Raw genomic sequence first — 47,529 nt, 5'->3', positions numbered from 1 at the left:
ATCGCCGCACATCACCCACACCAAGGTCCCCACCCATGACCTGAACAACGACCACCAGGCCCAGAAGTCACGGCAAACGCAATTGCAGTACTAGGCGGCGTTTTGGGGAGCAAGGTCTGAGCCGGAGGGACCGCCGCGCCGGCCGCGCCCGGGGCACCGCCACCATCCGCCCACGCTGTCGGCGGCAGCCGGCACGGATTGGCATCATGGTCACATCGTCTGAACCCGGGGGACCCCATGCGCATGCGCGCTCTCGCCTACGCCGCAGCAACCACCGTCCTGAGCCTCACACTTGCCGCCTGCTCGGGCGGCCACGAGGTGGTCAAGTCGGGCACCAGGGAGAACCCGGACAGCCCGCACCCACAGGGCCCGAACTGCAACGACCCCAACATGCCCGTCGGTGAATGGCGCAAGAACTGCGACACCGCACCGCCGACGCCGAAGAGCCCCACGAGAACCGGCCACGTGGGTGACACCATCCATGTCGATCGCGGCGCCGGCGGCCAGACGTTCGACATCACCCTCGTTTCCGTCGTGGACCCCGCACCGCCGGTCTCCACATACGACTGGGCGAAACCGCGCCCCGGGAACCGGTACATCGCACTCCAGTGGAAAGTCGTCACCGGAACCATGCCGGACTCGTTCAGCCCGAACTCCCTCACCCGCATCGCCGACGACCAGGGCACCCTGTACGGCGATCTGCCCAGCGGCGAGAGCAATGCCGGGCCGAAGTTCCCCACCACGTTCCCCCTTCCACCCGGAACGACCAATACCGGCTACGTCACCTACGAGATCCCGGTCACCGCAAAAGCGGCCTCAGTCCGCCTCGGCGTCACCGACGTCATCGCCGCCGAATGGCAACTCGCCTGACCGCGCGGAGAGTGGGCTCGGCAGCCCACCCGGCGCGGCGTTGGGACGTCGGCGTGCTGATTACGACGCCCTTCATCGTCGACGTCCTGACGGTTGGCTCGTTGTGCCGGCCGTGGGTCGCGGTGATCCGACGCAGGTTGAATGGGACGTGCCGGGGCCGTTGTTGCCGCCGAGGGGGTGGCCGTGGCGGGCGGTGGGCGGACCATCGCACGACGGTGAACGGGGTGTTGTACCGGTTGCGGACGGGGGTGCCGTGGCGGGATCCGCCTGAGCGGTTCGGGGACCGGCAGACCGTCTACCAGCGGCACCGCCGCTGGTCCCCGGACGGTACCCGGGACCGCGTGCCGACCGCGCGGCCACCGCAAAAAGGGGATCGTCGACCACCGCTCCGGCGAGGCGCTCGGCCGGGCCCTCGGTGGGCTGACCAGCAAGGTCCACCTCGCCTGCGACGGCGCGGTATCCGGCACACGATCCCCGAGCCTCTCGACCAGGCCAACGCCCGTCGGCTTCCACCGCGAGGACCACCGCCGCCGCACCGAGGCCGAACGCACGGTCAACCGCCTCAAAGCGTTCCGCGCCGTCACGACGCGCTACGACCGGCGCGCCTACGTCTTCCACGGCCCCGTCCCCCTCGCCGCCATCCGCCTCTGGCTCAGACCTTGATCCTCAAAACGCTGCCCAGCTGGGTCATGTTGCCGGTTGCAGTCAGTGGATGTCGGGTCGTGCGAGGTCTGCGATCCAGGCCATGGCGGCTCTGATTCGCCGGGCAAACCGGTGCCCCGGTCGAACGGTCTCCGACCGCCTACGCCCACTCACCCAAGAACGCGGCTTACCCGATGACGGTCTTCTTCGTCTCGGCGAGTTCGGCCGGGCGCAGCAGTTTTGCCCAACTTCCGTTGCGCAGGCGGGCCTTCGCGTAGGGGCGGCACGTCCGAACCGTCCGCGCGCCCGGGTTCCGTGGCCCGTGGGGACGTTCACCCATGCATGCCCTGGCGGTCGTCGGTGGTCGGTGGTGTGAGGAGGCCGTGTTCGATCATGTCGACGAGGTCGTCGGTGGACGCGCGGGCCTGGGCGGGGGGGAGGCCGCGAAGGGGGCCGTCGACGAGCAGCGCGGCGAGGCCGTGGACGGCGGACCAGGCCAGGAACTCGGCGCCGGGGCGGCGGGTTTCGTCGAGCGCTCCGGCGTCGACCAGGTCGTCGAGGGCGTCGCCGAGGATCTGGAACGGGGTGCGCCCCGCGGTTCCGGCGGCGGTGCTGTCCTCGGCCTGGGCCATGTCGGCGTGGAAGGTGAACGCGATCCGGAACAGGCCGGGTTCGGCCTGGGCGAAGGCGACGTAGCCCTGCCCGACGGCGCGGAAGCGCGTGCGGGCGGTGGACAGCCGGTCGGCGTCCCGGGCCGAGTGTGCGGTGGCGGCGTCGATCTCGGCTTCCATCGTGACCGCCAGTCGGGCCATGGCGGCCTGGGCGACGGCGGCGAGGAGGGCGTGGCGGTCGGCGAAGTGGCGGTAGGCGGCGTTCGGGGCGACGCCCACGCGGCGTGTGGTCTCCCGCAGGACCACCGCGTCGGGTCCTCCGGCGCGGGCCAGTTCCAAAGCGGCTTCGATCAGCGCCCGGCGCAGATCGCCGTGCCGGTAGGTGCTGCGCGAGCGGGACGGGGGCTCGGGGCGGTCGACGGGCACGCTTCCTCCATTGTGGACGGCGTCCACATGTGTGTGGCAGGATCCTGACATCCGCCGCAGCGGCCGGTTCCGACCGCCCGCACCATGTGGACGCTGTCCACAATAGCGGTCCGCCGCGTGCATACCGGCCCCGCGCCCATCTCGAAAGGCTCGTCATGACCGTCACGCTCGCCCCCGCCCCTGTCGTCTCCGCGGACGGCACGCCCATCGCCTACACCTCCACCGGGACCGGTCCCGTGGTCGTGTTCGTCGACGGCGCCCTGTGCCACCGCGCCTTCGGCCCCGGCCCCGCCCTCGCCGCGCAATTGGCCGCCCACCACACGGTCCTCACCTACGACCGGCGCGGGCGCGGCGCCAGTGGCGACACCGCGCCGTACGACGTCGACCGCGAGATCGAGGACCTCGCCGCGATCATCGCCGCGGCCGGCGGCACGGCGTACCTCGTCGGAATCTCGTCGGGTTCCGCGCTCGCCCTGCGCGCCGCCACCGCCGGGATCGGCGTGCGCAAGGTCGCCGTGTACGAGCCCCCGTTCACCACCGACGAGGCCGGCGCCGCGGACTTCGCCGGTTACGTCCGCAATCTCCGTGCCGCGCTCGCGGAGGACCGGCACGGCGACGCCGTCGCCGAACTCATGCTCTATGCGGGCGCTCCGGCCCCGGCGGTCGAGCAGATGCGCGCCGCCCCGATGTGGCCCGCGTTCGAAGCCGTCGCGCCCACCCTCGCCTACGACGCCGCGGCACTGGGCATCGACACCGGCGCGGGGGTCCCCGCCGGGCTCCTCGCGGACATCACCGTGCCCGTCCTCGCCGTCGACGGTGACGCAAGCCCCGAAACCCTCCGCGCCCCCACCCGCGCCGTCGCCGCCGCTATCCCCGCCGCCGGCTACATCAGCCTGCCGGGCCAGACCCACGACGTCGCCCCGGCTGTCCTCGCGCCCGTTCTCGTCGACTTCTTTGCCTGAGCACCCCTGGGCGACCCGGCGCCGCAGCGTCACTGCCGCGACCACAGCCGGGCGCCCGAAGAACTCGAACGGGGGAAGACGGTTTCCCCGTGATCCATAGTCCAAGATCATGTCCGGTGCGCCGCGAAACGAGCGCACACCGACCGAACCCGCCGGAAACGGCGACGAGACACTCAGGAACCTTCGATGCGTACTTTGATCAGCACCGCCTTCGTCTCGCTCGACGGCGTCGTGGAGGGCCCGGGCGGGGAGCCCGGCTACCGCAACTCCGGATGGACCTTCAAGGACATCGAGTTCCTCCCCGAGGCGTTCGAGATCAAGGGCCGTGAACAGCAGGAAGCCGCGGCGATGATGATGGGCCGGGTCAGCTACCAGGCGTTCAGCGCGGTGTGGCCGGACATGGCCGACTTCGCCGACTACAAGGTGATGCCGAAGTACGTCGTCTCCACCACGTTGTCCGAGGGCGACCTGGTGTCGAACTGGGGCGAGACCACGATCCTGCGCTCGCTCGAGGACGTCGCCGCGCTGAAGCAGACCGACGGCGGTCCGATCATCGTGCACGGAAGCGCCACGTTGAACCAGGCCCTGTCGGACGCCGGCCTGATCGACCGCTACCACCTGCTCGTGTTCCCGCTCCTGCTCGGCGCGGGCAAGCGCCTGTTCAGCGCCACGGACAAGGACACCCAGAAGCTGAAGCTCGTCGAGCACGAGGCGTACGCCAACGGCGTGCAGAAGAACGTCTTCGACGTCGTCCACTGACCGAGGTTCCACGGTCACCGCCGCCAGACCGCGCGCGATCCGGATCGCCTCGCGAACATGCCCGCGGGCGGTCCGGCCCGGTGCGCGCGGACATCCGGGCATGCGCGCGGACATCCGGGAAAGGGTGACGTGTTCTGTCACTATTGGCGTGGATGATCAATGGCATGAGTCAGAAAACGTCTCTTCCGAACAGCGCTCCGAATGCCTCCCAGGAACGCCCGCTCGCGGGCCGAATCGCACTCGTGGCCGGGGCCACCCGCGGCGCCGGGCGTGCCCAAGCCGTCGAACTCGGGCGGGCCGGGGCCACCGTCTATGTCACCGGACGCACCACCCGCACCCAGAACAGCGAGGTCGGCCGGGCGACGGAGACCATCGAGGAGACCGCGGAACTCGTCACCGCGGCCGGCGGCACGGGCATCGCCGTCCCCACCGACCACCTGGACGAGGAGCAGGTCCGCTCCCTCGTCCGGCGGATCGACCGAGAGCAAGGGCGGCTCGACATCCTCGTCAACGACCTCTGGGGTGGCGAACACCTCCTCGTCGCCTCGGTCTTCGGCAAGAAGAGCTGGGAGACCCCGCTCGCCGACGGCCTGCGCATCCTGGATCTCGGTGTCCGCTCGCACGTGATCACCGCGGCGCTCGTGCTGCCGCTCCTGATCCGCTCGGACGCACCGCTGCACGTGGAGATCACCGACGGCACCGCGGTCTCCAACCGCCGCTACCGCGAGAACATGTACTACGACCTCGCCAAGAACGCCCCGATCCGGCTCGCCTTCGGGCTGGGCCAGGAACTGGCGCAGTACGGTGGCACGGCGGTCGCCGTCTCGCCGGGGTTCATGCGCTCGGAGCAGATGCTCGCCCACTTCGGCGTGACCGAGGGGAACTGGCGCGACGCCATCGCCCGGGAACCGTCCTTCGCGATTGCCGAGTCCCCGTACTTCCTCGCCCGCACGGTCGCCGCCCTGGCCGCCGACCCGGACCGGGCCGAACGCTGGAACGGCAGGTCCACCTCCAGCGGGGAACTCGCCAGGATCTACGGCGTCCGGGACGTGGACGGCAGCCGGCCGGATGCCTGGGCGTACTTCGAGGACGTGACCCACGGCGGGAAGGACGCCTCGGCGGACGACTACCGCTGACCCTGCGGCTCCGTCCCGTAGAGCGCGGCAAGGGCGAGTGCGCGCTCGCGGAAACGGGCGCGCAGGCCCGCCGGCGCCAACACCTCCACGTCCGCGCCGAGCCTGCTCAGCTGGTCGAAGGCGACATCCGGTGACTCCGCCGGCAAGTCGAGCGTCACCAGCCCGGTGGCATCCGGCTCGCTCGCGCCGGACAGCGCCTCCTCGATACCGGCCTCGTCGACCACGGCGGGCAGGCGGCGCAAACCCTGCTCCGTCAGGCGCACCGTGACGCTCGTGCGCAGCAGGGTCCGGGCGAACCCGGCCGCGTGCGTCGCCCAGTGCGCGGCCAGGTCGAAAGCCGCATCGCGCACGAACGGTTCCGGCGCGCCGGGAGCCAGTGCCGTGACGCGGTCGACGCGGTAGGTACGCCAGGCCCCGTCACGGCTCGCCCCGTCGGCCGGGTGCCGGGCCACGAGGTACCAGAAGCCCGCTTTGAGGACGAGCCCGTACGGCTCGACCGCACGGGACACGGTGGAGGGCGGCGAGCCGTCGCGGCCCGGCCGCGCATAGGCCAGTTCGACAGTGCGGTCCGACCACACGGCGCGGGCCAGTTCCGGCAGCAGCGCGGGCGTGCACGGCTCCCGAAACCAGGCCGGCGCATCGAGATGAAACCGGCGCACCGACGACTCGGCCGCCGCCCGCACCGACGGCAGCAGGGTGGCCGTCACCTTCAGGCGGGCGCTGTCCGCCGCATCCGACAACCCCAGATCCTGTAGCGCCGTGGGCAGACCGGAAAGGAACAGCGTCTCCGCCTCCGAGGGGTGCAGTGTGGCGAGTCGGGTTCGGTAGCCCGGCGCCAGGTGGTACCCGCCCACTCGGCCGCGCTCCGACCTGACGGGGATGCCGGCCTCCTGCAACGCCTGGACGTCGCGGATCACCGTGCGCTCGGAGACGTCAAACTCGCGGGCGATGGCGGAGGCGGTCAGGCCGGGGCTCAACTGGATGAGCAAGGCCATACGGATCAGGCGGGCGGCACGCATGGCCCAATGATCGTGGACACCGCCACCGACACGGCGTCCGGTTGGACGGATTCCGCTCGCCACGCCCGCCGTTCGCGGGATCGGCCGGAGCGGGCCCGGCCGGGGACGGCGGGATCGACGTCGTCGGCAACCGCGCGTCGGCGTCGGACCGAGTCCGCCTGCGAGGCGGGGGTCCATGACGCGGGACCGGAGGTCAGCGGCGTCCCGCCTTGATGGCGTCGACCACGTCTTTCGCCTCCTTGAGACTCGCGCCGGTGGTCTCCCGGTGGACCTTGATCGCCTGCATCGTCCGGCCTTCGTCCACGAGCGCCCGGATCTGGGCGAGTTCCGAGTCGTCCTCCTCGATGCCGAGGTGACGCAGAATCAGATCGAGTTTCCGCTCCACCCGGACGAGCCGGCTCTCCACGGTGCGATCGGTGCCGAACATCATGCCCCGAAGTCTATTACTGCAACGGTGTTTGCCCGTCGGGGTGGGAGTGGGTCGGGGCTCGCCGGTCGCCGTCGTAGGTGCGCGGCCGACCGGCGCTCGCCGTCAGCCCTCGATGTCCTCCAGCTTCCGGGCGATGCGTTCGAGGGCGCCGAGGTCCTCGGGCGGGAGCCGGTCGATGAAGTGGCGTCGCACCGAGGCGACATGCGCCGGGGCGGCGGTCTCGAGCGTGTCCAGGCCGTGGTCGGTGAGAATGAGGAAACATCCTCTGCCGTCCGCCGGGTCGGGCGCACGTTGCAGGAGGCCGCGGGCTTCCATCCTGGTGGCGTGTCGGGAGAGCCGGCTGCGGGACCATCGCATCTTGGTGGCCTGTTCCCGCAGGGTGCTGGTGTGGTCGGGCCGCTCCGACAACGTGCTGAGCACCTCGTAGTCGGGCTCGGAGAGCCCGATCGCGGCCAAGTCACGCGCCGTGGCGGCCTGCACGGCGACCACCATGCGCCGGTAGGCCCGCCACGCCCGCTCTTCGTCCGGATTCAGCCAGCGCACATTCTCGGTCGAGGATTTCTTTGACATGTAATCAATCTAGCGGTTACTTTCGTTTCCATGTCAACGAAAACGCCGCGCGTCCTCGTCCTCGTGTGCAGCACCCGGCCCGGCGCCCTCGGCCCGGCGGTCGGCACGTGGTTGATCGAGACGATCACGCCTCGCGCCGGGGAACTCGACGTCGAACTCGTGCCCATGGCCATCGGCGACCTCGACCTGCCCTTCCTGGACGAAGAGGAGCATCCGTCGTCGGGCCTCTACGCGCACGAACACACCAGACGATGGAGCGCGCTCGTGGACGCCGCGGACGGCTTCATCGTGGTGACGCCGGAGTACAACCACGGAATGCCGGCGACCCTGAAAAACGCGCTCGACTACCTCGGTCGCGAGTGGGCATGGAAACCGATCGGCTTCGTCAGCTACGGGAACACCTCCGCAGGCACGCGCGCGGTCCAGCACGCCAAGCAGGTGGTGACCACACTGCGCCTGGTGCCGCTGGGACGCACGGTCGCGATACGCATCGGAGACGCGGTCGAAGACGGACGGATCCGCCCGAGCGCCACCCTCGCCGCCGCGGCCGTCGGTGTCCTGGACGAACTGGTCCGGGTCGCCCACGCCCTACGCCCGATGCGCGAAGGGGCACACCCCGACCTGCGGCCCGGCCCGCTGCCGGGTTCCTACCTGAGGCGGCTGACGCCTGATGACGCTGCCGAGGTCACGGTGGTGCAGCGGTGCTGCTGGGTGGACGAGGCCCTTGCCAACGACACCCTGGCCATCCCGGCCCTGCACGAGTCGCCGGAGCAGACAGGCGAGTGGCTGGCAACCTGGCACGCCATGGGATTGTGGCGGGACGGCCGGCTGCTGGGCATGGTGCGGGCCCGACGCGTCGACACCGACTGGCACCTGGGCCGCCTCGGCGTCGTACCCGACCTGCGAGGCCGGGGACTGGGCCGTTGGCTGTTGCGCACCGCCGAAGCCGCGGCCGACCCGAGCTGCCGCCGCCTCGTGCTGCACACCGGCGTCCACAGCCGCCGGAACATCGCCCTCTATCAGGGCGAGGGATACCAGTCGGCGTCACACACCGACGATGACGGAACCGCCCGCCTCACCAAGGACATAACCCCGCCGGCCGTAGCGTAGACCCCGCCCGCCGGCGAGCGACGTTCAACCAGGTCAGGGCTCGGATCGAGGGCCGGTTCGGTCGAGTGGAGCCCCGGGCCGGTGTCCGCGCCCACCTGATCGGGCTGCCGTCGAACGTCGAGCGCAAGAACCGCCGGCAGTCGGCCGAACAGCCCGATCGCGCCCGCCCCGGACCGATGCAGCGGCTGCCGCGGCACCCACACCGGGACGCCGACGCCATCCGGGCGTGCTCAGCAGGAGTGCAACGGCAGTACGCCGGTACCGCAGGACGCGTCGAGGCCTCCCCGGGTCGAAGTCTTACCGGCCTACGCCACCAGCCGGGGAAGGGCACTGATCGACGGCCGGCCCCACCTGCCCGAGCACCCCTGGCGTGGTGATCCCGAACGCCGTCACGCTGCCGGGATACCCGACAACGTACGGTTCGCGACCAAGCCCCACCCGGCCCGGGAGCCACGTCCGCAACCGAATCTCATGGCACCGGCACATCACTCTGGCCATGCTCGCCCTTATCTTCCTTGCAGCCAACGCCGCCGGTCAGGCCCCCAACCGGCCTGACGAACCCACCACTTGGCCCGCAGCCTCGAACCGCTCCCGCTGACCGTCCCGGGGATCCGCCGGCTACTCGCGATCGTCGTCGACCCACCGGCCCCGTCAGCGACCGGGGTGCCGCACTGGCCCACCTGGCGCAGACGCCACCAGACAGCAGCCCGACACAGCCATTACCGGCGACGATCCGCCGACAAGGCGGCTGGATAGATCACGAAACCAGCCGGCCGGGCCGGGGTCGGGGCCGGGCCGGGTGCTTGCGGCAGGCGTCGTGTTTCGGTCGGGAGGTCGGAGCCGGCCAGAGCCGCGGTGCGGGCCGCCGCCGGGCGTGTGGGGCTCCGAAACTCGAGGCTCGCGGCGAGGCGCGGGCTTTGCTCGGCGGAAAGCCGGCCGGTAGCGGCGGGCGGGGAGGGCGGCGCGGTTGGGCCCGCCGCGTGCTTTCCCGAGTGGGTCGGGCGTTTGCGGCGGGCGTTGCGCTGCGGTCGGGGTGCGGGCGGGTCGGAGTCGCCGGGCCGGCCGCCGCCGGCGTGCGGGGCTCCGAGACTTGGGGCCCTGGTGAGACGCGCATGTGGCTCGGCGGAAGACCGGCCGGCAGCGGGAGGGCGGGGGAGGGGTCGGGTTGGGTCTTCCGGGGAGCATTGCCGAGTGGATCCAGCGTGCTTCCGGGGGAGTTGGGGTTCGAAGCCGGATCGCGATGGGTGGTTCGAAGCCTTGAGTTTCGGTGAGCTGCGGTTTTGCGTGGTCGGGGCGGAGAATCGGGTGTCGAGTGCCGGTTTCGTGCGCCTGGGGCTCCTCGACGGCGGTGGGAGAGACCGAAACTACCCGGTCGAGTCGGTTTCGCGCGCTTCGGCCTCACGCAGGCCGGCGAAGACGACCAAAACTGCCCAGTGAGGGCCGGTGGGGGCCGAAACCGGATCCCGAGGCACCCGAAACGGCTCTCCTTCTGCTCCGACCTGCCGTTTTCTCTCACTTCGGCGCCGCGGCACCCAACGCCGTCCGGTTTCGTAAGCCTTCGTCACTCACAAGCCCACCGCACACAGAAACGCCCCGGCCACTCGCAAGGGCCCCCGGCAAACCCAACCCGACCCCTCACCCCTCCCCGCCGCTGCCGGCCGGGTTTTCCGCCGAGCAAAGTGCAGCTTTCGTCGGGGGCTTCGGGCCTTGGAGCCCCGCACGCCGGCGGCGGCCGGCCCAGCGACTCTGACCGGCCCCGCACAGGCCCCACCCGACCGAGGCGCAACGCCCGCCGCACACGCCCGACCCAACCGCACCGCCCTCCCGCCCGCCGCTGTCGGCCGGACTTCGCCGACCAACGCGCGTATCACCGGAAACCCGGGGCCTTGGAGTGACAACAGCCAGGCGGGGGTCCCCACGGACCGTATGGCTCTTCGAGTTCAGCGCAGAAGGACGGGCAGTGCAGACTATTGCGAACTCGCCCATAACACCCCATTGACCACTTTCGGAGTAATGGGACCTCCTCGCGCCGACGTCGTCGGCGCGAACAGCCGCCCCCCCGGCACGCGCAGCGCCTTTCCCCTGGCCGGCCGCAGGGCCGTTTTGCCGTCCATGGCGCATGGCGCATGGCGCCGTCGACAGCCGACCGGCCGGCCGCAGTTGCCGCGCGCATCATCGAGGGCAGAGCGGTGTCGCGCGCGGTCGAGCGGTTCCCCGGCCGCCCGTTCGCCGGCCGCGCGCAGCCTCCACCGATGTCTGCGCCCGTGACGACGAGGGTCTGCCCGGCCGCTCCGAAGCCGTCATCCGTATCGCCCCGAACCCGACCGCTCGATCCGCCGCCGACCAGCGAGAACACCGCATCCCCGCACGACCCGGCACCTCATGCCGAACAGTACGTTCCGGCAACGGACTTCGGGAGGGGACGACCTCCGGCAACTCGCCGCCCCGTGCTCGAACGGGCGCGGCCGTCGCCCCCTGTGGCGTGCCACCATGTGTGGATCACGACAGGGGGCGATGATGCGAGACGGGCTGCGGATCAGCGTGTTGGGCGAGGTGAGAGCCACGTTCCAGGACCAGGTCGTGGACCTGGGAGGGCTTCGGCAGCGCGCGGTGCTGGCCCTTCTGCTGGTGGCACGGGGCGGGATCATCACCAGTGACCGGCTGGTCGACGGGGTGTGGGGCGGATCGCCGCCGCCGAGGGCGCAGGGCGCGCTGCACGCGTACGTCTCGCATCTGCGACGCCGGCTCGAACCCGGGCGGGAGGCCAGGTCTCGCAGCGGCTTCATCGTCAGCGAGGGCTCCGGATACGTCCTGCGGATACCGGATGAGGCAGTCGACGCGTGGTGCTTCGAACAGTCACTGCGGCATGCCGCCACGATCACCGACCCGGCCGAGGTGGTGCGGGTGCTCGAGGGCGGACTGGCGCTGTGGCGAGGACCGGCGTTCGCCGAGTACTCGGCGGAGTTGTGGGCCCGGGGGGAGACCGCACGGCTGGCGGAGTTGCGTGAGGTGGCTCGTGAGCGGCTGCTCGCCGCACGCCTCGAGCGTGGTGAGGATACGGTCCTCGTGCCGGAGATCGAGGCACTGATCGGACAGGACCACCTGCGCGAGGAACGCTGGCGTCTGCTCGCCCTGGCCCTCTACCGTTCGCACCGGCAGGGCGACGCGCTGAGCGCGTTGCGGCGCGCCAGACAGGTCCTTGCCGAGGAACTCGGGACCGATCCCGGCTTCGCTCTGCGCACCCTCGAAGCGGACGTTCTCGCACAGTCACCCGCGCTCGACCGGCCTGCGGCCACCGGATCGGCGCACCGAGAGACAGCGACCGCGGCCCCGGAGGGGACGCGAATACAGCCGGCCGGCGCAGCCCGATCGGCTTCCCGGGGCGCGGACGTCCTGGTGGACCGGGACCGGCAACTGAGCGAACTGGGCGACTGTCTGGCCGGTGCGCTGAAGGGCAGGGCCGGCATGGTTTTCGTGGAGGGCCCCGCCGGTATCGGCAAGAGCCGTCTACTCGCCGAGGTCCGCCGACTGGCCGCCGAACATGACGTGCTGACGCTGACCGCGCGCGGCAGCCAGCGTGAGAAGGACTACGGATACGGCGCTGTGCGCCAACTCCTCGAACGCCTGGTCGCCAGACGCGGCGGCGAACTGATGACCGGAGCCGCCGCCGCGTCCACCGCGGTCTTCGACCCCGACGCGGCCGACCCCGGCCACCAGCCCGACAGCTACGCGGTCCTGAACGGCCTCCATCAGTTGACCCTCAGGCTCGCCGCCGAACGCCCCCTCCTCCTGGCGATCGACGACCTGCAGTGGTGCGACACCGGCTCGCTCCGCTTCCTGGCCCATCTCGCGGGCCGCCTCGAAGGACTTCCCATCCTCATCGCCGTCACCCTGCGTACCGGCGAACCGCACCACGACGGGGAGCTGCTGGCCGAACTCGCCGACAACACCGCGGCCTTGCGGATCCACCCCACTCCGCTCACGCCGGCGGGCGTGGCCGACGTGGTCCGCGACGCGCTGGGCGAGCCCCCCGACGCGACGTTCGCCGAGGCCTGCCACCGGGCCACGTCCGGCAACCCCCTCCTATTGCGCCAGTTGGTACGGGCGCTCCAGTCACGCGGCATCCGGCCCGAGGCCGCCCACGCCGGCACCGTCACCTCCGTAGGGTCCAGGGCCGTCTCGCAGTTGGTTCTCAGCCGCCTCGCCCGGCTGCCCGCCGACGCGACGATCGTGGCCCAAACGGTCGCCGTTCTCGGCGACGGCGCGACACTGCCCGACGTCGCCGCCGTCATGGACGTGTCCGAAAACGAGGCGGCGAACGCCATCGCGCCCTTGGTCCGGGCCGAAATCATCCGCGACCACTACCCGTTCGGCTTCGTGCACCCCCTCGTGGCAGACGCGGTCTACCGGGATCTGCCGCCCGGCGAACGACAACTGCGGCACGAGCGGGCCGCCCGCATCCTGCACGCCGCGGCCTCACCCCCCGAGCAGACGGCGGCCCACCTGCTGCTCACCCCGCACCGCGGCGACCCCTGGGTCGTCGACATGTTGTGCACCGCCGCCCGGGAAGCCGCGGGCCGCGGTGCCGCCGACGCCGCGGCCACCTACCTCACCCGCGCCCTGCGGGAGCCGCCCGGCCCCGCCCGACAACCCGAGGTGCTTCTCGAACTCGGCCGCGCCGAGACCCTCGGCAACGGTCCCGCCGCCGTGGAACACCTGCGTCAGGCCTACGAGACGCTGACCGACCCGCCGCGCCGGGCCGCTGCGGCGCTTCTCCTGTCCCGGATCCTGGTCTTCGCCGGCCGACAGGGTCAGGCGACCGAGTTCGCCCGAGGTGCCGCGGCCCGGCTGCCCGCCGAACTGAAGGACGAACGGCAGGGCCTGCTGGCGCTGGAGCGGATGAGCGCCTACATGCACGGCCTGGACCGGCAGCCGTGGCGCAGCCCGCAGGACGCCGTCATCGACGGCGACGGCTCCGGCGCCCGGATGCTCGCCGCCTACCTGTCCTGGGAAGCGGCCCAGGACGGGAGCGAACGCAGCGGGGCCGTCGCGCTCGCCCGCTCGGCCGTCGCCGACGGTGTACTGCTGGACGCTGGGGAAGAGCTGCTCTGGTACGCCGCCGTCATCGTCCTGCACCTGGCGGACGAGGAGGTCGGAGAGCTGTGGGGCGCGGCACTGGCCCGTGCCGACGAGCGCGGCTCGCTGTTCTCCGTCCTCTCGACCCACATGTGGCGGGGTTTCACCCAGTGGGACCGGGGAGATCTCCGAGGGGCACTCCAGTCCCTCACGATCTCCGTGGAGCTGCACCAGGCGTGGGGCCTCGCACCCGGTGCCTCGCGAGTCTGGGACATCCTGACGGGGGTTCTGCTGGATCTGGGCGATACCGCCGGTGCCCGTGCGTGCCTGGATCGCATGCGCGCCTCGGCCGGGGATGCCGAGGGCGACCTCCTCACCAGGGAGACGCAGGCCCGGGTGCTCATCGCGGAAGGGCGTCACGACGAGGCGCTCACCGGCTTGGACGCCGCCCGGCGGCTACCGTCGTCCGTGGTCAACCGTGCCTGGTGGCCGTGGGCGCCGCTGCGTGTGCAGGCGCTGGCGGGTGTCGGCGAACGGGCCGAGGCGGAGACCCTTGCCCGGGAGGAGCTCGCGCTGGCCCGCCGATGGGGCGCGCCGAGCATGCTGGGTCGGTCCTTGCGGGTGCTGGGCGAACTGCGCGGCGCCCACGGGGTGCCCGAACTCCGGGAGGCGGTGACGCTGCTCGCGCCCGGTTCCGCCCGTCTCGAACATGCCCGTGCCCTGTACTCCCTGGCGGTCCACGGCCCCGCCCGGGAGGCCGAGTCCGCCTTGCGCCGGGCGTACCCCATCGCCGAGCGCTGCGGGGCCGCCAGCCTCCTGCGGTCGATCGGCGACCTCATGGGCAGGCGTAGGTGAAGGTGGCCGACGCGTCCGTCGGGTCGGGCGACAGGATCTCCAGGGTGGCGGTCGCCTGCACGGTCCCGTGGCCGTCGAAGGTCCAGCGCAGGACGACGTCCGTCCGGTGCGCGTCCCGGGCGACCCGCTGCCGGAGAACGCCGGAAACCGTGCCGTCGCTGCGCTTCCAGCGGTAGTCCACCGTGCCTGCGCGGCCGTTGGTGTGCAGGGTGCCGACGACCGTGGCGGTGCCGTCGCAGGCCGGACCCGCGGCGTCGGCGTGGACGGTGGCTCCGGTCACGGCGAGCGCGGGTGCGTACCGCTGCCAGGCGAGGTAGCCCAGTACCGCGATCAGCACGACCGCCGGCAGCAGCCAGCCGCCGAGGACGCCCCTGCGCGATCGGCGTCGGCGTGGGACGTCCTGCGGCCTCGGGCCCGGGGATGAGGTGCCGTGCCAGACGCTCGCCACCCGGCCGTCGGTGCGGTCCGTCGGGGTGGGCACTCCGGGGCCGAAGCGGGTCGCCCCCTCCGACCCGGGTGCGATGGGTTCGGGGGTGTGGAGTGTGGTGGCGAGGGTGGTGGGAGGAAGTCGTACGGTGCCGCCTTCGTCCGTGCGGGGGAGGCGCATGGTTGGCCCGGGTGCGACGGGTTCCCAGGTGTGGAGCGTGGCGGCGAGGGTGGCGGGTGGCAGTCGTACGGTGCCGACCTCGTCCGCGCGGGGAAGGCGCACGGTGCTCTCGTCGGGGATGTCCTGAGGTGTGGTCATCCGGCATCTCCTCTCCTTCGTACGGCGTGGATCCCCGGACTCTCAGCGGGGCGGATTGCAGCCGCGGGGCGCCGAGACGGTCACGAAGGCACCGTTGCCGGAACCGGCGGCCGGGCCGGTTGAGACCTTGACGCCGAGGTAGGGCGAGCGTTCCGGGGTGATGAACGTGTGGGTGTACCTGCCGGAGACCTGTGTCCGCCCCTTGGGAAGGGCGACCGCGTCGGTGGCGACCACCGTCCCCACCGCCCTGGCGGAGGAACCGGTGAACCAGGTCAGGTTGAGCGTTCCGTCGGCGGCCCCGTCGGTCAGTACGGTCACGGAAGCCACCAGGGCGCACCCGGAGGCCGACGGACCGCTCGCGTCGATCTTCACGGAGACGACGTGGAGTTCCGGTGCCGGGGTGGCGGGCGGCACGATGGTGCCCCCGCCCGAGGTACCGCCGCTGCTCGCGCCTCCCGAGGTGCCGGTGCCTGCGCCCGACGATCCGCCCGACGATCCGCCGGATCCGCCCGACGGCCTGCCCGAGGCGCCACCGCCGGTGGTGCCGGAACCGGACGAGTTACCGCCTCCCCCGCCACTCGACGAACCACCGGGGAGGTCGTCATGGCCCGCTGGGCTGTCCGTGCCCGGCGGTGCCGTGCTCGGGGCCGACGGCTCGTCGGTCGCCTCCTGCGCCGAAGCGGACACGCTGGGCGCTCCGGTCGTCGACGGCTCGTTGCTCGCGGTTGCGCTCGCGGAAGCACTGCCGGATGGCGAACCGGACGTCGAAGGACCGGACATCGCCACCGGTTCGTTCACCGAGTGATCGCTGCCCACGGCCACCGCGGTCATGGCGATCCCACCGAGCAGCAGCGTGCCGGCGGCCATCCCGGCCAGGGCCTTTCCCTTCCGGTTCAGCGGCGGACGACTGTGTTTGCCCCGGGCCGGGCCGGGCCCGGAGCCGGGGGTGGCGCTCGATACAGGGCCGGGGCCGAGATCGGTGGTGGCCGGCGCCGTGGTGTCCGAGGCGCCGCCGGGGTCGGCCCGGGGGAACAGCAGGGGGAGCAGGGCCGCCAGCGCGGCGAGTTTGCGCTGCCCCCGTTCCTCCCAGTCCTCGCCGTAGGCGGCTGTCGCCACGACTTCGAGTTCGGCTACGAAGTCCGCAGCGGTGGCCGGACGTTTCCCGGGCGTCTTGGCGAGACCGCTGCGGATCAACGGACGCACCCGCTCGGGGGCGAGCTCGTCCGGGACGGGCGCCCCCATGTGCTGCATCGCCAGTTCCCTGAGGGTCTCGCCGGCATACGGCTTGGCGCCGGTGAGGCACTCGAAGAACGTGGCGGTCGCCGCGTACACATCGGTCGCGGGACTCGCCGGCCGGCCGGTCCACTGCTCGGGCGCCATGTACATGGGGGTACCGGCCGATTCCCCGGCATCCCCACTGGGCACCGCAATGCCGAAGTCGACCAGCTTGGACGTCCCGTCGGCGGCGATCAGGACGTTGTCGGGCTTGTAGTCCCGATGCACCACCCCGGCCGCATGGGCGGCGGCAAGGCCGAGCAGCGATCCCTTGAGTACGGCGAGTGCCGCCTCGGGCTCGGTGGCGCCCTCCTGCCCGAGCAGCGCACGGAGCGGAATGCCGTCCACCAGCTCCATGACGATCGCCGCACCGAGGGACGTCTCCACGTACTCGTAGAACTCGACCACATAGGGGGACCGAAGGGTGCCCAGCAGCTTGGCCTCGGCGCGGAACCCGGCGAGGAACGTGCTGTCGCCGCGCAGCCGTTCCGACAGGTACTTGATCGCCACCGGCGACCCGGTCCCGTCGTGCCGGGCGAGCATCACGCGGCCACTCGCGCCCGAACCCAGCTCCCTCGACGGCGTGTATCCGGGAATCATCCACGGGTCCGCGCCGGGTCCGTCGGCCGCGGGGAAGACCTGCGGCCCGCTCATGCGACACGTCCGTCCACGGCGAGGCCGCCGAGGTGCGCCTCGGACACCCGGGAGCCCCACGCGCGGCGCGGGCCGTGAACAGGCGCCCCCTGGAGCACACCGCCACGGTGGGCACCGACGACCGTCGGATTCAGCATTTCTTCCGTCCTCGTTCTGTCGGATGGGCGTGAGTTGCCCTCCTGTACATGGTTCGATGCCGGTCTTGCGGCTCGCTTGCATCCGCTTCGCAAGGTCCGGAATTCCGGACGGGGACGGCTCGGTGGGCCTGCCCTGACCGCGCTTGTTGTTGCCATCTCGTCCCGGTGCCTATTGCTGCGTTCCGGTCGTCATTCGGAAATGATCGTGCCGGGCGTATTCCGGGTGCAGTCGACATTGCGACGTCCGCCATTTTGCGTACCGGAGGGAGGGCCGAACCGACGGTGGCCGGTGCCGGCACCACGGTCCGGCCGTCGGCGGGCGGAGGCCGTCAGAGCTCGTCCAGGATCCTTCCCTTGGCCAGCTCGAATTCCACAGGCGTCAGGGCACCCGAGATCAGCAGCGCCTGCAGGCGTTCCAGTCGCACGAGTGAATCGCCGGTCATTGCCAGAGACTCGTCCGCCGCGAGGGCCCGGTGGAGCTGCAGGTGGCGGAACATGCCCACGGCCCGCCCGGTCACCACGGCGTTCGGGCGGGCGGGGCGCGCGAACGGGTCGAGGGGGCCACCCCGAAGGCCCGCCGCGAGCAGAAAGGCGCTCAGGATTCCCGTGATCGAAGATATCGGCAGTGCGAACGCCCATAGAGTGGTTCCTGCAGGGCATTCACGCTTCGACACGTAAACCCCGCCGGACGAACAACTACCGGTGCGCATCAATTGATAGAAACTGTACGCGGCGACTGCCAGCGAGACGAGAAGAAAAAGGCCACCGATACCGGCGCGTAGAAAGGATTTCATGATCCCGGATTCCCTTGAAGGCGTGGCTCGCGAGCCGGCGAAGGACGCCGGTGTCCCGTCCACATCGGTCGGCCCACCGCGAGGCCCCGCCGTAGTGTCACGAACAGTCCCTTCCGCGCTGATCCGTACGGGCGGGTGGCAGCGCGAAAGCCGGAAGGCGCGGACGCCGCCTGCGTGTTCCCGGCTTCGGCCGGGCCCCGTTCCGGTGGACGAACCCCCGGCTGAGCCAACTCTCCTCCGCCCCCTTGCGGTGGACTTGCGACCGACTGGCAGTCGAGACCCACGAAACCGGCACTCGACACCCGATTCTCCGTCCCGACCACGCGAAACCGCAGGTCACCAGAACTCAAGGCTTCGCACCCACCCATCGCGATTTGGTTTCGAACCCCAACTCCTCCCGAAGCGCTCCGGATTGACTCGGGAAGGTCCCCCGGGAGACCCGACCCGCCCCCTCCCGCCGCTACCGGCCGGTTTTCGCCGACCAAAGCGTGGATCTCACCGGAAGTCCGGAGTCTCGGAGCCCCGCACGCCGGCGGCGGCCGGCCCGGCGACTCTGACCGGCCCCGCGCCGGCACCACCCGGCTGAGGCGCAACGCCCGCCGCACACACCCGATCCACTCGGGAAGGTGCCCGGCGGATGCGACCGCGCCGCCCTCTCCGCCCGCCGCTGCCGGTCGGGTTTCGCCTTGGCTATTGGGTGAGTTGGGCTTGGAAGACGGCGGGGTTGAAGTATGCCTTGGCTTCGCGGATCAAGCCGGTGGTGTCGTCGAGGTCGTAGATGTTGATGCCGGACCAGTTGACGGGTTTGCCGTCCGGGGTGACGGCGGCGCCGTACCAGGTGACGGCGACGTGGTTGCCGACGGTGTGAGCTTGGGTGGGAGTCAGGCCCAGGAAGGGGTGGAAGTTGGGTATGACGGAAGCGATGAAGGTGCGGATGGCGGTGCGTCCGGTGATCGGCGGAGTGCCGATGGGGTCGTGGAAGACGCCGTCTTCGGCGAAGGCGGCGGCCCAGGTGTCGGCATCGCCGTCCTGGGAGGCGCGGAAGAACTGGAGGACGGCTGGGGGCATTGCCGGGAAGGTCATGATGGGGTCCTTGTTGGTTGTTGGTTGTTGGTTGTTGGTTGTGGGTCGTGGGGTCGTGTTGTCGGGGGCCTCACCGTGTTGTGGTTGTCGGTTGGGGAGCGGGCGGCTTCGCCGTGGCCCGGGTCCTTCCGTGGCGGTGTGAGGCGACGTGGATGAGCAGCACGATGGTTGCGGCGAGTGCGGTGAGGGCGCAGATGCCTTGCCAGCCCAGTCGGGTGTAGGTGTGGATGCCCAGCCAGGAGCCCGCGCTGCCGCCGAGGAACGAGCAGGTCATGTACGCGGTGTTGAGCCGGCTGCGCGCTTCCGGGCGCAGCGCGAAGATGCGTGCCTGGTTGGCGACTTGGCCGCATTGGATGGCGACGTCCAGCAGGAGCAGGCCGGCCGCCAGGGCGGTGAGTCCGATGACGCCGGCGAGGGATCCGAGGGTCAGGATCGCGGCGGCGGCGAGGGTGGCCAGGGCGCAGGAGAGATTCACACGGGCGGGGCCGTGGTGGTCGACCAGGCGTCCGGCGGCCGGTGCGTAGAACATGCCGGCGGCGCCGATCAGGGCCAGTAGTCCGACGGTCTGGGTGTCCAGGTCATAGCGGGGGCCGGTGACCAGCAGGGCGAGTGCGGTCCAGACGGCGCTGAAAGCGCCGAAGAGGATGGCCTGGTAGAGCGCCGAGCGGCGCAGGGCGGGCTCGGTGCGCAGCATGCGCAGGGTGTCCGCGAGCAGCGTCGGGTAGCTCTCGTGCCCGGACGCGGCGGTGGCCGGGAGGGCGCGAGCGAGGACGACTGCCAGGAGCGCGGTGAGTGTGGCGGCGATCAGGTACGGCGCCCGCCAGCCCAGGTGTTCGCCGGCGATGCCGCCGAAGGTGCGGGCGAGCAGGATTCCGCCGATCAGGCCGCCTTGCAGGGTGCCGATGATTCGGCCCCGGTGCTCGGGGGCGACCAGGCCCGCGGCCATCGGCAACAGCACCTGAGGGACGACGGTGGCGATGCCGACCGCGGTGCCGGCGGCGAGGAGTACGCCGAACGCGGGGGCGAGACCCGCGACGAGCAGCGCACACGAGGTCACCGCGAGCAAAGTGGTGATCAGCGGTCGGCGCGGCAGTCGGTCGCCGAGGGGGACCAGCAGGAAGATCCCGAGCGCGTAGCCGAGTTGGGTCAGCGTCGCCACCGCCGCCGCTGTGTCGGGGGTGAGGTCGAGGCCGTCCGCGACGAGCGGGCCGAGGGCCTGCGGGAAGTACACGTTGGCCACCGAGACGCCGCAGGCCAGGGCCATCAGCAGGGACAGTCGCCGGCGCGGCTCGCCGGGCGGTGAGGACTGATCGGTCGGGGACATCACATTCCTCCAAACGAACGAACCAGATAGTTCGGAAGCTCGTAGGAGAGCCTGGCACGCCACCGCGCCCTCGTCAAACGAACCGGTTCCTTACAATCGCTCCATGGCCTACGACTCTGCGGCAACCAAGGAACGCATCCTGGCGGCGGCGACCGCCGAATTCGCCGCGCACGGCGTCGCCGGCGCACGGGTGGATCGCATCGCAGCCCAGGCCGAGGCCAACAAGCGGGCCATCTACGAGTACTTCGGCGACAAGCAGCAGCTCTTCGCCGCCGTCCTCGAACGCCTCATGGCCGACCTCGCCCGAGACGTCCCGCCCGGCGACGACGACCTGCCCGCCTACGCGGAACGCCTCTTCGACCACCACCGCGCCCACCCCGAGGCGCTACGCCTGCTCATGTGGGAAGCCCTCGAACTCGGCGACCGGCCCGTCCCCGCCGAGGACGCCCGCACCCGTCACTACCAGGACAAGATCCGGGCCGCCACCACCGCACACCCCGACGACGACCCGCGCAGCCGGCTCTTCTTCACCCTCGGCCTGGTGGCATGGACCCTGACCATGCCGCACCTGCGGCGCATGATCCTCGGCCCCGACACGACCCTCGACCACCTCCGCCCCGCCATCGCCAACGCGGTCGAGGCCCTGCCCACCGAACGCACACCGGGCGAACCGGCGTAGGACCGCCCACGGCTCCGCCCCGCTGCCGGGCGGATGGGAGGCGGTTCCCGCCGCGAACGGCCGCTCCGCGGTGGGCGGTTCCGGGGCAGCCCCGGAACGGGGTTCCTTGCCGAGGGCGGTGTTTGCGCGGGAGTCGTCCCGCCGTGCGAGGCTGCATGCCATGGCGCCTGCGACCGTCCGAGGACTTGTTCTCCCCGCCCGGCTGGCCTCGCTCATCGAGCGTGGCCTCTGGCGGCACCCCGGGGACGCGGTGTCGGCGGAGGTCATCCCGTGGTTCGAGGATCCGCTCGTCTTCGTATCGAACCCCGAGCAGATGGAGTTCGAGTCCCGATCGATGGACATGTTCGCGGACGATCCGCGCTGCGCCTTCTTTCGCGAGGCACGCGGAAGCACCGCCACCGAACCGCTCGAACTTCCCTGGCTCGACGTCGAACAGGCGGTGCTGGTCGCCGTCAATCGCAACCCTGGGGACGACGTTGCCCTGGCGCTCGACTACCGGACGGAACCAGCGGATCCCCGTGTTGTCGGCAGTGACTTTTGGACGGATCCCGGCCTGTGCCGGTGGCGGGTTGTGGCACCCACCTTCTCGGCCTTCGCCGCGCGATTGGGCCTGTAGCAACGCCAACGGCCTCGACCGTCGAGACGGTCGAGGCCGGGGCCGCGCCTCCCGATCGCGGAGGGAGGCGCGGCTGTTCGGGGTGCTCTTCGAGCATCGGCAGAGGGGGACGGGCCAGGTGTGGGTCCCAGCGACTCCGGTCGCCGGCCCCACCCCCGGCGCCGCCGCCTACAGCAGGTCCACCGCCGCGTATGCCTGCCCGCCCGACAGCAGGGCGTAGCCCGGGCCGCGGTCGAAGAAGGGCTCGACCTCGGGGCGGGCCGTGCGGATCGACTCGCGCAGTGCTTCCGTTGCCGCCTCGTCGACCGCCAACTCGTCGCCCTCGCCCGTCAGGACGACGCCGTAGTCGTCCGCCGCCGCCGCCCGCGAGACCTTGCCCCACTGGACGTCGCGCAGGACCGACTCGGTCTTGCGGTTGAGCGGGTCGCCCCAGCCGCCGCCGCCCGTCGTGCGGATCCGGATCACCTCGCCGGCCTTGACCGGCTCGTCGTCGACCAGGCCCTCCATCTCGCGCTCGTTCGGGCCGCCCGGGTCGATCACGACCTGGAAGGGACGGCCGGCCTTGCCGCCCTTGACGCCCCAGCAGGACAGGATCGAGCGGTCGGCGATCGACATGAACGACGCGTCGAGCAACATCCGGATGTGCTTCTCGTAGCCGAGGCCGCCGCGGAACTCGCCCGGGCCGCCCGAGTCGGCCGCCAGGCCCAGGCGTTCGACCAGGAACGGGAAGCGCGACTCGGTGAACTCGGTCGGCAGGTTGCGCGAGTCCGGAACGACGTGGATCGTGTCCTCGCCGTCCGCGTAGTAGCGCCCGCCCGAGCCGCCGCCGAGCACCTCGCGCATCAGGTACGAGCGGCCTTCCGCGTCGTGCCCGTACACGCCGGTGTAGCGGATCGTCTCCTGGTCGGCCGGCATCCGGCCGTCGACCGCCTTGGCCAGTACGCCGGAGAGCACGCCGAGCAGGCGCAGGATGACGAAGGTGCGCGCGTTGGTCGGCGCCGGGAAGATCGGCGTGAGCAGCGTGCCCTTCTCCGGGAACTTCATCTCGATCAGCGGCACCACGCCCTCGTTGACGTCGAGTTCGGCCATCCGCTCGGGGGTGTCCGCGAGGTTGCGCAGGATCGGGGCGAGCCACTTCTTGAGGAAGTTGCCGTCCGCGTAGTCGCCGCAGTGGTTGATCGGACCCTTGGCCTGCTTCGACGTACCCGTGAAGTCGATCAGGATCTTGTCGGGCGTCTTGGTCAGGGTGATCCGCTGCGTGTGCAGCATCGGCTCGTCCACGCCGTCGTGTTCGGCGTAGTCCTCCCAGACGTACTCGCCGTCGGGGATCTTGGACAGGATCTCGCGACGGTAGGTCTCGGTGGTCTTGTCCAGGATCGCGTCGAAGCACGCCTCGACGGTCTCGCGGCCGTAGCGCTCGAAGAGTTCGCCGAGCCGGCGCGAACCCATCAGGCACGCCGAGCACTCGGCGTCCAGGTCGGCGGCGAGCGAGTCGGGCATCCGCGAGTTGCGGGTCATGATGCGCAGCGCGGCCTGGTTCGGCACGCCCTGGTCCCACAGCTTGATCGGCGGGACCATCAGGCCCTCTTCGTACACCGTCGTCGCGCCCGAGGGCATCGACCCGGGGCAGCAGCCGCCGATGTCGTCGTGGTGCCCGAACGCCTGGACGAACGCGACCACTTGGCCGTCCGCGAAGACCGGGACGGTGACGCACAGGTCGGGCAGGTGGCCGATGCCGCCCTCCGACTCGTACACGTCGTTGTGGAAGAACACATCGCCCGGACGCATCGTCTCCAGCGGGAAGTCGCGGGCGATGGGGTGCACCAGCGCGGAGTACGAACGGCCCGTGAGCTTGCGCAACTTGCGGTCGTGGATACCCGCCCGGAAGTCGTGCGCGTCGCGGATCATCGGCGAGCGCGAGGTGCGCCCGATCGCGGTCTCGACCTCCATCTCGACCGAGGCGAGGGTGCCTTCGACGATCTCCAGGAGCACGGGGTCGACGCCGTGCAGCGCGTCCTGCGCAGTGGTGGCGGTGGTGCCGGCGCTCATGTTCAGGCTCCCTTCGAAGCGGTCGAGGTGGTGTCGGTGTCGCGGGTGACCACGACGTTGCCGTAGGCGTCCACGCGGGCGGCGAAGCCCGGGTGGATCGGGATGGTGGAGCCGAACTCCTCGATGATCGCCGGGCCGACGACCAGGTCGCCCGGGGCGAGTTCGGGCCGCGCGTACACGGCGGTGTCCACATAGCCGTCGCGATCGACGAAGCAGACCGCGCGGGTGCCGGTGCGGGCGCGCTCGACATCGCCCTCGCGGCCCGGGAGTTCGCGCAGCTCGGGGCGGCGGATCGGGCCGACGCCGGTGACGCGCAGGTTGACCCACTCCACCGGCTGGCTCGCGTCGCCGCGGAAGTTGTACCCGTAGAGCTGCTCGTGCGCGGCGTGGAAGGACTCGGCGACGGTGTCGGCGAGTTCGGCGGTGAACGGGCCGTCCGGCACCGGCACCCGGACCTCGAACGCCTGGCCGAAGTAGCGCAGGTCCGCGGTGCGCACGTAGCGGTGGTCCTCGGCCGCGAAGCCCTCCTTGTCGAGGGCGTCGCCCGCCTTGCCCGCCAACTCGTCGAAGATGCCCGCCACCTTGGGGTGATCGAGCTCGGGGTGGCTGCCGACCGCGGTCTGCACGTAGTCGCAGCGCACGTCGACGGTGAGCAGGCCGAACGCGGAGACGTTGCCCGGGTCGCGCGGCACGATGACGCCGGCGAGGCCGAGGATGTCGATGAGGCGGCACAGCAGCAGCGAGCCGGAGCCGCCGAAGGTGGCCATGGTGAAGTCGCGGACGTCCAGGCCGCGCTTGACGGTGATCTGGCGCAGCGCGTTGGCCTGGTTCCAGGCCGAGATCTCCAGGATGCCGTTGGCCAACTGCTCGATGCCCATGCCCAGTTCGGCGGCCATCTTGGTCAGGCCCTCACGGGCGGCGTCCACGTCCAGCGGGATCTCGCCGCCGAGCAGGTGCGGGGGGATGCGGCCGAGCAGGACGTGCGCGTCGGTGATGGTCGGCTCGGTGCCGCCCTTGCCGTAGCACAGCGGGCCCGGGTCGGCGCCGGCCGAGCGGGGGCCGACCTTGAGCGTGCCCTCGGGGGAGATCCAGGCGATCGAGCCGCCGCCGGCGCCGACGGTGACCACGTCGATCATCGGGATCTTGGACGGGAAACGCCCGACCGTGCCCTCGGTGGTCAGCGTCGGCTCGCCGCCGAGCACCACCGACACGTCGGTGGAGGTGCCGCCGCCGTCGCAGGTCAGGACCTTGTCGAAGCCGGCCTTCTCGGCGATCAGCGCGGCGCCCAGGGCGCCGGCGGCCGGGCCGGAAAGCACGGTGGTGATCGGCTGGTGCACGACCTCCTCGGCGGAGAGCACGCCGCCGTTGGACTTCATGATCGCGAACGGCACACGGCGGGGCGCCTCGCCGGCGGTGGTGAACGCGTCCAGGCGCTCCCGGATGCCGCCGACGTAGCGGGCCACGCGCGGCTTGACCGCGGCGTCGACGAGCGTGGTCATCGAGCGCTCGTACTCGCGGTACTCGCGCAGCACCTCGGAGCTGATCGACACGATCGCCTCGGGGTGCTCCTCGCGCAGGATCTCGCGCATGCGCTCCTCGTGCGCCGAGTTGGCGTAGGAGTGCAGGAAGCAGACGCCGATGGTGAGGATGCCCTGCTCGCGCAGTCGACGGGCGGCGGCGCGGGCGCCCTCCTCGTCGAACGGGCGGACCTCGTTGCCCTTGTGGTCGAACCGGCCGCCCACGGTGTGCACCAGGTCGACCGGGACGATCCGGTCCGGCTTGACCCAGAAGTAGGAGTTGCCGTAGCCGTCCGGGACCGCCTGGCGGGCGATCTCCAGGATGTACTCGTAGCCCTCGGTGGTGATGAACCCGAGGCGGTCGATCTTGTCTTCCAGGAGCTGGTTGGTGGCCACCGTGGTGCCGTGCGCGACGGCGGTGACGTCGGCCCCGGTGCATCCGAGCAGGCCCAGCACTTTGTCGATGCCGTTCATGAAGCCGTCGGCGGGGTCGCTCGGCGTGGACGGCGTCTTGGTGGTGACCAGCTCGCCGGACTCCTCGTCCAGCGCGACCACGTCGGTGAAGGTACCGCCGGTGTCGATGCCGATTCGGATCCGTCGGCGGGGTCCCGCCGCTGCGGCAGGCGTCATCAGCGCGCTCCAATCGGAGGGGAGGTGATTCGATCACATTCGTGGAGGGCTGTTCGCCCGGCTGCTGACAGCGATTCAACTCGCCGGGCGATCCTGCGGAATCGGCAACATCTGCCAAGCAGCTCGGCAACAGTTGGTGAATCGCTCTCGGTTGATCCCGTCTACCGAAGCGTGTGTCCCCGGTTTGCCGAAGCGTGCACGACCCCGCCGAATCACTTTCGGTAGCGGCGCGACCCCGCGAGACTGGCCGGATCGTGCTCGGCGGTGCCCCAGGGCGGGGCCGTGGCGCCCGGCGCGGAGGAGGCGCGATGAGCGACTGGACGAGCCGGCCGACCGTACGGGGGACCTTCGGCGTCGTGTCGACCACCCACTGGCTCGCCTCGCAGTCGGCGATGGCGGTCCTGGAGGACGGCGGCAACGCGTTCGACGCGGCGGTGGCGGCCGGCTTCGTGCTCCAGGTCGTACAGCCGCACCTGAACGGGCCGGCCGGAGAGGTCCCGATCATCCTCGCCCCGGTGGGCGGCGCGGTCCGGGTGTTGTGCGGCCAGGGGCCCGCGCCGCAGGGGGCCACGATCGGGTACTACCGCTCCCTCGGCCTCGACCTCGTGCCCGGGACCGGGCCGCTGGCCGCCGCCGTGCCGGGCTCCTTCGACGCGTGGCTGACGCTGCTGCGCGACCACGGGACGAAGCCGCTCGCCGAGGTGCTGACGTACGCGATCGGCTACGCCGAGTCCGGACACCCCGTCTCGCCGCTGCTCGCCGCGACCGTGGCGCGGATGCGCGAGCAGTTCGAGACCGAGTGGACCAGCTCGGCCGAGGTGTACCTGCCCGCGCCGCAGACCGGGGCACTCTTCCGCAACCCCGCCCTGGCCCGCACCTGGCGCACGCTGCTGCGTGAATGCGCCGGCGGCACCCGCGAGGCGGAGATCGAGGCGGCCCGGCGCATCTGGCGCGAAGGCTTCATCGGCGAGGCCGTCGCCGACTTCGCCGCCAAGCCCGCGATGGATACCTCGGGACGGCGCCACGCCTCCACCCTGGTGGGTGACGACCTCGTGCGATATGCGGCCCACTACGAGGAGCCGGCCGGCCACGACTGGCGGGGCTGGACCGTGTACAAGCCCGGCGCGTGGAGCCAGGGCCCGGTCTTTCTCCAGCAACTCGCGCTGCTGCCCGACGGGTTCGACTACGACGACCCCGAGTACGTGCACACCCTGGTCGAGGGCACCAAGCTCGCCATGGCCGACCGGGAGGCCTGGTACGGCGACGCCGCGCCGGTGCCGCTCGACGACCTGCTGGCGGGCGGGTACAACGCCGGCCGGCGCATGCTGATCGACGCACGGGCCTCCCACGAGCTGCGCCCCGGCGGCCCCGGCGGCCGGGTCCCGCGCCTGCCCGGCCTGCCGGTGGCACAGGCCGAAGGGCCGGGCGCGTCGACCCGGCCGCCCGGCACGGGCGAGCCGACCGTCCGCGCCGACGGGGCCACCCGGGGCGACACCTGCCACCTCGACGTCGCCGACCGCTGGGGCAATCTGGTCTCCGCGACGCCCAGCGGCGGCTGGCTCCAGTCCAGCCCGGCGATCCCCGGACTCGGCTTCCCGCTCGGCACCCGGCTCCAGATGGCCTGGCTGGAGCCCGGCCTGCCCAACTCGCTCACCCCGGGCCGTCGCCCCCGGACCACCCTGTCCCCGTCGATCGCCGTGCGCGAGGGCATACCCGTGCTGGCCTTCGGCACGCCGGGCGGCGACCAGCAGGACCAGTGGTCCCTGCACTTCTTCCTCGCCGTGGCGCTGGGCGGCCTCGACCTCCAAGCCGCGATCGACGCCCCCAACTGGCACACCGCGAGCTTCCCCGGCTCGTTCCACCCCCGCACGATGAGCCCCGGCAGCCTCACGGTCGAATCCCGCCTCGGCGACAAGGCCGTCGCCGCACTGCGCGAGCGGGGCCACCTGGTCACGGTCGACGAACCGTGGTCCCAGGGCCGCCTGTGCGCGGTCGCGCGGGATCCCCGCACGGGCGTGCTCTCGGCGGCGGCGGATTCACGCGGCGTACAGGGCTACGCGGTGGGGCGCTGAGCGGGGGCCAACCGGGGCCGCGGTCAGCGCGCGGCGGCGTGTTCCAGGCGGATCGTGACAAGGGTGGGCACCAGGGCCGCCCAGAACAGGATCTGCGGGACCAGCCGGTCGGACCACGGGGTCAGCGCGATCACCACGGCGGTGGTGGTGATCCACGCGGATTGCCCCACCACCAGGCGGGCCCAGCCGACCCGACGCACCAGCGACCACATGCTGAGCCGTACGCCCGTGCGCAACCGGCGGTAGCGGCGCCAGGCGCCGAAGGCCCAGGCCAGGGCCATCAGGGTCAGCGCCCAGACGCGGGTGCCGAGCGGGGCGGGCAACGACGTGGCGTCGTCGCCGGTGGGGAAGACCCGGGCCGCGAGCGCGGCCAGGACCAGGCAGACCAGGGCGATCCAGCGGGTCCCGCGCAACATGCGGAACACGGCCGCGTCGATCTGCTTGCGCAAGCGCTCCGAGGTCGGGTCGGCGACCAGCGCCGTGGCGGCGGCGTCGGCGGAGGCGGTGAGCTTGGCGCCGGCGCCGATCAGGGGTGCGCGGGCGGCGTCGTACTCGGCCTGGTCGGCGAGTTCGGCCAACGCCCAGGCGTTCTGCGGGTCCAGGCGCAACACTTCGCGCACGGCCCGGGCCCGTACGTCGTTGCGGCCGACCAGCAGGGACGCCTTCCACAACGCGCGGTGGGCGTTGACGGCCTCCGGGCCGAACCGCACCGCCATCGAGGCCGCGTCGAACGCCTCCGGCCAGCGCTCCTGCCACGCGGTCAACGCCTCGGACAGCGCCGCGTATCCGTTCCACAACTCGGGCGCGAGCCCGATCGCGGTCCGCGCGGCGGCCTCCGCCTCCTCGCGCCGCGTCGACCGGCGCAGCGCGTACGCCCGCACGATCAGCGCCTCGTAGTCGTCCGGCGCGAGCGCCAACGCCGCGGCGGTGGCGGTCAGTACTTCCTCGTCCCGCCCCAAACCCTGGTGTACGTAGGCCAGTTGCACCCAAGCACGGACATCGTCCGGGTCCTCGGCCAGCCGCCGGGCGAGCAGTTCGCCCGCCTCCTCGTCCCGGTCGAGCGTCAGCAGCGCCCTGGCCTGTTCGACGAGCGGGTGCTCGGTCACAGCTTGCCGTTCCTTCGCAGGTAGGTGAGCAGGTCGTCGTAGGTGCCGCCGTCGTTGGCGAACATCGCGACGTTGCGCGCGGTGGCGAACCAGGCGTCGGTGGACGGCCGGATCGCCTTCGCCGCCGCCAGCAGGTCGGCCATGCCGATCATCCGGACCGAGCCGGTTCGCGCGGAGTCGAGCAGCGCGGACTCGGCGGCGCTCTCGCAGACGTGCGCGAGGTCGGCGCCGGAGAAGCCGTCGGTGATCTTGACCAGCTTGCCCAGGTCGACCGAGGCGATCGGGCGTTGGCTCAGGTGGTAGCGCAGGATCGCCTCGCGCGCCGGGCGGTCGGGCGGCAGGACGAGCAGCGTACGGTCGAGCCGGCCGGGGCGGCGCAGCGCGAGGTCGACGTCCCAGGGCACATTGGTCGCGGCAAGCACGAACACGCCCTCGTTGACGTCGCCGACGCCGTCCAGTTCGGTGAGCAGTTGGTTGACGGTGTTGCGCAGGCCGCCGTGTTGGGTACGGCTGCGCTTGGCGCCGAGCGCGTCCAACTCGTCGAGGAAGACCACGCACGGCGCCTTGCGGCGGGCGGTGGCGAACACCTCGTGCATGTTGCGCTCGGAGTTGCCGATCCACATGTCCAGGACGTCGCTGATCGACACCGAGATGAAGTTGGCGCCCAGTTCGCCGGCGACGGCGCGGGCGATGAACGTCTTCCCGCAGCCGGGCGGTCCGTACAGGAGCAGGCCGCCGCGCAGGCTCTTGCCGTAGAGCCGGCGCAGTTCGGGGTTGCGCATCGGGGCCAGGAACGCGGCCTCCAGGCGGTCCTTGACCTCTTGCATGCCGCCGACGTCGGCGAGCCGCAACCCCTCGGGGGCCTCCACGTCCCACGCGCTCGCGCCGCCGGGGTCGCCGGAGCCGTCGGCGGCGAGGGGGGCGTCGAGGGCGAGGGGGGTCGCGGGGGTGCCCGGGGCGTCCGGGCCCTCCGGCGCGACGAAGCGCGGCGGGACGACGCCCTCGACCTCCTCCTCGGCGGCGGCCCAGTCGAAACCGGCCGGGCGGGGCGGCTGCGGGGGAGCGGCGGGAGATGCGGCAGGGGCCACCGCAGTGGCCGGTGCCCCCGCAGTCGCCGGCGCCGTGCCGCCCATCGCCCGCGCCATCAGCGCCCGTGCCTCCGGGTCCGCCGGCGCCTGGCTGAGCGCGACCGCCGCCTCGCCGACGGCGGCGTCCAACTGCCCCGCGTCGAGCAGCAGTTGAGCCAGATGCAGGCGCAGCGGCAGATCTCGGGGCGCCGTGTCGACGGCCGAACGCAGGCTCCGAATCAGCGGGGAATCCGGCATCGCCTCGGATTCGGGCGACATCGCCTCGGATTCGGGCGACGGGGAAAGCTCGTCGGACATACGCCCAGATTACGATCTTGGCCCCTACCCACCCCGACCGGGTTCAGGTCGAGGCCTTCTCGGCGGGACACGGGATCGGGGCGGTTTCGTCCGCGCTGTGCAACCTGCGCAGCGCCATGACCAGGCGTACGCCGAACAGCACGAGGAAGCCGGCCAGGATCGCGGTCAGGAAGCCCAGCGAGCCGGCCATACCGTCGTTGACCTGCGGATCCGTGGCGGTCTCGGCCAGGACGCCGACCAGCGCCGCGCACACGATCAGGGCGACGTGGTTGGAGGCCCAGAACACCACGGGCGTCATCCGGCGCGGGTCGTGGTCGGCGAGCGCACCGGACCGCAGTCGGCCCACCAGCCACACGGACAGCGGCGCCGTGCCCGCCATCGCCGCGCAAACCGGCCAGGGGACCCATCCCGCAAGCGCGAACACGACGAGCGCCGCATAGGCCGTGATCTGACACAGCGTGAAGATCAGGATGACCCGGCGCGGTCCGAGCAGGACCGGCAGGGTGCGCTTGCCGACCCGGGCGTCGGACTCGATGTCGGCGAGGTTCATCACCATCATCCGCGCCGCCTGCAACAGCGCGGTCGGGGCCAGGATCAGCAGGATCAGCCCGGGGACGCCGCCCGCGAGCAGCGATACCGCCACGATCGGCCAGATCCCGTTGAGGCCGACGGCCACGGTCACCTCGCCCAGTCCGCGATAGTTCAGCCGCAGCGGCGGCGCGGTGTAGAACCACGCGAGCATGATGCCGGCGGCGGCCGTCAGGCGCGTGGACAGCGTGGGCATCGCGACGGCGACGAACACGGCGCCGGCGAGCAGTACGAAGGCGGTGGACAGCGACACGATCGGCCGGACCAGGCCGTCGACCAGGGCACGGCTGCCGCCGGTCCAGGGTGTGTGGTAGCGGTTGGCGCGGTCGGCGTCGAGATCGAAGTATTCGTTGCAATAGTGCGTCATCAGGTGCGTGACCCACGCGAAGCCCTGGGCCAGCGCGTACCAGCCGAGGTCGATCCGATGCCCCTCGTGCACCGCCACCGCCCCACCGAGCGCGACGGGCAGCATGTTGTAGAGCAGGAACCGTAACCGGGCCAGCCGAACGAAGCCGATCCACTCGGTGCGGTTCACGGTTCCCCCTCGACCCGGTGCGCATGTCCGGGCCGAAGTCCGGCTGTGGCACCGGGACATGCGCATACGACGTTCCCTGCCCGGCGCGACCCGTCCAACGTACGAGAGGAACCCGCCCACATGGAAGCCACGTTCGAGCCGGCCGGTGAGAGCCGCCGCCGTCGGCCCGCGAGGTCGGTACCAGAGGTGCGGATAGTGTGGCCGGTCTACCGGGCAGGCAGGGCCTGTGGTTCCGCATCGGTCGTCGCGGTATCGGCATCGGCGGCGCCATCGGTGTCGGACGGGGTCCGCTCGGCGGTGCGGCGGGTGGTGAGGGTGAGGGCCAGTGCGGCCGTGGTCAGGGCCACGCCGAACCCGACGGCGCCGGCGACGCCCACATGGTCGGTGAGCAGGCCGCCGAACAGCGCGCCGAGGGCGATGGACGTGTTGTAGCCGAGGGTGTTGATGGACATGGCCGCCTCGAAGGTGTCCGGTGCGGCGGCCAGCGTCAGGTTGATCTGGCACAGGTTCACCGCGCCGAAGCAGACGCCCCACAGGGCCAGGGCGACGATCGCCCCGGGGCGCGACCGGCCGATGGTCAGCAGGAGTACGAGGGCCACCACGATCCCGGCGAGGGCGACGACGAAGGTGGCGTGCAGGCGTTTGCCGACGGTGTACCCGGCGGCGAAGTTGCCTGCCGCGCCGCCGATTCCGTACACGATCAGCAGCGCGGTGACGAAGCCCGGCGTGGCCGACGACTTCTCCTCCAGGAACGGTCGGACGAAGGTGTACGCCCCGAAGTGCCCGAGGACGTACAGCACGACGGTGATCATCACCAGCCGCAGCGGAACGTTCTTGACGGCCAGGCCGAAGACCTCCCGGGCCGGCACCGCGTTCTGCGACGGCAGCGACGGGACGGTGACCGCGACGGCGAGGAAGACGACCGCGCTCAGGCCGCTCCAGATCAGGAACGTGGTCCGCCAACTCGTGAGGTCCTCCAGGAAGGTGCCCAGCGGGATGCCGACCACCGTGGCGATCGAGATGCCGGAAAGCGCCACCGCCGCCGCGCGGTTGGCTTGGTGTTCCGGGACCAGACGCATGGCCATGCTCACGCCGATGGCCCAGAAGACGCCGTTGGCGAAGCCCATGACGAGCCGCGCGGCCAGTACGAGCGGGTAGTTGGGCGCGATCGCAGTGACCAGATTGCCCAGCGCCAACACCGCGAGCAGCACGGTGAGCAGCGTGCGCCGGTTGACGCGGCGGGTCCAGGCCACGATGAACGGGACGCCGAGGCCGGCCGAGACGCCGTACAGCGTGACCATCAGCCCGGCGACGCCGACCGAGATGTCCAGACTGGAGCCGATCGGGGTGAGCAGGCCGACGGGCATGAGTTCGGTGGTGACGAAGGTGAACAGGCTCGCGGTGATGACCGCGACGCCCAGCCACGACCGCAGGGCCGAGTGGGGGTGTGCGTTCGTTGACATTTCTGCTTTCCGGTGGGGATTTCGGGGGTTTCGGGACTTTCGGGCATGCCGACAAGGGCGCCGCACGGGTGAGAGGAAGGCGGGGAGGGGAGGGTCGCCGATTTGTGTCCAGGCGTGACGGCCTAGATACTTTCCATGGAAAGCAGATTACTTTCCACGGAAAGGATCGTCAAGCATGACCCAGGACCCCGCCGAGCCCGCCCCCGCCCCCGTTTCGCCCGAGGACGCCGATCCCCTCGATCGCATCGTCGGCCAGTGGCGTCGCGAGCGACCCGATCTCGACCCGAGTCCGATGCATGTGGTCGGCCGGATCTCGCGCCTGCACTGGGCGTTGGAGGAGCGGCTGCTCCGGGTCTTCGGCCGATATGACATGGGCCGGGGCGAGTTCGACGTCCTGGCCACGCTGCGCCGCTCCGGCGCGCCGTTCGAGCTGAACGCCGGCGAGCTGAGCGGTTCGACGATGGTCACCTCGGGCGCGGTGACCAAACGTGTCGACCGCCTCGAACGCGCCGGCCTGGTCACCCGCCGCGCCGCCGAGGGCGATGCCCGGGGCCGGCTGATCCGACTCACCGACCGCGGCCGGGAGTTGATCGACGCCCTGGTCGGCGAACACCTCCACAACGAGTCGAACCTCCTCGCCGGCCTGACCCCCGACGAACAGGCCACCCTCACGCACCTGCTCCGCAAACTGAGCCGCACCCTGCCCGACTAGCGGTTCCGTTCACAGAGGTTGCTGACGATGAAACTCTGGTTGGTCCCCGTCGACATCGGCGGATGGCAGCGGCCGCTGGGGATCCGCTGCCCGCCGGGTCCGGCGCGCGACAGCCGCGACCCCATCGAGGGCTACTCGGGCTTCACGTAGCAGCACACCGCCGGCGTCGGTGAGCGCCACCCCCGTCGGTTCCGGTCCAGGAGTTGGACGCGCGAGAGCGCCGAGGTGGCAGCGGGCGCACCACGCACTCGCCACGGCGCCGTGGTGGATCAGCCCGTTGGACTATCCGTTGCGTGCTTCGAGCCCGGGTGCCGGCGTTTGTTGGGTGGCCGCCCACGAGGCCAGGAGGGCCAGATTGTCGGCGGTCGGTGTGCCCGCGGGTGCGGTGTAGACGTTGAGGTACAGGCCGGGTTCGGCGGGCAGTTCCAGGGACTCGACGTCCACGTCGAGCCGGCCCACGATCGGATGGCGCACCCGCTTGCGTCCGGACCGGTGCAGCCGCACGTCCTGGGATGCCCACCGCTGCCGGAACAGCTCACTGCCCGTCGACAGTTCGCCGACCAGGGCGATCAGCTTCCCGTCGTGCGGATTGCGGCCGGCTTCCATGCGCAGCTTCGCGGCCACGACGCCGGCAATGCGGTCGTAGTCGACGAAGAAGTCCCTGGCCGCCTCGGGGTTCAGATAGACGAACCGTGCCGTGTTCGCGGGCCGTCGCAGGTCGGCCAGGACCGGTGAGTACAGCGCGCGAGCGAGCTGATTCATCGCGAGCACGTCGTAACATCCGTTGCCGATCCAGGCCGGCGCGGCGGTGATCGCGTCGAGCACCTGATGCAGGGTCGAGCGCACCGTCACGGCAGCTTTGTGTCGACGTGGGCCGCCGGTCGCCCCGGATCGGCGCGCGAGGTGGAACAGGTGGTCGCGCTCGGCCTCGTCGAGTTGCAGGGCGGAGGCCAACGCGTCGAGCACGCCGTCGGAGACACCGGCGAGGCCGCCCCGCTCCATGCGCACGTAGTAGTCGACCGACACCCCCGCCAGTAGCGCCACCTCCTCACGACGCAGACCTTTGACCCGGCGATTGCCGCCGTAAGCGGGCAGGCCGGCCTGCTCGGGGGTGATGCGGGCGCGGCGCGAGCCGAGAAACTCCCGGATATCCGCGCGGGGATCGATCGTGGCCATTGCCCCACCGTAAGCCGGCTCCGTGCTCCGAGGGAGGTACTGCCGGTACCCCGACGACCGCAGCGACTGGGAGCCGCCGTACCCGATGCGGCGCGAGGGTGGTTTTCGCAGTACCTGTATCGCCAAGGTCTCCCTGCCGGCTGCAATGCCTGCCTAACCTGTAGTCGATTCCCGGCTCGACGCAGAGGAAAGCAATAGCCGGATGATTCTTCCCGAAGGAGTATTTCCGATGCAAAAGCGCAAACTTGGGCAGCAACTCGAGGTTTCAGCTCTCGGGCTCGGCTGTATGGGTATGAGCTTCTTCTACGGTGCGTCCCCGGACCCGGCCGAGATGACAAAGCTGCTGCGGGCGGCAGTCGACCGCGGCGTGACTTTCTTCGACACCGCAGAAGTCTATGGCCCATTTACCAATGAAGAGCTGGTCGGTCGGGCGCTGGCGCCGGTGCGTGACCAAGTGGTGATAGCCACCAAGTTCGGTATCAGGCACGGCGAACACGGGCCGACCCCGACGTCGGGGGTCGACAGCCGACCCGAGCAGATCCGCCGCGCAACCGAGGCGTCGCTCCGGCGCCTTCGAACCGAGTGCATCGACCTGCTCTATCAACACCGTGTCGATCCCGACGTGCCCATCGAAGAGGTGGCCGGCACGGTAAAAGAGCTGATTTCCGAGGGCAAGGTCAAGCACTTCGGTCTGTCGGAGGCCGGCGCGACGACGATCAGCCGTGCCCACGCCGTGCAGCCTGTGACGGCGCTGCAAAGTGAATACTCGCTCTGGACACGAGAGCACGAGACCGACATTATTCCGACCCTGGAGAAGCTGGGCATTGGTCTGGTGCCCTACAGTCCGCTCGGGAAGGGCTATCTGACCGGCAAAATCAATGCCGACACGTCGCTGGCCGACGACGATCTGCGGCGCTCCCTGCCGCGCTTTACACCCGAGGCACGACAGGCCAATCAGGCACTGGTCGAGTTGCTCCGGCAGATCGCCGACGACAAGGGAGCCACGCCGGCTCGGATCGCCCTCGCCTGGGTGCTGGCGCAGAAGCCGTGGTTCGTCCCGATCCCCGGCACCACCAAGCTTCACCGCCTGGAAGAGAACCTGGGCGCACTCGACGTCGAACTGACGCCCGGTGACCTGCAGCGTATCGAGGAGGCCGCAGCCCGAATTCACATCCAGGGCGGACGCGTTCCAGAGCAGTTGAAGTCGAACTTCGGCCGCTGATCCGCTCGAATTCCGCACCGGCCTCCGGGATCGAGGTCGGACGCCCGAGGGCTTCTCGTCCCGACCGCACCTGCTCCGACCTCGCCCTCGCCCTTGCCCTGGTCACAGGAGTGCGGCGACGGCTCTCGGGGCTTCGCGCATGGCGTTGTGGACTGTGGGGAGGTCGTGGACCTGCCAGGTCGGGTCGGCTTGGAGGCGGGTGCGGAGGTGGGTGAAGGGGGTGCCGTCCTCCCAGCCGGAGCAGTAGACGAAGTCGCGGCGGGGGACCCGGTCGACGGCGCCGGTGAGGCGGATCGCCTGGGTGAATGAGGCGAAGGGGTGGGGTCGGCGGCGGGGGTCGCCGCCGGCGGGTGGGAGTACGGCGTAGCCGTTGGTCGCGGCGCCCGCCAGGAACTTTTGTCGATAGCCGTCGGTCGTGGAGGACCAGCACGATTCGCCGTCGCGCGGGACGTAGGCGTCGAGGTGCACGAGGCGCGTGACCCGGCCTCCTGCGCGGTCGGCGGCGGCCGAGATCACCATGCCGCCGTAGCTGTGGCCGACCAGGGTCACGTCGGTGACGTGGGCGCGATCGAGGAGGCGCAGTACGTCGTCGGCATGCGTGTCGAGGTTGGCGGTGGCCACCGTCGCGGCGTCGTCGTCGGGTCGCAACCCGGTCAAAGTGAGGGCGTGGACGGTGTGCCCGGCACGCTCCAGGAGCGGTATCACCGGGTCGAACGACCACGCGCCGTGCCAGGCGCCGGGTACGAGCACGAATGTCGCCATGGGGTTTCCTTCCTTCGACTCTTCGACCGCGGCGGCATTGCGGGATACGCCGCAGCGGCTCGGGACCACTCCAGGTCACCACGGCGGGGCCTGGCCGACCACCGATAAGCTGCCGGATCATGCCCGATACCCGCCAACCGCGTGGAAGCGCCGGTGTGACGTCGCAAGTGTGGCCGTCCGGTGGACGCCACCTCTGGCCGTCCGGCGGGACGAGTGCGCCGCAGTCGCACTCGCGCGGACACCTGGTGTACGCGGCCGGCGGCGTCCTGACGGTGCACACCGATCGAGGCACCTCGATCGTCCCGGCCGACCGGATCGCCTGGACGCCCGCCGGATGCCCACACCGGCACCGCGCCCACGGCGACACCGACATGCGCATCGTTTTCCTCCCACCGTCCCTGGCCCGGCGCATCCCGGACCGGCCCGCCGTGTTCCTGGCGTCCGGCCTCGCGCGCGAGGTCCTGCTCGCGCTGACCGCGCCGCGCGAGGACGACGGCTTTGCGGCGCAGGCGTACGGCCGCGGCGCCCGTTCCCGCCTGCTTCGTGTGCTCGTCGACGAACTCCGGGAGACGCGCGAGCAGCCACTGCACCTGCCGGAGCCCCGGGACGGCCGGTTGCGGTCCCTTGCGCGGATCCTGTCCGAGACCCCCGCGGACAACTCCACGCTGGCCGAACTCGGACGTGCGGTCGGCGCCGGCTCGCGCACCCTCAGCCGCCTGCTGCGTGACGAACTCGGCATGACCTTCCACGAGTTGCGCACCCAACTACGCATCCACCACGCACTCGTACTCCTCGCGGACGGCCACGACACCACCCGAACCGCCCACGCGTGCGGATGGGCCAACCCGAGCAGCTTCATCACCGCCTTCACCCACATCATCGGCACCACCCCGGGCCGCTACCGCACGGGCCGTGCGGGTCCACGGGATCGATGAGGATGGGGCGGCCTGTGGACCTGGGCCGGCGTCGCCGAGGGACGACGGATGACGGATGACGGACGAGCAGGGCCGCCCGCCCGTCCGCTGTACGTCGAGCGCGGATTTCGCCGCACCGATCGGCCGGAACACGCGGGCACATCCTGTCGGACCGGCGATGCGGATAGGTTCCTGTGGAGTCCACGGAGGGAAGTGCATGTCGGTGCCGGGCTCGCCCGAAAATCCCCTGATCCAGGCGCTGCGGCAAGCGGTGGCGGCGGCGCCCGATCGGCCCGAATACCGCCTGCATCTTGCGGAAGCCCTGGTCGCCGCCGGTGCGGTGGTCGACGCGGTCATGGAGATCGCCGAGGCGCTGAAGCTCGATCCGGATTCGGCCGCGGCCCGTGAGCTGATGGCCGTGGCGGTCGGTCGGGCCGCCGGCTCCGCGCCGGCCGAGGCCGTCGCGCCCGCCGCCGCCGAGCCGTCCGGGCCCCCGGCCGACGCCGGGACGGGTTCCTTCGACTGGTCGGCCGCCGAGAACGATCTGGGCGATACTCCGCAGCCCGAACGCCTTCGGGTCGCCAACCACGACGAGCTGGGCCCCGCCGACACGTTCGAGACGGAGCGTCCCACCGTCACGCTCGCCGACGTGGGCGGCCTCCAACACGTCAAGGACCGCCTCGACAGCGCGTTCCTCGCCCCCATGCGCAACCCCGAACTACGCCGCCTGTACGGCAAGTCGCTGCGCGGCGGCCTCCTGCTGTACGGCCCGCCGGGTTGCGGCAAGACGTTCATCGCGCGCGCGGTGGCCGGCGAACTCGGCGCGTCGTTCGTTTCGGTCGGCATCTCGGACGTGCTGGAAATGTGGATCGGCAACTCCGAACGGAACATGCACGAGATCTTCGTGGCCGCGCGCCGACAAGCCCCCTGCGTGCTGTTCTTCGACGAGATCGACGCCCTGGGCCGACGCCGGAGCCAACTGAACAGCAGCGCCATGCGCACCACCGTCAACCAGTTCCTCCAGGAACTGGATTCCGTCGACGCCGGGAACGAGGGCGTGTTCGTCCTCGGCGCCACCAACAGCCCGTGGGATGTCGACCCCGCGCTGCGCCGCCCCGGCCGCTTCGATCGCACCCTGCTGGTCCTGCCCCCGGACGCGCCCGCGCGCGAGCAGATCCTGCGCTTCCACCTGCAAGACCGTCCGATCTGCGAGATCGACGTACCCGCGCTCGCCGGGCGCACCGACGGCTATTCGGGAGCGGACCTGGCGCACCTGTGCGAGTCGGCCGCCGAGAAGGCGCTCGTCGACTCGATCCGCACCGGTGAGATGCGGCTCATCGGCATGCCCGATTTCGCCGCCGCCCTGGGCGAGTTGCGGCCCTCGGTCTCCTCCTGGTTCGAGGCGGCCAAGTCGGTGGCGCTGTTCGCGAACGAAGGTGGCGCATACGACGATCTGGTTGCCTACCTCCGCGAGAAGAAGCTGCTCTGATGCCGGTCGGCGGGACCAAGGACACACGGGGCAAGGACGTCGAACGGGCGCGAAACCTGATCGACATCCACAGGTACCCCGAAGCCGAGGCCGCACTGCGCCGCGTCCTCGCAGCCGATCCCGACCACTTCGGCGGCCTGTCACATCTCGCGTGGTTGTTGTATCTCGACGACCGCCTGAAAGAGGCCGCCGAGGTCGCCTCCCTCCTCGTCACCCACTACCCCAACGCCAGGGAAGGCCATCGGCGCCTCGCGTGGATTCACCTCCGCCGGCGACGACTGGTCGAAGCCGAGTCGCACGCCCGCCGCACCGTCGAACTCACCCCCGATGCCGCCGACTCATGGACGCTGCTGGGCAGGGTTTTGGCCAGGCTTCCGGGCCGCGTGGACGAAGCGCTCGCGGCCGCCGACGAGGCCATACGGCTGGATCCGCACAGCGGCATCGGGTACGAGGTCCGCGCTCGCACTCACAGCCGGAGCAAGCGCTGGTCGGACGCGGAGGCCGCGTTGACCGAGGCCCTCGCCCGCGCCCCGCACAGCACCGACAACCTGGCGGACATGGCGTTGGTCAAGATGAGGCTGGGGAAGGTCGAGGAGGCGCGCGGCCTGCTGACGAACTGCCTGCGTCTGGATCCGTCGCCGAGGGCCGTCCGCGGCGTGATCAGAGACATCGAGACCAATGGCTTCTGCGAGCAGTTGGCCGATGTCCACACCCTGGCGTGCCGCGCCGTCGGGCGTCCCCACCTCAACGAACCGGGAGCCGCCGGCGAAGACGCCCGACTCCTCACCGAACAGGCATGGTTGGCCCGGACCCTGTGGCGGGAGGCGAAGCAGCCGGAACACACCTGGCCCAGGGCGGCGGCCGAGCAGGCCCGCGCGTTGGTCACCGCGATCCTGGCCGCCGACCCGACAAACCGCGTGGGCCGCGAAGCGGCGATGGCCATCGCCGACGAGGACGAGGACCACGTCGCCGCATACGGTCTGGCGACCGGTCTGCTCGCCGACGGGTACGACGACATCCCCTACATGCACCTCGTTGCCATCGACGCCGGTGTGAAACTCGCCCGGGCCGCCGATGCCCTGGATCTCGCGCGGGTCGCCGCGGCCCGGTATCCGGACCACCTCGAACTCGCGTGTTGGCATTGGCGCATGCTGCTCGCCACTGGCCGCCGCACGGAGGCGGTGCCGGCGGCCGAGCGCGCGGCCCTGCTCGCGGTCGAGAGCCCCCACCGCCCGGTTCTCGAACTCGCCCGCAGGGAAACCGACTCGGGCACGGAAGATGCGGCGGTGCGAGTCCTGGACTCGGTCCTGACGCTGACCTCGGGCGCCTACGTCGGTAGGTTGCACCGTGCGGGGCTGCTCCTTCGGGCCTTCAACTTCGTGGATGCCGAAACGTTGTTGACCTCGACGGGTGCGCCGTCGGACGACGGGCCGACATGCGCGATGCTTGCCACGACTCGTCTCGCGCAGGGCAAATGGGCACGGGCACTCGCCGACCTGGAGAGGGCATTCGCCGCGCCTGCGCGGGACTTGACAGTGCCTCGGCTGGTTCGGGACAACTTGCGGGATTGGGGAGTGCCGCACGCGCTTCGCGGAGTCTACCTCGAAGCGCTGGCCCTGTTGGGTGAGGAGGATTCCTCGGCCGCCATGGCCGCGGCGGACAGGGCGAACCTCTTCTATGGACTCGTGGGTCTGTTGATGATCGCGGCGACAGCGGACAACCCGGAGGCGCTGCGGTGGGCCCGAGCCGTCGCGGCGGACGCGCGCGCGCTCGACCCGAAGCACGCGGCCGGCTCCGCGATCGAGGCGATTGTCGCCGACCCGGAATCCGCCGACGCGCGCACGTTCGTGGAGACGGTACGCACGCGCTTGGCCGCCGCCGCGACCGGGTGAGTTCGGACCGGCGACGCCCCCGGGCAGCGAGTTCAGGGAGTCGGCCGTTCGTTCTTGAGGGTGGTCAGGAACGGGGCCCAAGAGGCTTCACGGAAGAGGAAGGTGCCTTGGGCGGGGGCCTTGGAGTCACGTATGGCGATTGCGTCGTCCGGCGCGAGGGCTCCTTCGCACTCGGGCCCGGTGATTCCCGCCGTAATGCCAGTTCCCGAAACTCACCGAGTGCCGCCGAATCGGCGCATTGGGTGATCATGGGATTTCGTGTGTGCGGCCCCCCGAACTACCAGGGCACCACCTCCCCATTCAGGTCCAGGAACTGGAGCCCCGGGGCGCCCGCCTGCGCCTCCAGGACGTCGACCACCGCCGGGATGCTCTCCTCCGGGGCCAACGGGGCGTCGAAGCCGCCCAGCCTGGTCCGGTTGTGGCCCGGGTCGATGAGCAGCTTGGTGTGGTCGTCGTCGGCGTGGCGGGTCGTGTAGCTGCGCATCAGTTGGTTGAGGGCGGCCTTGCTCGCCTTGTACAGCTCGTAACCGCCCTCGGTGTTGCGCGAGATGCTGCCCTGGTCGGAGGACATGACCGCGACCGTCCCGCCCGGCGCGACGAGTTCGCGCAGTGCTTCGAGGGCGCGCATCGGGCTGAACGCGTTGGTGATCATCACCTCGGTGAACATCTCCGTCGGGACCTGGTCGATCGGCAGATCGCCCCGGTCGATCGCGGCGTTGACGAAGAGCAGATCGAGTCTCGTACCCGCCAGATGCTTGCGCAGCGACGCCAGGTCCTCGGCGCTGGTCATCTCCAACGACTCGACCGTCAGCCTGCCTCCCGAACGGCGGGCCATCGCGCGCAGTTGGTCGCCGTCGGCGCGCACGGTCGCGGTGACCTGCCAGTCGCGCCGAACCAGTTCGTCGGTGAGGACGAGCCCCAGCCCTCTGGAGGCGCCGATGACGAGAGCGTGGCGCGGGGTCGTGGTGGTGCTGGACACATTGGCTCCTTCATGGGGTCGATGGCTCCAATCTAGACGCGACGTCGTGTCTAGACAAGACGTTGCGTCAAGACTGGATCGCGGCGGCGCCGCCCGGTACGGTGTCCCCATGTCCGCCGCCAGCTCTTTGCCCCCCAGGGCGCACTCCGGGAATCGGCGCGATGAGGCCGCGCGTCTGGCCGTGCTCCACGCCGCAGACGACCTGCTCGTCGAGCACGGCTTCGGTGCGCTCACCATCGAGTCCATCGCCCGCCGGGCCGGCGTCGCCAAGCAGACGATCTACCGATGGTGGCCCTCGAAGGTCGAGATCCTGCTCGACGTACTCATCGAGGACAGCGAAAAGCGCTTCCCGGTGCCGACGGAGGAGCAGCCGACGGCCGACGACATCCGGCGTTATCTGCGGGCCTTCGTACGCTTCGTCACCCGCGATCCCGCGGGCCGGGTCCTGCTCGCGCTCCTGGCCGAGGCCCAACACCACTCCGCCACCGCCGCCTCGCTGCACGAGCGTTATCTGGACCCCCGCCGCGCCGCCGAACGCGACCTGCTCGCCCGCGCCACCGCCGCCGGCGAGATCGCCCCCGACCTGGCTCCCGATGCCACGATGGACGCCCTCGTCGGCCCGATCGTCTACCGCGCGATGACCGGCGCGCCCATCCCGCGCGCCCTGGTCGACACCCTCGTCGCGGACCTGCTCAAGCCCCGTCGTCCCCCGGCCTGAGCAGCAAACGCCATCACCACCAAAACAGGTCACGGTCGCGCGCCGCCGGGTGTGAGAATGCGGGCATGGAGGAACTGCGTGGGGATCGGGTCGTGTTGCGGGCGGTTGTCGAGGCGGATCGGGCGATCCTCGATCGCATCGTCGCCGAGCCGGAGGTGGCGGCGTGGTGGGCGCCGCCGGAGGACTACGAGGACATGTGGGCCGTCGTCTACGAGGGCGAGGTCATCGGGGCCGTGCAATGCGACGAGGAGACCGATCCCGAGTACCGCCACGCCGGCATCGACCTGTTTCTGACGGCGAGCCGGCACGGGCGGGGGCTCGGCTCCGACACGGTCCGCACCCTCGCCCGGTGGCTGCTGGACGAACGCGGCCACCACCGGCTGACCATCGACCCGGCGGCAGCCAACGCCTCCGCGATCGGCTGCTACACCAAGGTCGGCTTCAAGCCCGTCGGAATCATGCGGCGCTACTGGCGCGACCACCGCACGGGCGACTGGGAGGACGGCCTGCTGATGGACCTGCTCGCGGACGAACTGACCTGAGCCGCCGGCGGCCGTCCGGGCGGATGGTTGACTGCGTCGTATGGACCCCACGCGCACCTTCCGAGCCGCGCCGCCGTTCGACCCCGAACTGGGCGGCGGCGGGGGGTCGGCGCAGCCGCTGACGCCGGAGAACCTCGCGGAGCGGCAGGCCCGGGACGCGGCCGTGCGGCCCACGCCGACGCCCGAGCAGTTGCGCGACGGCGGACGCTTCGAAGTGGACGAACTGCGCGTGCCGGGCCCGCCGGACGGGCCCGACGTCACGCTCGTGAGCGCCCGCCCCGTCGGGGTCGCCCGCCCGCTGCCGCTCCTGTACTACATGCACGGCGGCGGCATGGTCTCGGGCAACGCGTGGTCCGTACTCCCGCGCCTCCTGCGCGCGTGGGCCCACCGGCTCGAACTGGCCGTCGTCTCCGTCGAATACCGCCTGGCGCCCGGAACACGCCACCCGGGACCGGTGGAGGACTGCTACGCCGGACTCGTGCACGTCGCCGAACACGCCGCCGACCTCCGCATCGACGCGGACCGCGTCGTCGTCGGCGGCAAGAGCGCCGGCGGCGGGCTCGCGGCGGCCCTCGCCCTGCTCACCCGCGACCGAGGCGGCCCCACCCCGATCGGCCAACTCCTGCTGTCCCCGATGCTCGACGACCGCAACGACAGCGTCTCGGCCCGACAGATGGCCGGTCTCGACCCCTGGGACCGCACCTCCAACGCAACCGCCTGGCAGGCCCTCCTCGGCGAGCGCGCCCACGAGGTCTCCCCCTACGCCGCCCCCGCCCGCGCCGTCGACCTGTCCCGCCTGCCCCCGGCCTACCTGGACGTCGGCTCCGCCGAAACCCTCCGCGACGAGGCCGTCACCTACGCCGACGCCATCTGGCGAGCCGGCGGCCGAGCCGAACTCCACATCTGGCCCGGTGCCTTCCACGGCTTCGACACCCACGCCCCCCGGGCAGCGTTGAGCCGAGCCGCACACGCGACCCGCACCCACTGGCTCCAGCGCATCCTCGCATGATTACCATATGCGGCAAAAACAGTACAGTAGGTAGATATGGCACCGGGTCGGCCGCCTTGCCCAGGCGCGCACGACGCGTCCCTGGCGCGTCCCGCGCGTCTGCGGCGCGTCCCCAGCAGCACCACCCGGCCAAGTAGCCTGTGTGGCAACGGCTTTGGGGATGCTTGGCGAAGCGGGTGAGGCAACCCCCCTGGTAGGGTCCGCCGAGGCTGCCACGACGTGATGCGACGGAGAAGGTCATGAAGCTGCTCCCGCTGTTCATTCGACGGCCGATCGAGGCGGTGTACGAGCGCCGGCTGGCGTCGACCCTGGTCGGGCTGCCGCGTCCGCAGAATGTCGGGATCATGCTCGACGGCAATCGGCGCTGGGCGCGCAAGGCGGGGCACTCCGACGTGCGGGAGGGCTACCGGGCCGGCGGCGCGAAGGTGACCGAGTTCCTGGGCTGGTGCAGTGCCGCCGGGATCGAGCACGTGACCCTGTTCATGCTCTCCGACGACAACCTCGGCCGGCCCGCCGAGGAGCTGGGCCCGCTGATCGAGATCATCGAGGAGACCGTCCGGGACATCACCGCCGAGGGCCGCTCCTGGGAGGTCCAGGTGATCGGCTCGCTGGACATGCTGCCCGGAGCCGGCGCCCGGGTGCTCAAGGAGGCCACCGCCGCGACGGCCGGGCGCGGCGGGCTCAGGGTGGACGTCGCGGTCGGGTACGGCGGCCGGCGGGAGATCGTCGACGCGGTCAAGAGCGCGTTCGAGCAGCACATGGCGGCCGGCGGCGACCCGGCCGAGCTGGTCGAACGGTTCGAGATCGAGGACATCTCGCGGCACCTGTACTCGCCGACCGCCGCCCACACCGACTTCATCATCCGCACATCCGGCGAGCAGCGGCTGTCCGGCTTCCTGCTCTGGCAGTCCGCCTACGCCGAGATGCACTGGGTGGACTGCTACTGGCCGGCCTTCCGGCACGTGGACTTCCTGCGCGCACTGCGCTCGTACGCCACCCGCGAACGCCGCTTCGGCAAATAGTCGCCGAGTCGATCAGCCGTCGTCCTGATCCCGGCCACCGAAGCACCACGCGTGCGCCTCGATGCTCGCGTACAGGTCGGCCCGCGCATACGGGCTCCGCCCGAGCAGCGCCTCGGCCGTGGCGTGGTCCGGGAGTTCGGCCAGGATCGCGGTGCCCAGCCACCGCGCACCGTCCTCGGACAGCAGTGGCCCGCACACGATCAGCGACCCGGCGTGCTCGCCGTCGAGCAGATGGCGGCGCTGTTCGGCGTGCAGCGCGTCCCGGGCCGCGGTGCTGCCGGGCCGGGCGTGGGCGAGGAGCAAAAAGCGCGGCCCGGCCGGCGAACTCCCCTTGAAGTCCCACATCTTCCGGTCCAGCGTGTTGCCCCACCGGCGGATCAGCACCTCCGGCTCGTACACGCCCGCCCGGTGGTTCGGCTCGTCGTAGGCGAACTCCCGGACCGCGTCCGCGTCCGGCAGATCGACGATGTGCACACTGCCGGTCACCGTCTCCCCGTCGGCGGCGAACGTCGGCCCCCGGGCGATCATGCCCTCGGCGTAGCGGTCCATGAACGCCCAGTGCTCTTCCAGGAGTTCGTCGCGCAGCGGCCGTGTTCCCGGCCGATCGCGACAGTAGAACAGGTACTCCACGTCGGATCCCCCCGTGCGGTGTCGCGGTGTCGCCATGCATGCTACGCGCGACGGGCCGGCGGGGGAGCAACCCCCGCCGGCCCGTCGCGCCGCCCGTCGCCGAAGTACTACCCGTGCGGGAACGTCGTCTTCGCCGGACGCACCAGATCGTCCGCGTAGTTGGCGATCAGGTCCAGGTTACGGTCGGCCAGGTGATCGAACACCTGCGGCACGCTCGAACCCGGGGTCAGCGACGCCAACGCGCGCTCCGGGTCGAGCCGGGCCGAGACCCAGCCCTCGTGGGAGGACCCGCGCGCGATCACCTCGGCGCCCGGCGTGACGATCATCGAGTTGCCGAAGTACAACACGCCCGCCGGGTCGCTGCCGGTGGCGTTGGCGCCGACGACGTAGACGTGGTTGTCGTACGCCCGCGCGCGGTTGGTGAGTTCCCACAGGTCGGCGGAGCGCAGCAGCGCCGACGGACGGCAGATCACCTCCGCGCCCTGCACGGCCTGGATCCGGCTCAGCTCCGGGTAGTCGCCGTCGAAGCAGATGATCATGCCGATCCGACCGAGGTCGGTCTCCACCACGCTGACATGCTCACCGGGCGTCACCCACCCACCGCGCGAACGCAGTTCGGGGCCGAAGGGGTGAGTCTTCCGGTACACGCCGAGCACCTGCCCGTCGGGACCGGCCAGCACCGACGAGTTGTACACCTCGCCGCGCGCGGCGCCGCGCTCGTACGTGCCCCACACCAGGTGCACGCCCAACTCCCGGGCCCGCTCCTGGAACGGCTCGGTGAGCCTGCCCGGGATGGCGTCGACCAGGTCCCACAACTCCTCGGCGGGCAGCGCCGGGGTGAAGCCGGTGGTCACACTCTCCGGCAGCACCACCAACTCCGCGCCGGTCGACTCGACGCAGCGGGTCACCCACTGCGACGCGTGGGTGATGTTCGCCTCCACCACCGCGGCCGTGAGCGGCCCCGGGCGAGGCACGACCTGAACGGCCGCGGCCGTGAACGCACGCATGTTGTCGCTCCCTTCCCGAAACGAACCGGATCAGCGCCGACGCGCGATCACGCCGCCGACGATCGCGCCGAGCAGCGCCACCGCCGCGCCGAACAGCGCGCCCTTGGCGAAGTCGTCGCCGGAGAAGGCGGACGCCGGGGCCGCGTACGTACCCGCCGGAGCCGCGACCGCGCCGCCATCCGCCGTCGCCACCACGGGGGTTCCGTTGACCGCCGCCGGCATGCCGCCCTTCGGCGCGGCCGTGAGCGGCGTCTGCCCGGTCAGGATCTTGTCCACCGACTTGAAGAACTCGCCGGCCGTCTTCTTGGCCACCCCGGTCAGCATGCGCTGCCCGACA

Annotated in this window: 41 protein-coding genes and 1 pseudogene (1 of these 42 only partly in view); 20 read left to right on the top strand and 22 right to left on the bottom strand. The window is 71.2% G+C overall.

Going from position 1 to position 47,529, the window contains the following annotated elements; genetic code table 11:
- Positions 1-237 precede the first annotated feature (237 nt).
- The gene (locus tag ACH4XV_RS38570; RefSeq protein WP_395797561.1) at positions 238-870 is read left to right on the top strand and encodes a hypothetical protein; all 633 of its coding nucleotides are present in this window, start codon (positions 238-240) and stop codon (positions 868-870) included.
- A 203-nt stretch (positions 871-1,073) separates the two neighbouring features.
- Positions 1,074-1,191 (top strand): annotated as a pseudogene (locus ACH4XV_RS38565) (transposase); the annotation flags it as partial.
- 653 nt (positions 1,192-1,844) lie between these two features.
- On the opposite strand, the gene ACH4XV_RS38560 reads toward ACH4XV_RS38565, so the two are convergent.
- Positions 1,845-2,549: a TetR/AcrR family transcriptional regulator gene (locus tag ACH4XV_RS38560; RefSeq protein WP_395797559.1), complete on the bottom strand. Its 705-nt coding sequence runs from the start codon at positions 2,547-2,549 to the stop codon at positions 1,845-1,847.
- A gap of 155 nt (positions 2,550-2,704) precedes the next feature.
- Between ACH4XV_RS38560 and ACH4XV_RS38555 the strand changes: the two genes are divergently transcribed.
- From ACH4XV_RS38555 to ACH4XV_RS38545, 3 genes are all read left to right on the top strand, one after another.
- The gene (locus tag ACH4XV_RS38555) at positions 2,705-3,511 is read left to right on the top strand and encodes an alpha/beta fold hydrolase (RefSeq protein WP_395797557.1); all 807 of its coding nucleotides are present in this window, start codon (positions 2,705-2,707) and stop codon (positions 3,509-3,511) included.
- Between the two features lie 186 nt (positions 3,512-3,697).
- Positions 3,698-4,270 carry a dihydrofolate reductase family protein gene (locus ACH4XV_RS38550; protein ID WP_395797555.1) on the top strand — a complete coding sequence of 191 codons (573 nt, stop codon included), beginning with the start codon at positions 3,698-3,700 and terminating at the stop codon, positions 4,268-4,270.
- Positions 4,271-4,434: 164 nt separating this feature from the next.
- Positions 4,435-5,406, top strand: a complete 972-nt coding sequence (locus ACH4XV_RS38545) for an SDR family oxidoreductase (RefSeq protein ID WP_395797553.1) — start codon at positions 4,435-4,437, stop codon at positions 5,404-5,406.
- Here ACH4XV_RS38545 and ACH4XV_RS38540 read toward each other — a convergent pair.
- The 3 genes from ACH4XV_RS38540 to ACH4XV_RS38530 all read right to left on the bottom strand — a co-directional run bounded on the left by ACH4XV_RS38540 (position 5,397) and on the right by ACH4XV_RS38530 (position 7,425).
- Positions 5,397-6,425 (bottom strand): helix-turn-helix transcriptional regulator, encoded by a 1,029-nt coding sequence (locus ACH4XV_RS38540; protein WP_395797551.1) that lies wholly within the window; start codon positions 6,423-6,425, stop codon positions 5,397-5,399. The genes ACH4XV_RS38545 and ACH4XV_RS38540 overlap by 10 nt on opposite strands.
- A 193-nt stretch (positions 6,426-6,618) precedes the next feature.
- On the bottom strand, positions 6,619-6,855 hold the full coding sequence (locus ACH4XV_RS38535) for a hypothetical protein (RefSeq protein ID WP_395797549.1): 237 nt from the start codon (positions 6,853-6,855) through the stop codon (positions 6,619-6,621).
- Between the two features lie 102 nt (positions 6,856-6,957).
- Entirely contained in the window at positions 6,958-7,425 is a 468-nt protein-coding gene (locus ACH4XV_RS38530) for a MarR family winged helix-turn-helix transcriptional regulator (RefSeq protein WP_395797547.1), read from the bottom strand.
- A 30-nt stretch (positions 7,426-7,455) separates the two neighbouring features.
- Here ACH4XV_RS38530 and ACH4XV_RS38525 point away from each other — a divergent pair, with 30 nt between their 5' ends.
- On the top strand, positions 7,456-8,535 hold the full coding sequence (locus ACH4XV_RS38525; protein ID WP_395797545.1) for a GNAT family N-acetyltransferase: 1,080 nt from the start codon (positions 7,456-7,458) through the stop codon (positions 8,533-8,535).
- Positions 8,536-11,025: 2,490 nt separating this feature from the next.
- On the top strand, positions 11,026-14,466 hold the full coding sequence (locus ACH4XV_RS38520) for a BTAD domain-containing putative transcriptional regulator (protein ID WP_395797543.1): 3,441 nt from the start codon (positions 11,026-11,028) through the stop codon (positions 14,464-14,466).
- On the opposite strand, the gene ACH4XV_RS38515 is transcribed toward ACH4XV_RS38520, so the two are convergent.
- The 5 genes from ACH4XV_RS38515 to ACH4XV_RS38495 all read right to left on the bottom strand — a co-directional run bounded on the left by ACH4XV_RS38515 (position 14,447) and on the right by ACH4XV_RS38495 (position 20,478).
- Entirely contained in the window at positions 14,447-15,211 is a 765-nt protein-coding gene (locus tag ACH4XV_RS38515; protein WP_395797541.1) for a hypothetical protein, read from the bottom strand. The genes ACH4XV_RS38520 and ACH4XV_RS38515 overlap by 20 nt on opposite strands.
- A 42-nt stretch (positions 15,212-15,253) precedes the next feature.
- Entirely contained in the window at positions 15,254-17,140 is a 1,887-nt protein-coding gene (locus tag ACH4XV_RS38510; RefSeq protein ID WP_395797539.1) for a serine/threonine-protein kinase, read from the bottom strand.
- Between the two features lie 466 nt (positions 17,141-17,606).
- Positions 17,607-18,071: a hypothetical protein gene (locus ACH4XV_RS38505; RefSeq protein ID WP_395797537.1), complete on the bottom strand. Its 465-nt coding sequence runs from the start codon at positions 18,069-18,071 to the stop codon at positions 17,607-17,609.
- Between the two features lie 690 nt (positions 18,072-18,761).
- Positions 18,762-19,154 (bottom strand): nuclear transport factor 2 family protein, encoded by a 393-nt coding sequence (locus tag ACH4XV_RS38500; protein WP_395797535.1) that lies wholly within the window; start codon positions 19,152-19,154, stop codon positions 18,762-18,764.
- A 70-nt stretch (positions 19,155-19,224) separates the two neighbouring features.
- Complete coding sequence (locus ACH4XV_RS38495) at positions 19,225-20,478, bottom strand: MFS transporter (RefSeq protein ID WP_395797533.1); 1,254 nt, start codon at positions 20,476-20,478, stop codon at positions 19,225-19,227.
- 103 nt (positions 20,479-20,581) lie between these two features.
- On the opposite strand from ACH4XV_RS38495, the gene ACH4XV_RS38490 reads away from it, so the two are divergent.
- Positions 20,582-21,157 (top strand): TetR family transcriptional regulator, encoded by a 576-nt coding sequence (locus ACH4XV_RS38490; RefSeq protein WP_395797531.1) that lies wholly within the window; start codon positions 20,582-20,584, stop codon positions 21,155-21,157.
- A gap of 250 nt (positions 21,158-21,407) precedes the next feature.
- Positions 21,408-21,773 (top strand): hypothetical protein, encoded by a 366-nt coding sequence (locus ACH4XV_RS38485; RefSeq protein WP_395797529.1) that lies wholly within the window; start codon positions 21,408-21,410, stop codon positions 21,771-21,773.
- 168 nt (positions 21,774-21,941) lie between these two features.
- On the opposite strand, the gene ACH4XV_RS38480 is transcribed toward ACH4XV_RS38485, so the two are convergent.
- Positions 21,942-23,822, bottom strand: a complete 1,881-nt coding sequence (locus ACH4XV_RS38480) for a hydantoinase B/oxoprolinase family protein (RefSeq protein WP_395797527.1) — start codon at positions 23,820-23,822, stop codon at positions 21,942-21,944.
- Between the two features lie 2 nt (positions 23,823-23,824).
- Positions 23,825-25,969: a hydantoinase/oxoprolinase family protein gene (locus tag ACH4XV_RS38475; protein ID WP_395797525.1), complete on the bottom strand. Its 2,145-nt coding sequence runs from the start codon at positions 25,967-25,969 to the stop codon at positions 23,825-23,827.
- Positions 25,970-26,277: 308 nt separating this feature from the next.
- On the opposite strand from ACH4XV_RS38475, the gene ACH4XV_RS38470 reads away from it, so the two are divergent.
- Positions 26,278-28,041, top strand: a complete 1,764-nt coding sequence (locus ACH4XV_RS38470) for a gamma-glutamyltransferase family protein (RefSeq protein ID WP_395797523.1) — start codon at positions 26,278-26,280, stop codon at positions 28,039-28,041.
- A 23-nt stretch (positions 28,042-28,064) separates the two neighbouring features.
- On the opposite strand, the gene ACH4XV_RS38465 is transcribed toward ACH4XV_RS38470, so the two are convergent.
- The 4 genes from ACH4XV_RS38465 to ACH4XV_RS38450 all read right to left on the bottom strand — a co-directional run bounded on the left by ACH4XV_RS38465 (position 28,065) and on the right by ACH4XV_RS38450 (position 33,118).
- Positions 28,065-29,147, bottom strand: a complete 1,083-nt coding sequence (locus ACH4XV_RS38465; RefSeq protein WP_395797521.1) for a translation initiation factor IF-2 — start codon at positions 29,145-29,147, stop codon at positions 28,065-28,067.
- A complete protein-coding gene (locus ACH4XV_RS38460; RefSeq protein ID WP_395797571.1) occupies positions 29,144-30,472 on the bottom strand; it encodes an ATP-binding protein in 1,329 nt (442 codons plus the stop codon). Before ACH4XV_RS38460 ends, ACH4XV_RS38465 begins: the two co-directional genes overlap by 4 nt.
- Before the next feature lie 103 nt (positions 30,473-30,575).
- On the bottom strand, positions 30,576-31,655 hold the full coding sequence (locus ACH4XV_RS38455; protein ID WP_395797519.1) for a prenyltransferase: 1,080 nt from the start codon (positions 31,653-31,655) through the stop codon (positions 30,576-30,578).
- Between the two features lie 206 nt (positions 31,656-31,861).
- Positions 31,862-33,118, bottom strand: coding sequence for an MFS transporter (locus ACH4XV_RS38450; protein ID WP_395797517.1), 1,257 nt, complete (start codon positions 33,116-33,118; stop codon positions 31,862-31,864).
- A 175-nt stretch (positions 33,119-33,293) separates the two neighbouring features.
- Between ACH4XV_RS38450 and ACH4XV_RS38445 the strand changes: the two genes are divergently transcribed.
- Entirely contained in the window at positions 33,294-33,830 is a 537-nt protein-coding gene (locus ACH4XV_RS38445; RefSeq protein ID WP_395797515.1) for a MarR family winged helix-turn-helix transcriptional regulator, read from the top strand.
- 27 nt (positions 33,831-33,857) lie between these two features.
- The gene (locus ACH4XV_RS38440) at positions 33,858-33,980 is read left to right on the top strand and encodes a hypothetical protein (protein WP_395797513.1); all 123 of its coding nucleotides are present in this window, start codon (positions 33,858-33,860) and stop codon (positions 33,978-33,980) included.
- Positions 33,981-34,112: 132 nt separating this feature from the next.
- On the opposite strand, the gene ACH4XV_RS38435 is transcribed toward ACH4XV_RS38440, so the two are convergent.
- The gene (locus ACH4XV_RS38435) at positions 34,113-35,006 is read right to left on the bottom strand and encodes a helix-turn-helix transcriptional regulator (RefSeq protein WP_395797511.1); all 894 of its coding nucleotides are present in this window, start codon (positions 35,004-35,006) and stop codon (positions 34,113-34,115) included.
- 229 nt (positions 35,007-35,235) lie between these two features.
- Here ACH4XV_RS38435 and ACH4XV_RS38430 point away from each other — a divergent pair, with 229 nt between their 5' ends.
- Complete coding sequence (locus ACH4XV_RS38430) at positions 35,236-36,228, top strand: aldo/keto reductase (RefSeq protein WP_395797570.1); 993 nt, start codon at positions 35,236-35,238, stop codon at positions 36,226-36,228.
- 102 nt (positions 36,229-36,330) lie between these two features.
- Here the strand turns inward: ACH4XV_RS38430 and ACH4XV_RS38425 are convergent, their stop codons facing one another.
- Positions 36,331-36,990: an alpha/beta fold hydrolase gene (locus tag ACH4XV_RS38425; RefSeq protein ID WP_395797509.1), complete on the bottom strand. Its 660-nt coding sequence runs from the start codon at positions 36,988-36,990 to the stop codon at positions 36,331-36,333.
- Positions 36,991-37,145: 155 nt separating this feature from the next.
- Here ACH4XV_RS38425 and ACH4XV_RS38420 point away from each other — a divergent pair, with 155 nt between their 5' ends.
- The 3 genes from ACH4XV_RS38420 (at position 37,146) to ACH4XV_RS38410 (ending at position 41,285) form a co-directional block, all read left to right on the top strand.
- Complete coding sequence (locus ACH4XV_RS38420; RefSeq protein ID WP_395797507.1) at positions 37,146-37,925, top strand: AraC family transcriptional regulator; 780 nt, start codon at positions 37,146-37,148, stop codon at positions 37,923-37,925.
- Between the two features lie 196 nt (positions 37,926-38,121).
- Entirely contained in the window at positions 38,122-39,393 is a 1,272-nt protein-coding gene (locus ACH4XV_RS38415; protein WP_395797505.1) for an AAA family ATPase, read from the top strand.
- Positions 39,393-41,285: a tetratricopeptide repeat protein gene (locus tag ACH4XV_RS38410; RefSeq protein WP_395797504.1), complete on the top strand. Its 1,893-nt coding sequence runs from the start codon at positions 39,393-39,395 to the stop codon at positions 41,283-41,285. The genes ACH4XV_RS38415 and ACH4XV_RS38410 overlap by 1 nt, the downstream gene beginning before the upstream one ends.
- A 32-nt stretch (positions 41,286-41,317) precedes the next feature.
- Here ACH4XV_RS38410 and ACH4XV_RS38405 read toward each other — a convergent pair whose 3' ends face one another.
- Positions 41,318-41,470 carry a DUF397 domain-containing protein gene (locus ACH4XV_RS38405; RefSeq protein WP_395797569.1) on the bottom strand — a complete coding sequence of 51 codons (153 nt, stop codon included), beginning with the start codon at positions 41,468-41,470 and terminating at the stop codon, positions 41,318-41,320.
- A gap of 92 nt (positions 41,471-41,562) precedes the next feature.
- Complete coding sequence (locus ACH4XV_RS38400) at positions 41,563-42,264, bottom strand: SDR family NAD(P)-dependent oxidoreductase (protein WP_395797502.1); 702 nt, start codon at positions 42,262-42,264, stop codon at positions 41,563-41,565.
- A gap of 109 nt (positions 42,265-42,373) precedes the next feature.
- Here ACH4XV_RS38400 and ACH4XV_RS38395 point away from each other — a divergent pair, with 109 nt between their 5' ends.
- From ACH4XV_RS38395 to ACH4XV_RS38380, 4 genes are all read left to right on the top strand, one after another.
- Positions 42,374-42,982 (top strand): TetR/AcrR family transcriptional regulator, encoded by a 609-nt coding sequence (locus tag ACH4XV_RS38395; protein ID WP_395797501.1) that lies wholly within the window; start codon positions 42,374-42,376, stop codon positions 42,980-42,982.
- A 65-nt stretch (positions 42,983-43,047) separates the two neighbouring features.
- Positions 43,048-43,524: an aminoglycoside 6'-N-acetyltransferase gene (aac(6'), locus tag ACH4XV_RS38390; protein WP_395797499.1), complete on the top strand. Its 477-nt coding sequence runs from the start codon at positions 43,048-43,050 to the stop codon at positions 43,522-43,524.
- Positions 43,525-43,564: 40 nt separating this feature from the next.
- The gene (locus tag ACH4XV_RS38385; protein ID WP_395797497.1) at positions 43,565-44,533 is read left to right on the top strand and encodes an alpha/beta hydrolase; all 969 of its coding nucleotides are present in this window, start codon (positions 43,565-43,567) and stop codon (positions 44,531-44,533) included.
- Between the two features lie 239 nt (positions 44,534-44,772).
- On the top strand, positions 44,773-45,555 hold the full coding sequence (locus tag ACH4XV_RS38380; protein ID WP_126641854.1) for an isoprenyl transferase: 783 nt from the start codon (positions 44,773-44,775) through the stop codon (positions 45,553-45,555).
- A gap of 12 nt (positions 45,556-45,567) precedes the next feature.
- Here ACH4XV_RS38380 and ACH4XV_RS38375 read toward each other — a convergent pair whose 3' ends face one another.
- The 3 genes from ACH4XV_RS38375 to ACH4XV_RS38365 form a co-directional block, all read right to left on the bottom strand.
- Positions 45,568-46,185 carry a YciI family protein gene (locus ACH4XV_RS38375; RefSeq protein ID WP_395797495.1) on the bottom strand — a complete coding sequence of 206 codons (618 nt, stop codon included), beginning with the start codon at positions 46,183-46,185 and terminating at the stop codon, positions 45,568-45,570.
- 107 nt (positions 46,186-46,292) lie between these two features.
- Positions 46,293-47,192 carry a carbon-nitrogen hydrolase family protein gene (locus ACH4XV_RS38370; protein WP_395797493.1) on the bottom strand — a complete coding sequence of 300 codons (900 nt, stop codon included), beginning with the start codon at positions 47,190-47,192 and terminating at the stop codon, positions 46,293-46,295.
- 30 nt (positions 47,193-47,222) lie between these two features.
- A protein-coding gene (locus tag ACH4XV_RS38365) for a carbon monoxide dehydrogenase subunit G (protein ID WP_395797491.1) crosses the window boundary here: on the bottom strand, positions 47,223-47,529 show its final stretch. The gene runs 356 nt beyond the window's last position; 307 of the gene's 663 nt are visible here — the last part of the coding sequence; its start codon lies beyond the right edge, outside the window; the stop codon is at positions 47,223-47,225.

This window comes from Embleya sp. NPDC020630, assembly GCF_044334985.1.
Classification (GTDB): domain Bacteria; phylum Actinomycetota; class Actinomycetes; order Streptomycetales; family Streptomycetaceae; genus Embleya.
The sequence above is the reverse complement of the archived record's forward strand: the minus strand, read 5'-3'. Positions and strand labels throughout refer to the sequence as shown.

Bases quoted from the DNA above. Each gene is read 5' to 3' on its own strand.
- ACH4XV_RS38570 (WP_395797561.1), top strand. From the start codon at position 238: ATGCGCATGCGCGCTCTCGCCTACGCCGCAGCAACCACCGTCCTGAGC.
- ACH4XV_RS38555 (WP_395797557.1), top strand. From the start codon at position 2,705: ATGACCGTCACGCTCGCCCCCGCCCCTGTCGTCTCCGCGGACGGCACG.
- ACH4XV_RS38550 (WP_395797555.1), top strand. From the start codon at position 3,698: ATGCGTACTTTGATCAGCACCGCCTTCGTCTCGCTCGACGGCGTCGTG.
- ACH4XV_RS38545 (WP_395797553.1), top strand. From the start codon at position 4,435: ATGAGTCAGAAAACGTCTCTTCCGAACAGCGCTCCGAATGCCTCCCAG.
- ACH4XV_RS38540 (WP_395797551.1), bottom strand. From the start codon at position 6,425: ATGCGTGCCGCCCGCCTGATCCGTATGGCCTTGCTCATCCAGTTGAGC.
- ACH4XV_RS38535 (WP_395797549.1), bottom strand. From the start codon at position 6,855: ATGATGTTCGGCACCGATCGCACCGTGGAGAGCCGGCTCGTCCGGGTG.
- ACH4XV_RS38530 (WP_395797547.1), bottom strand. From the start codon at position 7,425: ATGTCAAAGAAATCCTCGACCGAGAATGTGCGCTGGCTGAATCCGGAC.
- ACH4XV_RS38525 (WP_395797545.1), top strand. From the start codon at position 7,456: ATGTCAACGAAAACGCCGCGCGTCCTCGTCCTCGTGTGCAGCACCCGG.
- ACH4XV_RS38520 (WP_395797543.1), top strand. From the start codon at position 11,026: ATGTGTGGATCACGACAGGGGGCGATGATGCGAGACGGGCTGCGGATC.
- ACH4XV_RS38515 (WP_395797541.1), bottom strand. From the start codon at position 15,211: ATGACCACACCTCAGGACATCCCCGACGAGAGCACCGTGCGCCTTCCC.
- ACH4XV_RS38510 (WP_395797539.1), bottom strand. From the start codon at position 17,140: ATGAGCGGGCCGCAGGTCTTCCCCGCGGCCGACGGACCCGGCGCGGAC.
- ACH4XV_RS38505 (WP_395797537.1), bottom strand. From the start codon at position 18,071: ATGAAATCCTTTCTACGCGCCGGTATCGGTGGCCTTTTTCTTCTCGTC.
- ACH4XV_RS38500 (WP_395797535.1), bottom strand. From the start codon at position 19,154: ATGACCTTCCCGGCAATGCCCCCAGCCGTCCTCCAGTTCTTCCGCGCC.
- ACH4XV_RS38495 (WP_395797533.1), bottom strand. From the start codon at position 20,478: ATGTCCCCGACCGATCAGTCCTCACCGCCCGGCGAGCCGCGCCGGCGA.
- ACH4XV_RS38490 (WP_395797531.1), top strand. From the start codon at position 20,582: ATGGCCTACGACTCTGCGGCAACCAAGGAACGCATCCTGGCGGCGGCG.
- ACH4XV_RS38480 (WP_395797527.1), bottom strand. From the start codon at position 23,822: ATGAGCGCCGGCACCACCGCCACCACTGCGCAGGACGCGCTGCACGGC.
- ACH4XV_RS38475 (WP_395797525.1), bottom strand. From the start codon at position 25,969: ATGACGCCTGCCGCAGCGGCGGGACCCCGCCGACGGATCCGAATCGGC.
- ACH4XV_RS38470 (WP_395797523.1), top strand. From the start codon at position 26,278: ATGAGCGACTGGACGAGCCGGCCGACCGTACGGGGGACCTTCGGCGTC.
- ACH4XV_RS38460 (WP_395797571.1), bottom strand. From the start codon at position 30,472: ATGCCGGATTCCCCGCTGATTCGGAGCCTGCGTTCGGCCGTCGACACG.
- ACH4XV_RS38450 (WP_395797517.1), bottom strand. From the start codon at position 33,118: ATGTCAACGAACGCACACCCCCACTCGGCCCTGCGGTCGTGGCTGGGC.
- ACH4XV_RS38445 (WP_395797515.1), top strand. From the start codon at position 33,294: ATGACCCAGGACCCCGCCGAGCCCGCCCCCGCCCCCGTTTCGCCCGAG.
- ACH4XV_RS38440 (WP_395797513.1), top strand. From the start codon at position 33,858: ATGAAACTCTGGTTGGTCCCCGTCGACATCGGCGGATGGCAGCGGCCG.
- ACH4XV_RS38435 (WP_395797511.1), bottom strand. From the start codon at position 35,006: ATGGCCACGATCGATCCCCGCGCGGATATCCGGGAGTTTCTCGGCTCG.
- ACH4XV_RS38430 (WP_395797570.1), top strand. From the start codon at position 35,236: ATGCAAAAGCGCAAACTTGGGCAGCAACTCGAGGTTTCAGCTCTCGGG.
- ACH4XV_RS38425 (WP_395797509.1), bottom strand. From the start codon at position 36,990: ATGGCGACATTCGTGCTCGTACCCGGCGCCTGGCACGGCGCGTGGTCG.
- ACH4XV_RS38415 (WP_395797505.1), top strand. From the start codon at position 38,122: ATGTCGGTGCCGGGCTCGCCCGAAAATCCCCTGATCCAGGCGCTGCGG.
- ACH4XV_RS38410 (WP_395797504.1), top strand. From the start codon at position 39,393: ATGCCGGTCGGCGGGACCAAGGACACACGGGGCAAGGACGTCGAACGG.
- ACH4XV_RS38395 (WP_395797501.1), top strand. From the start codon at position 42,374: ATGTCCGCCGCCAGCTCTTTGCCCCCCAGGGCGCACTCCGGGAATCGG.
- ACH4XV_RS38385 (WP_395797497.1), top strand. From the start codon at position 43,565: ATGGACCCCACGCGCACCTTCCGAGCCGCGCCGCCGTTCGACCCCGAA.
- ACH4XV_RS38380 (WP_126641854.1), top strand. From the start codon at position 44,773: ATGAAGCTGCTCCCGCTGTTCATTCGACGGCCGATCGAGGCGGTGTAC.
- ACH4XV_RS38370 (WP_395797493.1), bottom strand. From the start codon at position 47,192: ATGCGTGCGTTCACGGCCGCGGCCGTTCAGGTCGTGCCTCGCCCGGGG.